The sequence below is a fragment of the Kluyvera sp. 1366 genome (assembly GCF_054823405.1).
This window is the reverse complement of the sequence record NZ_JBTRDW010000009.1, coordinates 114,926-172,596: the sequence shown is the minus strand read 5'-3', so window position 1 is coordinate 172,596 and position 57,671 is coordinate 114,926. Positions and strand designations below refer to the sequence as shown.

General features: G+C 57.8%; 45 protein-coding genes and 1 other RNA gene (1 of these 46 cut by a window edge). 37 read left to right on the top strand and 9 right to left on the bottom strand.

Annotated elements, in window-relative coordinates:
- Positions 1-1,205: the 3' portion of a phosphoglycerate dehydrogenase gene (gene serA / locus ACVLVH_RS19940; protein WP_137386397.1), read on the top strand. The gene continues 34 nt to the left of window position 1, outside the view; only the last 1,205 of its 1,239 coding nucleotides appear in the window; its start codon lies beyond the left edge, outside the window; its stop codon occupies positions 1,203-1,205.
- Positions 1,206-1,243: 38 nt separating this feature from the next.
- Here the strand turns inward: serA and ACVLVH_RS19935 are convergent, their stop codons facing one another.
- The 3 genes from ACVLVH_RS19935 to zapA form a co-directional block, all read right to left on the bottom strand.
- Complete coding sequence (locus tag ACVLVH_RS19935) at positions 1,244-1,840, bottom strand: 5-formyltetrahydrofolate cyclo-ligase (protein WP_498949988.1); 597 nt, start codon at positions 1,838-1,840, stop codon at positions 1,244-1,246.
- Between the two features lie 80 nt (positions 1,841-1,920).
- Positions 1,921-2,104, bottom strand: a non-coding RNA gene (gene ssrS, locus ACVLVH_RS19930) — 6S RNA.
- Positions 2,105-2,144: 40 nt separating this feature from the next.
- Positions 2,145-2,474 carry a cell division protein ZapA gene (gene zapA / locus ACVLVH_RS19925; protein ID WP_007890288.1) on the bottom strand — a complete coding sequence of 110 codons (330 nt, stop codon included), beginning with the start codon at positions 2,472-2,474 and terminating at the stop codon, positions 2,145-2,147.
- Positions 2,475-2,644: 170 nt separating this feature from the next.
- Here zapA and ACVLVH_RS19920 point away from each other — a divergent pair, with 170 nt between their 5' ends.
- From ACVLVH_RS19920 to trhA, 9 genes are all read left to right on the top strand, one after another.
- Positions 2,645-3,226, top strand: coding sequence for a YecA/YgfB family protein (locus ACVLVH_RS19920; protein WP_101761948.1), 582 nt, complete (start codon positions 2,645-2,647; stop codon positions 3,224-3,226).
- Positions 3,227-3,276: 50 nt separating this feature from the next.
- Complete coding sequence (pepP, locus tag ACVLVH_RS19915) at positions 3,277-4,599, top strand: Xaa-Pro aminopeptidase (RefSeq protein WP_312463656.1); 1,323 nt, start codon at positions 3,277-3,279, stop codon at positions 4,597-4,599.
- Positions 4,596-5,774 (top strand): 2-octaprenyl-6-methoxyphenyl hydroxylase, encoded by a 1,179-nt coding sequence (gene ubiH, locus ACVLVH_RS19910; protein ID WP_277974051.1) that lies wholly within the window; start codon positions 4,596-4,598, stop codon positions 5,772-5,774. The genes pepP and ubiH overlap by 4 nt, the downstream gene beginning before the upstream one ends.
- 20 nt (positions 5,775-5,794) lie before the next feature.
- The gene (gene ubiI, locus ACVLVH_RS19905) at positions 5,795-6,997 is read left to right on the top strand and encodes an FAD-dependent 2-octaprenylphenol hydroxylase (protein WP_462061995.1); all 1,203 of its coding nucleotides are present in this window, start codon (positions 5,795-5,797) and stop codon (positions 6,995-6,997) included.
- Positions 6,998-7,419: 422 nt separating this feature from the next.
- Positions 7,420-8,517: a glycine cleavage system aminomethyltransferase GcvT gene (gene gcvT, locus ACVLVH_RS19900; RefSeq protein WP_192412046.1), complete on the top strand. Its 1,098-nt coding sequence runs from the start codon at positions 7,420-7,422 to the stop codon at positions 8,515-8,517.
- A gap of 23 nt (positions 8,518-8,540) precedes the next feature.
- Positions 8,541-8,927 (top strand): glycine cleavage system protein GcvH, encoded by a 387-nt coding sequence (gcvH, locus tag ACVLVH_RS19895; RefSeq protein WP_101761953.1) that lies wholly within the window; start codon positions 8,541-8,543, stop codon positions 8,925-8,927.
- A gap of 99 nt (positions 8,928-9,026) precedes the next feature.
- Positions 9,027-11,900, top strand: a complete 2,874-nt coding sequence (gene gcvP / locus ACVLVH_RS19890; RefSeq protein ID WP_192412045.1) for an aminomethyl-transferring glycine dehydrogenase — start codon at positions 9,027-9,029, stop codon at positions 11,898-11,900.
- Between the two features lie 119 nt (positions 11,901-12,019).
- Positions 12,020-12,763 (top strand): SDR family oxidoreductase, encoded by a 744-nt coding sequence (locus ACVLVH_RS19885; RefSeq protein ID WP_192412044.1) that lies wholly within the window; start codon positions 12,020-12,022, stop codon positions 12,761-12,763.
- A 207-nt stretch (positions 12,764-12,970) separates the two neighbouring features.
- Complete coding sequence (gene trhA, locus ACVLVH_RS19880; RefSeq protein WP_110867988.1) at positions 12,971-13,624, top strand: PAQR family membrane homeostasis protein TrhA; 654 nt, start codon at positions 12,971-12,973, stop codon at positions 13,622-13,624.
- Between the two features lie 60 nt (positions 13,625-13,684).
- On the opposite strand, the gene ygfZ is transcribed toward trhA, so the two are convergent.
- On the bottom strand, positions 13,685-14,668 hold the full coding sequence (ygfZ, locus tag ACVLVH_RS19875) for a tRNA-modifying protein YgfZ (RefSeq protein WP_101761957.1): 984 nt from the start codon (positions 14,666-14,668) through the stop codon (positions 13,685-13,687).
- Between the two features lie 218 nt (positions 14,669-14,886).
- Between ygfZ and sdhE the strand changes: the two genes are divergently transcribed.
- Together sdhE and ACVLVH_RS19865 are read left to right on the top strand one after the other, a co-directional pair.
- Complete coding sequence (sdhE, locus tag ACVLVH_RS19870; RefSeq protein WP_192412043.1) at positions 14,887-15,153, top strand: FAD assembly factor SdhE; 267 nt, start codon at positions 14,887-14,889, stop codon at positions 15,151-15,153.
- Positions 15,154-15,187: 34 nt separating this feature from the next.
- Positions 15,188-15,547: a protein YgfX gene (locus ACVLVH_RS19865; RefSeq protein WP_271461227.1), complete on the top strand. Its 360-nt coding sequence runs from the start codon at positions 15,188-15,190 to the stop codon at positions 15,545-15,547.
- On the opposite strand, the gene fldB is transcribed toward ACVLVH_RS19865, so the two are convergent.
- On the bottom strand, positions 15,544-16,062 hold the full coding sequence (gene fldB / locus ACVLVH_RS19860) for a flavodoxin FldB (protein ID WP_101761960.1): 519 nt from the start codon (positions 16,060-16,062) through the stop codon (positions 15,544-15,546). The genes ACVLVH_RS19865 and fldB overlap by 4 nt on opposite strands.
- A 100-nt stretch (positions 16,063-16,162) precedes the next feature.
- Between fldB and xerD the strand changes: the two genes are divergently transcribed.
- From xerD to recJ, 3 genes are read left to right on the top strand one after another with little or no spacing between them, the layout of a single operon-like run.
- A complete protein-coding gene (xerD, locus tag ACVLVH_RS19855; protein WP_192412041.1) occupies positions 16,163-17,056 on the top strand; it encodes a site-specific tyrosine recombinase XerD in 894 nt (297 codons plus the stop codon).
- Positions 17,057-17,078: 22 nt separating this feature from the next.
- Positions 17,079-17,792, top strand: coding sequence for a bifunctional protein-disulfide isomerase/oxidoreductase DsbC (gene dsbC, locus ACVLVH_RS19850; RefSeq protein WP_101761962.1), 714 nt, complete (start codon positions 17,079-17,081; stop codon positions 17,790-17,792).
- 6 nt (positions 17,793-17,798) lie between these two features.
- Positions 17,799-19,526: a single-stranded-DNA-specific exonuclease RecJ gene (recJ, locus tag ACVLVH_RS19845; RefSeq protein WP_462061991.1), complete on the top strand. Its 1,728-nt coding sequence runs from the start codon at positions 17,799-17,801 to the stop codon at positions 19,524-19,526.
- Between the two features lie 95 nt (positions 19,527-19,621).
- Here the strand turns inward: recJ and ACVLVH_RS19840 are convergent, their stop codons facing one another.
- Positions 19,622-22,384, bottom strand: a complete 2,763-nt coding sequence (locus ACVLVH_RS19840; RefSeq protein ID WP_498949987.1) for an autotransporter domain-containing protein — start codon at positions 22,382-22,384, stop codon at positions 19,622-19,624.
- 554 nt (positions 22,385-22,938) lie between these two features.
- On the opposite strand from ACVLVH_RS19840, the gene prfB reads away from it, so the two are divergent.
- From prfB to ACVLVH_RS19795, 9 genes are all read left to right on the top strand, one after another.
- A protein-coding gene (gene prfB / locus ACVLVH_RS19835; RefSeq protein WP_110867985.1) for a peptide chain release factor 2 occupies positions 22,939-24,037 on the top strand; the annotation gives its coding sequence in 2 pieces (ribosomal slippage) (positions 22,939-23,013 and positions 23,015-24,037; 1,098 coding nt in all).
- A 9-nt stretch (positions 24,038-24,046) separates the two neighbouring features.
- Positions 24,047-25,567: a lysine--tRNA ligase gene (lysS, locus tag ACVLVH_RS19830; protein WP_101761966.1), complete on the top strand. Its 1,521-nt coding sequence runs from the start codon at positions 24,047-24,049 to the stop codon at positions 25,565-25,567.
- Positions 25,568-25,815: 248 nt separating this feature from the next.
- Positions 25,816-26,667, top strand: coding sequence for a MurR/RpiR family transcriptional regulator (locus ACVLVH_RS19825; protein ID WP_101762021.1), 852 nt, complete (start codon positions 25,816-25,818; stop codon positions 26,665-26,667).
- 262 nt (positions 26,668-26,929) lie between these two features.
- A complete protein-coding gene (locus ACVLVH_RS19820) occupies positions 26,930-27,766 on the top strand; it encodes a transporter substrate-binding domain-containing protein (RefSeq protein ID WP_277974042.1) in 837 nt (278 codons plus the stop codon).
- A gap of 2 nt (positions 27,767-27,768) precedes the next feature.
- Positions 27,769-28,401: a DUF1989 domain-containing protein gene (locus tag ACVLVH_RS19815; RefSeq protein WP_309833437.1), complete on the top strand. Its 633-nt coding sequence runs from the start codon at positions 27,769-27,771 to the stop codon at positions 28,399-28,401.
- Entirely contained in the window at positions 28,385-29,032 is a 648-nt protein-coding gene (locus ACVLVH_RS19810; RefSeq protein ID WP_309833438.1) for an urea carboxylase-associated family protein, read from the top strand. Before ACVLVH_RS19815 ends, ACVLVH_RS19810 begins: the two co-directional genes overlap by 17 nt.
- 3 nt (positions 29,033-29,035) lie before the next feature.
- Positions 29,036-29,686, top strand: a complete 651-nt coding sequence (locus tag ACVLVH_RS19805) for an amino acid ABC transporter permease (protein WP_192412037.1) — start codon at positions 29,036-29,038, stop codon at positions 29,684-29,686.
- On the top strand, positions 29,686-30,351 hold the full coding sequence (locus tag ACVLVH_RS19800; protein WP_137386383.1) for an amino acid ABC transporter permease: 666 nt from the start codon (positions 29,686-29,688) through the stop codon (positions 30,349-30,351). Before ACVLVH_RS19805 ends, ACVLVH_RS19800 begins: the two co-directional genes overlap by 1 nt.
- A gap of 13 nt (positions 30,352-30,364) precedes the next feature.
- Entirely contained in the window at positions 30,365-31,036 is a 672-nt protein-coding gene (locus ACVLVH_RS19795) for a DUF1989 domain-containing protein (RefSeq protein WP_101761971.1), read from the top strand.
- A gap of 169 nt (positions 31,037-31,205) precedes the next feature.
- On the opposite strand, the gene ACVLVH_RS19790 is transcribed toward ACVLVH_RS19795, so the two are convergent.
- Positions 31,206-31,832 carry a hypothetical protein gene (locus ACVLVH_RS19790; RefSeq protein WP_101761972.1) on the bottom strand — a complete coding sequence of 209 codons (627 nt, stop codon included), beginning with the start codon at positions 31,830-31,832 and terminating at the stop codon, positions 31,206-31,208.
- 362 nt (positions 31,833-32,194) lie between these two features.
- Here ACVLVH_RS19790 and ACVLVH_RS19785 point away from each other — a divergent pair, with 362 nt between their 5' ends.
- The gene (locus ACVLVH_RS19785) at positions 32,195-33,358 is read left to right on the top strand and encodes an MFS transporter (protein WP_101761973.1); all 1,164 of its coding nucleotides are present in this window, start codon (positions 32,195-32,197) and stop codon (positions 33,356-33,358) included.
- On the opposite strand, the gene ACVLVH_RS19780 is transcribed toward ACVLVH_RS19785, so the two are convergent.
- A complete protein-coding gene (locus ACVLVH_RS19780; protein ID WP_498949986.1) occupies positions 33,355-34,275 on the bottom strand; it encodes a LysR family transcriptional regulator in 921 nt (306 codons plus the stop codon). The genes ACVLVH_RS19785 and ACVLVH_RS19780 overlap by 4 nt on opposite strands.
- A 110-nt stretch (positions 34,276-34,385) precedes the next feature.
- Here ACVLVH_RS19780 and lysA point away from each other — a divergent pair, with 110 nt between their 5' ends.
- Positions 34,386-35,639, top strand: coding sequence for a diaminopimelate decarboxylase (gene lysA, locus ACVLVH_RS19775; RefSeq protein ID WP_498949985.1), 1,254 nt, complete (start codon positions 34,386-34,388; stop codon positions 35,637-35,639).
- The gene (locus tag ACVLVH_RS19770) at positions 35,639-36,088 is read left to right on the top strand and encodes a GNAT family N-acetyltransferase (protein ID WP_498949984.1); all 450 of its coding nucleotides are present in this window, start codon (positions 35,639-35,641) and stop codon (positions 36,086-36,088) included. Before lysA ends, ACVLVH_RS19770 begins: the two co-directional genes overlap by 1 nt.
- A 151-nt stretch (positions 36,089-36,239) precedes the next feature.
- Here the strand turns inward: ACVLVH_RS19770 and galR are convergent, their stop codons facing one another.
- Entirely contained in the window at positions 36,240-37,241 is a 1,002-nt protein-coding gene (gene galR / locus ACVLVH_RS19765) for an HTH-type transcriptional regulator GalR (RefSeq protein WP_036649453.1), read from the bottom strand.
- Between the two features lie 196 nt (positions 37,242-37,437).
- Between galR and ACVLVH_RS19760 the strand changes: the two genes are divergently transcribed.
- From ACVLVH_RS19760 to ACVLVH_RS19715, 10 genes are all read left to right on the top strand, one after another.
- Positions 37,438-39,699: a molybdopterin-dependent oxidoreductase gene (locus ACVLVH_RS19760; RefSeq protein WP_101761977.1), complete on the top strand. Its 2,262-nt coding sequence runs from the start codon at positions 37,438-37,440 to the stop codon at positions 39,697-39,699.
- Positions 39,700-39,972: 273 nt separating this feature from the next.
- A complete protein-coding gene (locus ACVLVH_RS19755; RefSeq protein WP_101761978.1) occupies positions 39,973-41,703 on the top strand; it encodes a penicillin-binding transpeptidase domain-containing protein in 1,731 nt (576 codons plus the stop codon).
- A gap of 405 nt (positions 41,704-42,108) precedes the next feature.
- Positions 42,109-42,297, top strand: a complete 189-nt coding sequence (locus ACVLVH_RS19750) for a hypothetical protein (RefSeq protein ID WP_061719884.1) — start codon at positions 42,109-42,111, stop codon at positions 42,295-42,297.
- A gap of 303 nt (positions 42,298-42,600) precedes the next feature.
- The gene (locus ACVLVH_RS19745; protein WP_377726975.1) at positions 42,601-43,737 is read left to right on the top strand and encodes an efflux RND transporter periplasmic adaptor subunit; all 1,137 of its coding nucleotides are present in this window, start codon (positions 42,601-42,603) and stop codon (positions 43,735-43,737) included.
- Between the two features lie 9 nt (positions 43,738-43,746).
- Positions 43,747-46,884 carry an efflux RND transporter permease subunit gene (locus tag ACVLVH_RS19740; RefSeq protein ID WP_498949983.1) on the top strand — a complete coding sequence of 1,046 codons (3,138 nt, stop codon included), beginning with the start codon at positions 43,747-43,749 and terminating at the stop codon, positions 46,882-46,884.
- Complete coding sequence (locus ACVLVH_RS19735; protein WP_498949982.1) at positions 46,871-48,271, top strand: efflux transporter outer membrane subunit; 1,401 nt, start codon at positions 46,871-46,873, stop codon at positions 48,269-48,271. The genes ACVLVH_RS19740 and ACVLVH_RS19735 overlap by 14 nt, the downstream gene beginning before the upstream one ends.
- Before the next feature lie 142 nt (positions 48,272-48,413).
- Entirely contained in the window at positions 48,414-49,661 is a 1,248-nt protein-coding gene (locus ACVLVH_RS19730; RefSeq protein WP_498949981.1) for an MdtA/MuxA family multidrug efflux RND transporter periplasmic adaptor subunit, read from the top strand.
- Positions 49,658-52,810, top strand: a complete 3,153-nt coding sequence (locus ACVLVH_RS19725; RefSeq protein WP_498949980.1) for an MdtB/MuxB family multidrug efflux RND transporter permease subunit — start codon at positions 49,658-49,660, stop codon at positions 52,808-52,810. Before ACVLVH_RS19730 ends, ACVLVH_RS19725 begins: the two co-directional genes overlap by 4 nt.
- Positions 52,807-55,911: an efflux RND transporter permease subunit gene (locus tag ACVLVH_RS19720; RefSeq protein ID WP_498949979.1), complete on the top strand. Its 3,105-nt coding sequence runs from the start codon at positions 52,807-52,809 to the stop codon at positions 55,909-55,911. The genes ACVLVH_RS19725 and ACVLVH_RS19720 overlap by 4 nt, the downstream gene beginning before the upstream one ends.
- Complete coding sequence (locus ACVLVH_RS19715) at positions 55,912-57,315, top strand: efflux transporter outer membrane subunit (RefSeq protein ID WP_498949978.1); 1,404 nt, start codon at positions 55,912-55,914, stop codon at positions 57,313-57,315.
- The last annotated feature ends 356 nt before the right edge of the window (positions 57,316-57,671 follow it).

Sequence of the window (57,671 nt, the reverse complement as noted above, 5' to 3'; positions counted from 1 at the left end):
AGTTCCTGCTGGTGGAAGGCGTTCACCAGAGTGCGCTGGAAAACCTGCGTGCAGCAGGCTACACCAACATCGAGTTTCACAAAGGGGCGCTGGATGCGGAGTCGCTGAAATCCTCTATCCGCGATGCGCACTTCATTGGTATCCGTTCCCGTACCCAACTGACTGAAGAGATCTTTGCTGCCGCTGAAAAGCTGGTAGCAGTCGGCTGCTTCTGTATCGGTACCAACCAGGTTGATCTCGGTGCAGCGGCGAAACGCGGTGTGCCGGTGTTCAACGCGCCGTTCTCCAACACCCGTTCTGTTGCAGAGCTGGTGATTGGCGAAATGCTACTGATGCTGCGTGGCATTCCGGAAGCCAACGCCAAAGCGCACCGTGGCATCTGGAATAAAGTCGCCAACGGTTCGTTTGAAGCACGCGGCAAGAAACTGGGCATCATCGGTTACGGTCACATCGGCATGCAGCTGGGTGTACTGGCAGAAAGCCTCGGTATGCATGTGTTCTTCTACGATATCGAAAGCAAGCTGCCGCTGGGTAACGCCACTCAGGTGCGTCATCTCTCCGATCTGCTCAACATGAGCGACGTGGTCAGCCTGCACGTTCCTGAAACGCAATCCACTCAGAACATGATTGGCGCGGAAGAGCTGGCGCTGATGAAGCCGGGCGCGCTGCTGATCAACGCCGCGCGCGGTACCGTGATCGATATTCCGGCGCTGTGTGATGCCCTGGCGAACAAACATCTGTCTGGTGCCGCTATCGACGTCTTCCCGGTCGAGCCTGCGACTAACAGCGACCCGTTTAACTCACCGCTGTGCGAGTTCGATAACGTGATCCTGACGCCGCACATTGGTGGTTCAACGCAGGAAGCGCAGGAAAACATCGGTATCGAAGTGGCTGGCAAGCTGGCGAAATACTCCGACAACGGTTCTACGCTGTCTGCGGTTAACTTCCCGGAAGTCTCACTGCCGATGCATGCGGCAAGTGCTAGCCGTCTGCTGCACATCCATGAAAACCGTCCGGGTGTGCTGACCGCTATCAACCAGATTTTTGCCGAGCAGGGCATCAACATCGCCGCGCAGTATCTGCAAACCACGCCAATTATGGGCTACGTGGTGATCGATATTGATGCTGAGCAGGATGCAGCGGATAAAGCGCTGCAGGCGATGAAGGCGATTCCGGGCACCATCCGCGCCCGTCTGCTGTACTGATTAAACAGGGCGCCATTGGCGCCCTTTGTTTTTCCTGCTCACGCTTCCCACTGCCATAGTTTCGATGGCGTCAGAATCGCGGGGAGCGGCACATCCCAGGCGGCGACCGGCAATGCTTCTACGCGCTGACAATCATGTGCGATGCCCACCGGAAGAAAACCATGCTGCTGCCAGTTTTGCAGCGTGCGATCGTAGAATCCGCCACCCATTCCCAAACGTTGGCCAGCACAGTCAAACGCCACCAGCGGCACCAGCATCACATCCAGCTGATCCAGCGTGGCCAGTTGCGTGATATCCAGCGGCGGTTCCGGGATGCGAAGTTTATTTGGCGCGAGTGGCGTTTCTGGCGTGTAACGGATAAACAGCAGATTGCCCGGCGAGAAGGGATGAAGCACCGGTAAGTAAACCTGCTTTTTTTGCTGCCAAAGTTTGGCGATTAGCGGGCGGGTGTTGATCTCTCCATCGACAGATAAAAACAGCGCAATGCGTTGGGCATTAGCGATCGGCGCAATGTTGATGGCGTGTTCAGCCAACTGATCGGCGGCTTGTTCCTGTTGCTCAGACGTGAGATTACGGCGCAAATGGCGCACATGCTGACGGATGTCTTGACGGTCGAGAAGGGAGGGCGCTGGCATGATATCTAAATCCCCGGAATAATCGCTTCTTAAAAGCGATTATATCATGCGAACCGGGGAAACAGACTTGCTACTAAATGGAGATCTCCGAGATGCCGCCGCAGGCTGTAACCCTTGAACCCTTGGTTCAAGGTGAACATGCCGTCACAACTATTAGGCTTCTCGGACGAACCGAGCATGCGCACAAATTGTGGAGCGTCACATTCTGTTGGTATGAAATATCGGCTCAGGGGACTGGCCCGCTTGCAAACATCTCAGAGAAAATTTACTTCACCGTCACTATAGCATGAGTGACCATGAAGCTTTATTCAAAATTAGGGCCCTGGCGGTCAGTTATGCGACCTTGCTCTACTAACGCTTGTTCAATGGTCTGCTGCAGCATGCGGATACGTTGTTCCATGTTTGCTGCATAGTCGCGCGTCTTACCTTTCTCTTGTGCCAACTCGTGGCAGATGTTTAACGCGGCGATGAACACCAGTTGCTCTGTATTGGTGACTCTAGTGCGAACTTTTAAATCTTGCAACCGTTGATTGAGATCCTCTGCGGCCAGATTCAGCGCATCTTGCTGTTCAGGCGGGCAATTCACTCTTAACGAACGACCAAAAATTTGAATATCTACTGGTTGTGCAGACATGCCACCATCCTAACTGATTACTTCGATCGCATCTCCCTTACCGGTCAATGGGTTGGGAGGTGCGAAACTATATATACCCGAGTTATAAGTTACAACCCCTTTTCTGGAAACCCAGAGGCACCTGGTGGTAGCATAACACGAACTTATTCTGCCAACGACGACCAAAGCTTATGTCTTTACAGAACGCAACGCCGAGTTACAACGCGCTGGCCGCGGCCCTTTCACAGCAGGGCGTGGGCATGACGCCAGCCGAAATGCATGGTCTCCTTTCCGGGATTCTGTGCGGCGGCAATCAGGATACCAGCTGGAAAACCATGGTTCACGATCTCACCAACGAAGGCATGGCGTTTTCGCAGAGCCTGTCTCAGCCGTTGCAGGCGCTGCATGAAAGCCTGGCGACCACGCTGGAAGACGAAGGTTTTATGTTCCAGCTGATGTTGCCGGAAGACGATGACATCACGGTATTCGATCGCGCGGATGCGCTGGCCGGTTGGGTAAACCACTTCCTGCTCGGTTTGGGTGTCACGCAGCCGAAGCTGGAGAAAGTGACCGGCGAAACTGGCGAAGCGATTGACGATCTGCGCACCATCGCACAACTTGGCTATGACGAAGATGAAGATCAGGAAGAGCTGGAGCAGTCACTCGAAGAGGTGATTGAGTACGTGCGCGTTGCCGCTCTGCTGTGCCACGACACCTTCACGCGTCCGCATCAGCCAACGGCACCAGAAGTACAGAAACCTACGCTACATTAAGCGCGTCAATGCGGGTGCGTTGTGGCCCGTCTTCAACAGGGAGTGCAAACATGATTACCTTGGATACGTTTCAACAACGTCGTCAGGCGCTGATTGCCCGCATGGCGCCAGGCAGTGCGGCGTTAATTTTTGCTGCACCTGAAGTGACGCGCAGCAACGACACCGAATACAGCTTTCGTCAAAACAGCGACTTCTGGTACTTCACCGGTTTTAATGAACCGCAGGCGCTGCTGGTCTTAATCAAAAGTGATGATAAGCACAATCACAGCGTGCTGTTCAATCGCGTGCGTGACCTGACGGCCGAAATCTGGTTTGGTCGCCGCCTTGGCCAGGATGCCGCACTGGCGAAACTGGGAGTCGATCGCGCTTTGCCGTGGGATGACCTCGGCGAGCAGCTGCATCAACTGCTTAACGGCCTGGATGTGGTTTACCACGCGCAGGGCGAATACGCAGAAGCCGATCAGCTGGTGTTCAGTGCGCTGGACAAACTGCGTCGCGGCTTCCGTCAAAACCTTAGCGCGCCCGACACAGTTACCGACTGGCGTCCGTGGGTGCACGACATGCGCCTGTTCAAAAGCGCAGAAGAGATTGAGATTCTGCGCCGCGCCGGAAAAATCAGCGCGCTGGCGCACACGCGAGCGATGCAAGCCTGTCGTCCGGGCATGTTTGAATATCAGCTGGAAGGCGAAATTCATCACGAATTCAATCGCCATGGCGCGCGTTTCCCCTCGTACAACACCATTGTCGGTTCGGGCGAAAACGGCTGTATTCTGCACTACACCGAAAACGAATCGGAAATGCGCGATGGCGACTTAGTGCTGATTGACGCAGGCTGTGAATTCCACGGCTACGCGGGCGATATCACCCGCACCTTCCCGGTCAACGGCACCTTTAGCGAGCCGCAGCGCGCCATCTACGACATCGTGCTGGCTTCGCTCAACAAAGCGTTGTCGATGTTCCGTCCGGGCATCAGCATCCATGACGTCAACGACGAGGTGGTGCGTATTATGATTACCGGCCTGGTCGATCTCGGCATTCTGGATGGCAATATCGATACGCTGTTTGAAGAGCAGGCGCATCGTCCTTTCTTCATGCACGGTTTGAGTCACTGGCTGGGGCTGGATGTGCACGATGTCGGCCATTACGGCACGCCAAGCCGCGACCGCGTGCTGGAGCCGGGCATGGTGCTGACGGTTGAGCCTGGCTTGTATATCGCGCCAGATGCCAAAGTACCGCCACAATATCGCGGCATTGGCATTCGCATCGAAGATGACATCGTCATCACCGCCGACGGCAACGAAAATCTCACCGACAGCGTAGTGAAAGACGCCGATGCGATTGAAGCCTTGATGGCGGCGGCACGTCACGCATGAGCATTTTGATTGCCGGCGGCGGCATGACCGGTGCGACTCTGGCGCTGGCGATTTCACATCTGACGCAAGGCCAACTGCCGGTTACCCTGATTGAGCGCAGCCAGCCCGACAGCCGCGCACATCCTGGCTTTGACGGACGCGCGATTGCCCTGGCTGCTGGCACCTGTCAGCAGTTAGCAGATATCGATCTGTGGCGCTCGCTGGCCGATTGCGCCACGCCCATCACCGATATTCACGTTTCCGATCGCGGTCATACCGGCTTTGTTTCGCTTAAAGCGCAAGATCATCAGTTGCCTGCGCTCGGTCAGGTGGTTGAACTGTTTGATGTCGGCCAGCGGCTGTTTCAACGCCTGCAAAAAGCGCCGGGCGTCACGCTGCGCTGCCCGGATCATGTAACTTCGGTAGCGCGTACGGCGGATAATGTGCAGGTGATGTTGAACAGCGGCGAACAGCTGGCAGGCGCATTACTGGTGGCCGCCGACGGTTCGCGTTCACCTTTAGGCGCGTCCTGCGGTATCACCTGGCAGCGCGACGATTATCAGCAGTTGGCGGTTATCGCCAACGTGTCGACGCAGTTGCCGCATCAGGGCCGCGCCTTTGAGCGCTTTACCGAATACGGCCCGCTGGCGCTGTTGCCGATGTCCGGCAACCGCATGTCGCTGGTGTGGTGCCACCCGCTTGAGGCGCAAGCAACGATTAAGCAGTGGGATGATGCGACCTTCCTGCAAGAACTGCAACGCGCATTCGGCTGGCGTCTGGGGCGCTTCACGCATACCGGTCAACGCGAGCATTATCCGCTGGCGCTGCAAACCGCTGAACGTCAGGTGACACATCGTCTGGCGCTGGTGGGCAACGCGGCGCAAACGCTGCATCCAATCGCCGGACAAGGCTTCAACCTGGGTCTGCGCGACGTGATGTCGCTGGCGGAAACGCTGGCAGGCGCATATCGTCAGCAGCAAGATCCCGGCAGTTTCGCGGTATTACAGCATTTTGCCGCGCGACGTCAGCCCGATCGTGCCGCCACTGTTGGCGTCACTGACGGTTTAGTCCGACTGTTTGCTAACCGCTATGCGCCGTTGGTAGCAGGACGAAATCTTGGGCTGGTGGCGATGGACCATCTGCCTTGGCTACGAAATCCACTTGCCGCGCGCACGCTCGGCTGGGTTAAGCGTTAAGCACGAATTAAGGGGCAGCAATGCAAACTTTTGATGTGGCAATTGCCGGAGGCGGCATGGTGGGTTTGGCCGTCGCCTGCGGACTTCAAGGCAGCGGCTTACGCGTTGCCGTGCTGGAAAAAGCACCCGAGCCACAGTTTGATCCGGCGGCCAATGCGTCGATTCGCGTCTCCGCCATCAACGCTGCCAGTGAACGTCTGCTGCAAAAGCTCGATGTCTGGTCGAGCATTCTGGCGCTGCGCGCCAGCGCCTATCACGGCATGGAAGTGTGGGATCAGGACAGCTTTGGCTCAATCAGCTTTGATGACGAGCAGCAGGGTTTATCGCATCTTGGCCATATTATTGAAAACGAAGTGATTCATAGCGCGTTGTGGCAGCGTGCCAGTCAGAGCAGCGATATTACGCTGTTTGCCCCGGCGCAGCTGCAGCAAGTGGCGTTTGGCGACAACGAAGCCTTCATTACGTTGCAGGATGGCAGCATGATGAGCGCACGTTTGCTGGTGGCGGCCGACGGCGCCAATTCGTGGCTGCGCGATAAAGCGGATATCCCGCTGACTTTCTGGGATTACGAGCATCACGCGCTGGTGGCGAACATCCGCACCGATATGCCGCATGATGCAATTGCGCGTCAGGTGTTTCACGGCGACGGTATTCTGGCGTTCCTGCCGATGCAGGATCCACACTTATGCTCGATCGTCTGGTCGCTCGCGCCACAGGAAGCGGCACGCTTGCATTCGATGCCGGAAGCGCTATTTAATCAGCAGCTGTCGGTGGCGTTTGATATGCGTCTTGGCTTGTGTCAGGTCGAGAGTGAACGTAAAACCTTCCCGTTGACGGCACGTTATGCGCGTAACTTTGCCGCGCACCGTTTGGCGCTGGTCGGCGATGCCGCCCACACCATCCATCCGCTGGCCGGGCAGGGCGTAAATCTCGGCTTTATGGATGCGGCTGAATTAATTGGTGAAATTCGTCGATTGCATCAGGAAGGCAAAGACATTGGTCAGCATCTCTATCTGCGTCGCTATGAGCGCAGCCGCAAGCACAGTGCGGCGATGATGCTGGCGGGGATGCAGGGTTTCCGCGAGCTGTTTGCTGGCACCCATCCCGCGAAAAAGCTGCTGCGTGATGTTGGCCTCAAACTCGCCGACACGTTACCTGGCGTTAAACCGCTGATGCTGAAACAGGCGATGGGGCTTAACGATCTACCCAGATGGATACGCTAATCATCTCAGCTGACGGCGCCCAATTGGGCGCCGTTTTTCTTTGCTGCACCCCAATGATGCAGTGATGCACCGCAATCGCGCCTCGTTTGATTTATTCTAATTTGACGCCTTAATTCGCATTAGATTAATTCATGTCATAGCCCTGCGCATGCCGGACCATTTCTTAATCCTGTGGCGTGTATTCCCTCAATTTGCTGCATGAAAGTAATTTAGTCGTATTTTGTGCGAGGCTAATCACAATAATGCAGTGATTTATGCTGGGCGCTGTTCGATGATTTGATGAAAGGTGGTAGTGTTTCGCCCTCGTTTTCCTCATGGTTAATTGCCACATTAGGTGATAACTTCAGCACAAAGAGAACGTTTGCGTCAGCCTCATTAGGCGACGCAGGCGCGTCACACTCACTTGTCTTCACAGGATGGTTATGACTCAGCAAACGCCTCTATTCGAACAGCATCAGGCAAGCGGTGCACGCATGGTGGACTTCCACGGTTGGATGATGCCGCTGCATTACGGCTCGCAAATGGATGAGCATCACGCGGTGCGTAACGATGCCGGCATGTTTGATGTTTCCCACATGACCATCGTCGATCTGCACGGCGCACGCACCCGCGAATTCCTGCGCTATCTGCTGGCAAACGATGTCGCCAAGCTGACCCAGCCGGGCAAAGCCCTGTATACCGGCATGTTGAATGCCTCTGCTGGCGTCATTGATGATTTGATTGTTTACTTTATGAGCGAAGATTTCTTCCGTCTGGTGGTGAACTCCGCTACGCGAGAGAAAGATTTAGCCTGGATTAAACAGCATGCGCAGCCGTTTGGCGTTGAGCTGACCGAACGTGACGATCTGGCGCTGATTGCGGTGCAAGGTCCAAACGCGCAGCAGAAAGCACAAACGCTGTTGAGCGCCGCTCAGCGTGATGCCGTTGCCGGCATGAAACCCTTCTTTGGCGTGCAGGCCGAAAACCTGTTTATCGCTACCACCGGCTACACCGGCGAAGCGGGTTATGAGATTGCCATGCCAGCGACTGAAGCCGCCGCTTTCTGGCAGCAGCTGTTGGCCGCAGGCGTTAAACCGGCTGGACTCGGTGCGCGTGACACGCTGCGTCTGGAAGCGGGCATGAACCTGTACGGTCAGGAGATGGATGAGGGCGTTTCGCCGCTCGCCGCCAATATGGGCTGGACCATCAGCTGGGAACCTGCCGATCGCGATTTCATTGGCCGTGATGCCCTGCAAGCGCAGCGCGAGCACGGCACCGAAAAGCTGGTTGGCCTGGTGATGACCGAAAAAGGGGTGCTGCGTAACGGGTTAACGGTGCGCTTCACCGATCAACAAGGTCAGCCGCAGCAAGGTATTATTACCAGTGGTTCCTTCTCACCAACCCTGGGTTACAGCATCGCGCTGGCGCGTGTGCCAGCCGGCATTGGTGAGCAGGCGATTGTGGAAATCCGCAACCGTGAAATGCCAGTGAAAGTCACCAAACCGATTTTTGTTCGCGCCGGTAAGCCGGTTGCCCAGTAATTTTTTTTCAGGAGAAATGGCCAATGAGCAATGTGCCAAATGAATTGAAATACCGCGATAGCCACGAATGGGTCCGTAAAGAAGCCGACGGCACCTTCACTGTGGGTATCACCGAACACGCACAGGAACTGCTGGGCGATATGGTGTTTGTCGATCTGCCAGACGTCGGTGCCACCTTCTCGGCCGGTGATGACTGCGCCGTTGCGGAGTCGGTAAAAGCGGCTTCAGACATCTACGCGCCACTGAGCGGTGAGATTGTGGCGGTGAACGACAATCTGGGCGATTCGCCAGAGCTGGTGAACAGCGCGCCGTACGCCGATGGTTGGCTGTTCCGCATCAAAGCCAGCGACGAATCAGAACTCGACGCGATGCTGGATGCCGATGCCTATAAAGCCGCAATCGACGAGTAACCGGTAGTGGCAGAAGGTGGCGCGCTGCGTCACCTTCTTTTTTATCTGCCTGATTTAACGCCATTTTTGTAACCCAGCCCGATTCAGGATTTACTGCAAATGACCCAGACTCTCAGCCAGCTTGAACACAACGGTGCTTTCATTGAGCGCCACATCGGTCCTACGCCGGAACAACAGGCCTTAATGCTGGAAGCGATTGGTGCCAGTTCGCTCTCCTCATTGATCAGTTCTATTGTGCCTGCCGACATCCAACTGCCAGGCCCGCCTGCAGTAGGCATTGCGGCGACCGAGCAGCAAGCGCTGGCAGAGCTGAAAGCCATTGCCAGTCAGAACCAACGCTATAAATCCTGGATCGGCATGGGCTACAGCGCGGTGATCACGCCGCCCGTCATCCTGCGCAATATGCTGGAAAATCCAGGCTGGTACACCGCGTATACGCCGTATCAGCCAGAAGTGTCGCAGGGCCGTCTTGAGGCGCTGCTCAACTTCCAAACTCTGACGCTGGATCTGACCGGTCTGGACATCGCTTCCGCGTCACTGCTGGACGAAGCGACCGCTGCTGCCGAAGCAATGGCGATGGCCAGGCGCGTTAGCAAACTGAAAAGCGCCACCAAATTCTTCATCGCCGATGACATCCATCCACAGACGATGGATGTGGTGCGCACCCGCGCAGAAACCTTTGGTTTTGAACTGATTATTGATCGTGCTGACAAGGCGCTGGATCACGATGATCTGTTCGGCGTGTTGCTGCAACAGGTGGGTACGCACGGTGAAGTGCACGATTACCGCTCACTGATTGCCGAGCTGAAAAGCCGCAAAGTGGTGGTGAGCGTAGCCGCAGATTTCATGGCGCTGGTGCAGCTAGAGGCGCCAGGCAAGCAGGGCGCAGATATCGTCTTTGGTTCTGCCCAGCGTTTCGGCGTGCCGATGGGTTACGGCGGACCACACGCCGCGTTCTTCGCCAGCCGCGACGAGCACAAACGCTCGATGCCTGGTCGCATTATTGGTGTATCGCGCGATGCCGCCGGGAACACCGCGCTGCGTATGGCGATGCAAACCCGCGAGCAACATATTCGTCGTGAGAAAGCCAACTCCAACATCTGTACATCGCAGGTGCTGCTGGCGAATATCGCCGGTCTCTACGCGGTGTATCACGGTCCGGTTGGCCTGAAACGCATTGCCTCACGTATTCACCGTCTGACCAGCATTCTGGCCGCGGGCCTGCAAAACGGTGGCCTGAAGCTGCGCCACAACAGCTGGTTCGATACGCTGACGGTTGAAGTGGCCGATAAAGCGGCGGTGCTGAACCGCGCGCAGAGCTTCGGCGTCAACCTGCGCAGCGATATCCACAATGCAGTTGGTATTACGCTGGATGAAACCACCGCCCGTGAAGATGTGCTGGCGCTGTTCGCCATTCTGTTGGGCGATGCGCACGGTCAGGACATTGATGCGCTGGATGCCGCTGTTGCTGCGGAAAACAGTGCGATTCCGGCTGGTCAGGTGCGTGAAAGCGCCTTCCTGACGCACCCGGTGTTCAACCGTCATCACAGCGAAACTGAGATGATGCGCTACATGCACAGCCTGGAGAAAAAAGATTTGGCGCTTAACCAGGCGATGATCCCACTCGGTTCGTGCACCATGAAACTTAACGCCGCGGCGGAGATGATTCCAATCACCTGGCCGGAATTTGCCGAACTGCATCCATTCTGCCCGGCTGAGCAGGCGTCGGGTTATCTGCAGATGATTGGCCAGTTGTCGCAATGGCTGGTGCAGTTGACTGGCTACGATGCGCTGTGCATGCAGCCCAACTCAGGTGCGCAGGGCGAATACGCCGGCCTGCTGGCGATTCGTCGTTACCACGAAAGTCGTAACGAAGGCGGCCGTAATGTTTGCCTGATCCCGAGCTCGGCGCACGGCACCAATCCGGCATCGGCGCAGATGGCGGGCATGTCAGTTGTGGTGGTGGCGTGTGATAAACAAGGCAACATCGATCTTGGCGATCTGCGTGAGAAAGCCGCGCAGGTGGGTGAGCAGCTGTCGTGCATCATGGTGACCTATCCGTCAACACACGGCGTTTATGAAGAAACCATTCGCGAGGTGTGCCAGATCGTGCATCAGCACGGCGGCCAGGTGTATCTCGACGGCGCCAACATGAATGCGCAGGTCGGTATCACCACGCCAGGTTACATCGGCGCGGATGTATCGCACCTTAACCTGCACAAAACCTTCTGTATCCCGCACGGCGGTGGCGGTCCGGGTATGGGCCCAATCGGCGTGAAAGCGCATCTGGCACCGTTCGTGCCAGGTCACAGCGTGGTGCAAATTGATGGCGTGCTGACACAGCAGGGCGCGGTATCTGCCGCACCGTTTGGTAGCGCATCGATTTTGCCAATCAGCTGGATGTATATCCGTATGATGGGCGCAGAAGGTCTGAAGCAAGCGAGTTCGGTGGCGATCCTGAACGCCAACTACATTGCCAGCCGTCTGCAATCGGCCTATCCGATTCTGTATGCCGGCCGCGATGGCCGCGTGGCGCACGAATGTATTCTCGACATTCGTCCGCTGAAAGAGCAGACCGGTATCAGCGAGCTGGATATTGCTAAGCGTCTGATCGATTACGGTTTCCACGCACCAACGATGTCATTCCCGGTTGCGGGAACGCTGATGGTTGAACCCACGGAATCGGAAAGCAAAATCGAGCTGGATCGCTTTATCGATGCGATGCTGGCTATTCGCATGGAAATCGATCGCGTTGCCGATGGCGAATGGCCGCTGGAAGATAACCCGCTGGTGAACGCACCGCACACGCAGACAGAAATCGTCGGCGACTGGGCGCATCCGTATACCCGTGAGCTGGCCGTATTCCCGGCCGGTAGCGCCAATAAATACTGGCCGACGGTGAAACGTCTGGATGATGTATTTGGCGATCGCAATGTGTTCTGTTCGTGTGTACCCATGAGCGAATACCAATAATTTAGCCATCATACTTTGCGCCACAGCGGCGTTGGCTGCATCTCAAATTCGTTAAGCTAAATTTACAGGTAATATTTATGAAAGGGCCGATTGTTCGGCCCTTTTTTGTGGAGGCAAAAATGGATCTGGCTTTGATTACCGGCGGTAGCCGCGGCATTGGACGCGCAACCGCATTATTGCTGGCGCAGGCGGGTTATCGCGTGGCGATCAACTATCGTCAGCGTGCAGCCGAAGCGGCAAGCGTGGTGGCAGAGATTGAAGCGCAGGGCGGTAGTGCGTTTGCGCTGCAGGCCGATATTGGCGATGAAGCGCAGGTCATACGTATGTTTGCCGAATTGGATCAGCAAAAGGGCGCGCTGCGAGTGCTGGTGAATAATGCCGGTATTTTGTTTACCCAATGTCGGGTGGAAGATCTGGATGCCGAACGTATTCAGCGCGTGTTCGCCACCAATGTCACCGGCACGTTCATCTGCTGTCGTGAGGCGGTAAAACGCATGGGCACGCATCATGGCGGCAAAGGGGGCGCCATCGTCAATGTGTCATCCGCTGCGTCACGTCTCGGTGCGCCAGGCGAATATGTGGATTACGCCGCCTCAAAAGGGGCGATGGATACGCTGACTAAAGGGTTGTCGCTGGAAGTGGCATCGCAAGGCATTCGCGTCAACAGCGTGCGTCCTGGCCTTATCTATACCGACATGCACGCCGATGGCGGCGAGCCGGGTCGGGTCGATCGCCTGGCGAGCGCATTGCCAATGGGACGTGGCGGCCAGGCAGAAGAGATTGCTGCAGCAATTGCCTGGCTAGCGAGCGATGCCGCGTCATACGTGACGGGCACCTTTATCGATGCGGCTGGCGGACGATGATCACCAAGCCGGTATCAATACCGACCCCATAAAACAGTATCCGTGCGGAGTGTCGCCATGCATGGCGACCGATTCATTCAAACCCTCGCCTGTCACACCCACTCACAGATTTATTTTAGCGTACATGTGTACTCTGAAAATTATCCCGGTTACTCTGGTTGCTCAGAAATAGCACACTCGCTTTTTCCGTTGTTCAGGAATCCCCTCATGGTACAAACCCCAGTTATTGCCCAGGGCTACTCATTGGCAGAAGAGATCGCCAATAGTATCAGCCACGGAATCGGCTGCATTTTCGGCATCATTGGCCTGGTGTTGATGTTGACACAAGCCGTTGAATCCCAAGCTAACGTTACCGCTATCACCAGTTACAGCCTGTACGGCGGCAGCATCATTCTGCTCTATCTCGCCTCAACGCTGTATCACGCCATTCCCCATCAAAAAGCCAAATACTGGCTGAAGAAATTTGACCACTGCGCTATTTATCTGTTGATTGCTGGCACTTACACGCCGTTCTTGCTGGTGGGGCTCAATTCGCCGCTGGCACAGGGCTTAATGGTGGTGATCTGGAGCCTGGCGCTGGCCGGTATCCTGTTTAAAATCGCCTTTGCCCACCGCTTTGAAGCGCTGTCGCTGGTGACCTATCTCGGTATGGGATGGTTGTCGCTGGTGGTGATTTATCAGCTGGCGATCAAACTGTCGCCGGGCGGGATTTGGCTGCTGGCTGCCGGTGGCATTGTCTATTCGCTAGGAGTGATATTCTACGTCTCGCGCCGTATTCCTTACAGTCACGCCATCTGGCACGGTTTTGTGCTCGGCGGCAGCGTGTTGCACTTCTGCGCGATTTATTTTTACGTGATGTAAGCTCAATCCAGGTCGCCGAAAATGGCGACCTTACGTGTTTAGTACGGACCCGGCCCGCAATTATTCGGTTAATGAATACGGCAGCGGCTGAATGGTCAATTTGCCACTTTCGTCGCCTTCCACGCGCAGTACGCTATCCGGCTCCAAATCATTATTCATCACCACCTGCACCCAAACGCTGCCGTCATCCAGCTGCACGCCGCTCAATACGGTGCCGGTGCGACGCCATTTATCGCCCATCTGCAGCTCCATCGAACCGCCAACCTCCGGCACTTTGCTGGCTTTACCTGCCAGCCAATAGAGTGCGCGTTTGTTCGCACCGCGGAATTTGGCGCGTGCCACCATCTCCTGGCCGGTGTAACACCCTTTTTTGAAGCTGATGGCATCCAGCGCCTGTAGATTAGTGGCTTGTGGAATCAACTGCGCGCTGGTGGCGCTTTCAATCACCGGAATGCCCGCTTCGATATCCAGCGCCAGCCATTGCAGGCTGTCGTTGAACTGTGCTTCTCCCGCCAGTTTCTCTTTCAACGCATTCGCCTGTTCAGGCGTGGTCACCAGCAGGAAACGTTCGGCTGGCTGATCAAACCACAAAAGCGTGCTCTCACCTTGCTGTACTACCGGCGTTTCGGCATCCGGCAGTGTGCTGAATACGCCTGCCAGCGCGGCGCGCGCCTGGAAACCGGCAACGCCGAGCAGCACCGCTTCATCGTCAGCCACGATGGTGACTTTGGCGAACACCGCGTATTTCTTCAGTTCGGTAAGCTGCTGCTCACGCAGGTTGCGACGCACCACGTAAGCGTAACCTTCGCTGCGATGGAACAGACGAATGTTGCTCCACATTTTGCCTTTGGCATCGCAGTGCGCGGCGGGACGATGCTGCGTCTCGCCCATCGCCGCGACATCCAGCGTCAACTGACCTTGCAGATAAGACGTGCTGTCGTTGCCTTGCACCTTAACCAGCGCCCATTCGTCGAGCGAAATCAGGGTTAAAGGCAGGCGTGACGATGCAGCAGGCTGGCGAGGTGGAAGGGTAAAAATCGACATGTCTCTTTCCTGATTAATGAGGTAATAGGTTGCAATGGTAAAAGAGCAGTGCGGCTTTGCAACCTGTTTACTGAATATGGCGCACAAATCGCGTGATACCCATTGCAAACTGGGGGATGTAACGCCGAGGTATTGCACAGGGTTAAGCACAGCGCCTGCAGCGAGAAAAAAAAGCAGGTACACTGAGCCCCACTGTTTTTAGTCATGGAACCTGAGACATGGAAATTAACGACAAAGCCCGCGTCCAATGGGCATGCCGTCGCGGCATGCTGGAGCTGGATATGGCTATCATGCCGTTTTTCAAATTTGAATATGATTCGCTGGACGACACCGATAAGCAGGTTTTTATCGCGCTACTAAAGAGTGACGATCCCGATCTGTTCAACTGGTTGATGAATCACGGTGAACCGGTTGATCCCGAGTTCAAACGTATGGTGAAACTGATTCAGCAGCGCAACCGTGAACGCGGTCCGGTGGCAATGTGATCTGCGAGCGTCACGCAGTGCGCGCGCACTGAATGTGACGCTTTCTCTACTGTGCACCGGTTTGCTGCTGGCGCTGGAGTGGCCTGACGCGTGGGCGTGGAGCAAAGCGCCGGTGTTAGTGCTGCTGCTGGCGGAGTGCTGGCGTAACGAGCGTCGTCTGGTACAGCGCGTAGGTCATTTGGGGCTGGACGTGAAGGGCAATTGGCTGTGGCGCGGCGTGCGCTGGCGAGCGGAACGTAAGGCGGATTGGTTGCCGTATGGCGTTTTGCTGGTGCTGCGTAATCAGCAGGGAAAACGCTGGCGGCTATGGTTAATGCATGACAACCTGCCGCCCGGTGAATGGCGCACGCTGCGCGCCTGCTGTTTTCTAAGGGATGGTCAAACGCTGCCTTAAAGCAGCGCTGCGGTTTCCGTCAGAATCTGTTCGCACCACTGCTCAATGCGCTCATCGCTCTGTTCGAACTGGTTAACATCGTCGAGCGCCAAACCGACAAACTGCGTGCCATCGGCGGTCAGCGGTTTTTTGCTGGTGAACTCATAGCCTTCCAGCGGCCAGTAACCCACAAACTGCACGCCCATCGGCTGCAGCAGTTCGTGCAGCATGCCCAGCGCATCAAGGAACCATTCGGCGTATTCGCCCTGATCGCCCATGCCGTACAGCGCCACGATTTTTCCGCGCAAATTCAGCGCCGGAATCTGCGGCCAAATCGCTTCCCAATCTTCCTGTAACTCACCGAAATCCCACGTCGGAATGCCGAGGATCAGCAAATCGTACTGCTCCATCAGCGACGGATCGTCATCTTTCAAATTGTGCAGCGTGACTAATTCTTCACCGATAAAGTCGCGAATCTTCTCCGCCGTCATCTCGGTGTAACAGGTACTCGAACCATAAAACAAACCAATATTCATGCAATTAATGCTCTGTCTGAACCTGACTCGGGGGCAATTGTACCAGAAGCAGGCTACTTTCAGGCATAATGAGCACGATTTCACACGGGCGGAGAGTACAGTGCAGGACAGCGATCTGATCGAACAGTTTCTGGATGCGCTTTGGATTGAGCGTAATCTGGCGCAGAACACGCTCGCCTCTTACCGGCAGGATCTGCAAACGCTCACCGACTGGCTGCATCACCACGATCGCACGCTATTAACGCTTGAAGCGCTTGATTTGCAGCAGTTTCTTGCCGAACGCGTTGAGGGCGGCTACAAAGCCACCAGCTCGGCGCGCACCCTCAGCGCCATTCGCCGCTTGTGCCAATATCTCTATCGGGAAAAAGTGCGCAGCGACGATCCCAGCGCGCTGCTGTCGGCACCGAAACTGCCGCAGCGTCTGCCGAAAGATCTCAGTGAAAACCAGGTCGAACGCTTGCTGCAGGCACCGAGCATTGATGTGCCGCTCGAACTGCGCGACAAGGCGATGCTGGAGCTGCTGTACGCCACCGGTTTACGCGTAACGGAGTTGGTGGGTTTGACCATCAGCGATATCAGCCTGCGTCAGGGCGTGGTGCGCGTAATCGGTAAAGGCAACAAAGAGCGTCTTGTGCCGTTAGGTGAAGAAGCGGTTTACTGGATTGAATACTATATGGAACATGGTCGGCCGTGGCTGCTCAACGGGCAAACACTGGACGTGATGTTTCCCAGCCAGCGCGCACAGCAAATGACGCGGCAGACCTTCTGGCATCGCATTAAACACTATGCGACCCTTGCCGGTATCGATAGCGAAAAGCTGTCGCCGCATGTGCTGCGCCACGCATTTGCCACACATTTACTGAACCACGGCGCCGATTTACGCGTCGTACAGATGTTGCTGGGCCACAGCGACCTCTCGACCACCCAAATTTATACGCACGTCGCCACTGAGCGCCTGCGTCTGTTACATCAACAGCATCATCCGCGCGCTTGAGATGCGGTAACAAGGATTTAAGATGAAAAAGCAGCTAACGATGCTGGCTCTGCTGGTCAGTGCATTCACTGGATTGGCGCATGCCGATGACAACGCTATTCAGCAAACGCTGAAAAAACTGGGATTGCAGCAGGCTGAAATCCAGCCGTCCCCGCTGCCGGGTATTAAAACGGTGCTGACCGAAAGCGGCGTGCTTTACGTCTCCGAAGACGGCAAGCACATGATTCAGGGCCCGCTGTATGATGTCAGCGGCACCCAGCCGATCAACGTTACCAACCAGCTGCTGGACAAAAAAGTTACTGCGCTGGCGCCAGACATGATTGTCTATAAAGCGCCGAAAGAGCAGCACGTCATCACCGTGTTCACCGACATCACCTGTGGCTACTGCCGCAAGCTGCATGAGCAGATGGCCGACTACAACGCGCTCGGCATCACCGTGCGCTATCTGGCCTTCCCACGTGAAGGTCTGAATGGTCAGGTAGAAAAAGCCATGCGCGCCATCTGGTGCAGCGCCGATCGTAACAAAGCTTTCGATGCAGCAATGAAAGGCGATGCGCCGCAGATGGATGCGCCAGCGACCTGCAAAATCAATATCGAGCAGCAGTACAAACTCGGCATCCTGTTTGGCATTCAGGGTACGCCAGCCATTCTCACGGATAGCGGCATGATGATTCCTGGCTATCAGGGACCGCAAGAGCTGAAGCAGGTGCTTGACGGCCAGAAGCGTGGCGGTTAACGCACAGTGATTCATTCTGTTGAATTGCGTCGGCGCGAAGCCGAGACCGAAGCCAGCTTACCCGCTGATTTGCCCCCTTTGCTGCGTCGCTTGTATCTGCAACGTGGCGTGAAAGAGGCGCTGGAACTGGAACGCGGCGCTAAACACCTGCTGCCGTGGCAAACGCTGGGCGGCATCGAAGCCGCCGTGACGTTGCTGCATCAGATGCTGCTGGCCGGCAAACGTATCGTGGTGGTGGGCGATTTCGATGCCGATGGCGCCACCAGCACCGCGTTAACCGTGCTGGCGCTGCGCAGCCTCGGCGGTAATGTGGATTATCTGGTGCCAAACCGTTTCGAAGATGGCTACGGTTTGAGTCCGGAAGTGGTCGAGCAGGCTAAAGCGCGCGGTGCGGAGATGATCCTCACCGTCGATAACGGCATCTCATCACATGCCGGAGTGGATACCGCGCATCAGCACGGCATTCCGGTGCTGGTTACCGATCACCACTTGCCGGGCGAAACCTTGCCCGCCGCCGAAGCGATTGTTAATCCGAACCTCAACGACAGCGAATTCCCCTCACGTTCGCTGGCGGGTGTTGGCGTGGCCTTCTATCTGATGCTGGCGCTGCGTGCGCACCTGCGTCAGCAAAACTGGTTTAGTGAGAGCCGAGCCGAGCCAAATCTGGCGGAGCTGCTGGATCTGGTGGCGCTGGGCACCGTGGCCGATGTGGTGCCGCTTGATGCCAACAACCGCATTCTGGTGTGGCAAGGTTTGAGCCGTATTCGCGCGGGCAAATGCCGTGCCGGGGTCCGCGCGCTGCTGGAGATTGCCAACCGCGATGCGCGCCAACTCGCCGCCAGCGATCTCGGTTTTGCCGTGGGTCCGCGCCTGAATGCTGCCGGTCGTCTGGATGATATGTCAGTCGGCGTGGCGCTGCTGCTCACCGAAGATATTTCCCAGGCGCGCATGCTGGCGAATGAACTCGATGCGCTGAATCAGACGCGCAAAGAGATTGAGCAGGGCATGAAAAGCGAAGCGCTGGCGCTGTGCGATGAGCTGGAGCGTCAGCATACCGATCTGCCGCTTGGACTGGCGTTCTACCATCCCGAGTGGCATCAGGGCGTGGTGGGGATTCTGGCGTCGCGCCTGAAAGAGCGCTTCCATCGCCCGGTGATCGCCTTCGCCCCCGCCGGAGACGGCACGCTGAAAGGTTCGGGCCGCTCAATTGCGGGTTTGCATCTGCGCGATGCGCTGGAGCGTCTCGACACGCTGTTCCCTGGCTTAATGATCAAATTTGGTGGTCACGCCATGGCGGCCGGATTGTCACTGGAAACCGCGAAGTACGAGGAGTTCCGTGCGCGATTTGCCGCGTTGATTGATGAGTGGCTGGATGGCGAAGCGTTGCAGGGCGTGATTTGGTCGGACGGCGAACTGCATGCGCAGGAGTTTACCCTGCATACTGCCGAAATGCTGCGCGAGGCCGGTCCGTGGGGCCAGGCATTCCCGGAGCCGGTGTTCGATGGCAAGTTCAAGCTGTTACAACAGCGGTTAGTGGGCGAGCGTCATTTGAAAGTGATGGTCGAGCCGCTCGGCGGCGGCCCGCTGTTGGATGGGATTGCCTTCAACGTGGATACCACGCTGTGGCCAGACAGCAGCGTGCGTCAGGTGCAGCTGGCCTATAAGCTGGATATCAACGAATACCGCGGCAATCGTTCGGTGCAATTGATCATCGATCACCTTTGGCCGCTGTAGTTCACTACCAAAACGCGCAATGCATCGCGCCGCTACCTGTGCACGTATCCGTAGCAGCGCGATTTATCGCGCTCAGTTGACCGATTAAACGTTTATCAGAAACTCACATCCACACCGCCGCGCAGCACTTTTTCGTCACCGCGATCGGCGAAGTGCTGATCGGCGCGCAGGAACAGGCGCGCGCGTGACGTCTGCGCCACATCCAACCGCACACCTAACCACTGCGAACGGCGATCGAGCTGCATACCGGGAATCATGAAGCGGTTCTGGTCATCGCCAAATCCGCCCCAGCGCGCGCTGACATCCATCGACGGATTGTTGAATGCGTACTGATATTCGCCATACAGACTCAGCATGCTCCACAATCCAGCCGACCAATCCTGCCGTGCGCTGATACTCAAACCGCTATAACCGACGCTGCGTCGATAGCTGTCGCCGTCGCCGCTCAGACCGAACGCGCTACCTTTATCTTCAAACGCACCGGTATCCAGCCCGGTTTCACGCCAGCCGAGATAGGGTTCGAGGCGATAATTCTCCTCAATTGTCCAGCGATAGCCGCTTTGCAGCGCCGCCTGCCAGCTGTTGCTGCTGGTGGTCGATGACACCGGCGAAGCTTCATCCAGCAACACCAGACGCTTTAACTCATCGCGACCATGTTGATAGCTGAGATTGCCCTGCAGATACCATGCTGGCGTCAAATCGTAGCGGCCATACAGCATCGCGCCTTGCAGGCGATTACGGCTGGTGCCGCCAGTTTGGTCGTAGGTGGAGTCGATCTGATTCTGCGTCCAGGCCACGCCCACGCGCAGACCAGAAATAGCCAAATCGCTATCCACGCCCAGTGCGGTAAGCGTGTTGCGGTAATCGGTGCCGAGGTAGCCCGCCTGATCCAGTGAACCGCGCAGTTGACCGCTCTCCAGCCAGAAACCGTAACGATTGTCGGCGCTGGCATCGGCGATACGGTTACTCAACAGGCGGCTTTGATAATCCAGCGCGTTAAACAGTACCGCGTTGCTGGAAGCGTGCGCCTGACCGGAAAGTGAATTGATGGCGGCCTGCGCACTGCGGGCATCTGCCAGCGACTGAAACGCTCCTGCTGCGCCCAGCGCTGACTGCTGCGCATGGCCGAGCGATCCCTGTTGCTGCCAGCTATCCGCCACGCTAAATGCCTGCTCCAGATTCGCGGCCGTTTGCTGGGTGCTGGCGCCGTTCATGCCCAGAGCTGCCGCTACTGCTGCAGTATTTTTACGCGTAAGCTGGCCAGTGACGCTGTTAGTGTTGTAGCTGACCGAACCATCAAGAAACACGCCAGTATTGACCTGGCTGAACTGACCGCTAACACCCGCATCGCTGGTCAGCAGCGTTTCCTGCTGTTTCACCACATATGTTGATGAGGGGGGCGCGAGGTTCAGCGTGCCGTCCAGCGTAGAGTGGCCTGCTACACGCAGCGGGCTGTTTAACGCGATATTGAGCACGCCATTACTGCGTTGCTGGTAATCGCCTTGCACCTGCAAACCGCCGTTGACCGTTCCCTGATTGAGTAAGCTGCCGCCAATCACACCGCTGCCACCTAAAGTGCCACTGCCGCTGACGTTGGCACTGCCCGCAATCGCACCCTCAATCAGCAACGTATTGGCGGCAACGCTGGTCTGGCCGAGGTAACTGTTGTTAGCGGTTAACCGCAGCACGCCGCCATTATTGGCGCCGTCGAGTATCAGGCCACGATCGCCGCTGATGGCATTCGAGAAGACATAGCTACCCGCATCCAGGCTGGCGTGAAAATCATTGGCCCAGAACATTGCCGGACCGTTGAGCGCTTTCGCCTGGTTGAGGTCGCCCCAGCCGAAGGTGTTGTTGTAAGGCCGCCCGTTGGCGCTATCCGCAGCGCCTGCGTAAGCATCACTGCGATAACTGGCGGTGGTCAGCAACGTTTGCTGCAGGTTGTAGCCGCTCATCCACGGAAAGCGCTGCAACACTTGCGAAGCGGCCGCAGCGGCGCGCGGCGCGGCAAACGAGGTGCCGTAGCTGCGCGCATTCACCCAGCTGCCATCGGCGTTCTGAAAGCGATAATCGGTGTATCCCGGTGCGCTCAGGCACCATGCGGCAGCGTTACCACAGGCATCAAACGGCCCGGTTAACGCCGCGCGGTTCGCCGTGTCGTATGAGGTGCTGTCCATCACGCCGGTAACGGCCAGCATATTCTTTTGCAGTGCGCTGTCCTGATAAATCAGCGGCAGCTGCGCGTTAGGGGACGGTGTTGCAGTGCCGCCATTGCCGGTGATCACCACCGCCAAACCGTTAGCGGCCGCAATCTCACGCATGCTTTGCACCAGCACCTGATAGTGCGGCTGTGCATCGGATAGCGCCTGTGCGGAGCTTAAGCGCTCGCTGGAGGCGTACGACATATTGAAAACCCGCACGCCCTGGCTCAGCAGGCCGCTCACTGCACGCGCGGTATCGTCGTATTGAAAGATATTGTTCTGCGATGCCTGCGCCACATACAGCGTGCTGCCCGGCGACAGGCCCAATAACGTCAGCGCCACCACGGTGCCGTGACCGTTAATGCCCTGATTATCATTCAAACTGCTGCTGCCGCCGACGTAGCTGGTGAACTGCACGTTGGCATAATTGATTTCACTGCGATCGGGCGATAACCCTGAATCAATAATGCCGACTTTGCTGGCATTGCCTGAAGCGCTGGGCTGAGCTGGCGTGGGTGTCTCAGGCGTGCCGGTGGTGGGCGAGGTTGCCGCGCTTCCGCCACCTCCGCCGCCACCACCACCACCGCAGGCGGTAAGTAACAAAGGCATTAACAAGGCAAGCAGGCGCGGTGAAGTGCGCAAACCGGGAATAAACATCAATACTCCTTCATGTCTCTCAGGACATGTTGTGCCCGCTCACGTTTACGGGCGCTGATTACTGTGTCATTCCCTGTCGAAGCTGCGCATTCCTGGCGATCGTGGTGACAAACGGTCTGGACGTCAGTGATGTCCATCGGGGGGATAGTCACTGAGCAAAATGATAAAAGGGCGCTAATAAATCGATAGGCTGAATATCAGCTGCTTAATGGCGTTATTTGAGACGTGTCTGCTTTCTTGCAGGAAATTTCTCACAAGACAATTCTTAATGATTTATCGTTATAAATCATGATCTTTAATGACGTCATCTGGCGCCAATTGCCTAATTTTTGCAGGAAAACTCCTAAGAATGTTCTGAAGGCGAGGTATTTGCGGGGGTGTTTGGGAAAGCGTAGCGGGTAAAGCTTTCCAGAAGGATAAGAACTTTTTTTCTTACGGCGGAGGCGCGCTCACTCAGGCGGCGTGCAATGCTACAAAGTGCGCACACTTTCGGGTAAACTAGCGCGTTAGTTTTTATCTCCTTTCACCGAATCGTCAAAAAAGACTGAAAAGCCATGTTTGAAATTAATCCGGTCAAAAATCGTATCCAGGACCTCAGTGAGCGCAGCGACGTTCTTCGGGGGTATCTTTGACTACGATGCCAAGAAAGAACGCCTCGAAGAAGTAAACGCCGAGCTGGAGCAGCCTGACGTCTGGAACGAACCTGAGCGCGCGCAAGCGCTGGGTAAAGAACGTGCTTCACTGGAAGCGGTAGTGGAAACCTTAGATCACATGACGCAAGGCCTGGAAGATGTGCAGGGCCTGCTGGATCTGGCGGTGGAAGCTGACGACGAAGAGACTTTCAACGAAGCGGTTGCCGAGCTTGATGCACTGGAAGTGAAGCTGGGCGAACTGGAATTCCGTCGTATGTTCTCAGGTGAATATGACAGCGCCGACTGCTACATGGATATTCAGGCCGGTTCCGGCGGCACCGAAGCGCAGGATTGGGCCAGCATGCTGCTGCGCATGTATCTGCGCTGGGCGGAAGCCAAAGGCTATAAAACCGAAATTATTGAAGAGTCAGACGGTGAAGTGGCCGGAACCAAATCCGCCACCATTAAAATCATCGGCGACTACGCGTTTGGCTGGCTGCGTACCGAAACCGGCGTTCATCGCCTGGTGCGTAAGAGCCCGTTCGATTCCGGCGGCCGTCGTCATACCTCATTCAGTTCGGTGTTTATCTACCCGGAAGTGGATGACAACATCGATATCGATATCAATCCTGCCGATCTGCGTATCGACGTTTACCGCGCCTCCGGTGCGGGTGGCCAGCACGTTAACAAAACCGAGTCTGCGGTGCGTATTACCCACTTGCCGACCAACATTGTGGTGCAGTGCCAAAACGACCGTTCACAGCATAAGAACAAAGATCAGGCCTTCAAGCAGTTACGCGCCAAGCTGTACGAATATGAGATGCAGAAGAAAAACGCGGATAAGCAGGCAGCGGAAGATAACAAATCTGATATCGGCTGGGGCAGCCAGATCCGTTCTTATGTTCTCGACGATTCACGCATCAAGGATCTGCGTACCAGCGTAGAAACCCGCAACACCCAAGCGGTGCTGGATGGCGATATCGATCGTTTTATTGAAGCAAGTTTAAAAGCAGGGCTATAAGGAACCGACATGTCTGAACAACAACCGCAGAGCGCTGATGCCGCCCTTGAGTTAAACAACGAACTGAAAGCGCGTCGCGAAAAACTCAGCGCGCTGCGTGAAAAAGGCGTGGCGTTTCCTAACGATTTCCGCCGCGATACCACGTCCGATGTGCTGCACGCCAGCTATGACGCGAAAGAGAATGAAGAGCTGGAAGCGCTGGGCGTTGAAGTGAGCGTGGCCGGTCGTATGATGACGCGCCGCATCATGGGTAAAGCGTCATTCGCGACCCTGCAGGATGTCGGCGGCCAGATTCAGATCTACGTCTCACGCGACGATCTGCCAGAAGGCGTCTACAACGAGCAGTTCAAAAAGTGGGATCTCGGCGATATCCTCGGTGCGCGCGGTAAGCTGTTCAAAACCAAAACCGGTGAGCTGTCGATCCACATCACTGAGCTACGTCTGCTGACCAAAGCGCTGCGTCCGCTGCCGGACAAATTCCACGGCCTGGCCGATCAGGAAACCCGTTATCGTCAGCGTTATCTCGATCTGATCTCCAACGACGATTCGCGCAAAACCTTTAAAATTCGCTCACAAATCATGGCCGGCATTCGTCAGTTCATGGTTAACCGCGATTTTATGGAAGTGGAAACCCCGATGATGCAGGTGATTCCGGGCGGCGCGTCTGCGCGTCCGTTCATCACCCATCACAATGCGCTTGATATCGATATGTACCTGCGTATTGCGCCAGAGCTGTATCTGAAGCGTCTGGTGGTTGGCGGTTTTGATCGCGTGTTCGAGATCAACCGTAACTTCCGTAACGAAGGGATTTCGCCACGCCACAACCCAGAGTTCACCATGATGGAACTCTATATGGCGTATGCGGATTACAAAGATCTGATCGAACTGACCGAAAGCCTGTTCCGTACGCTGGCGCAGGATGTGCTGGGCACCACGGAAGTGCCGTATGGCGATCACAGCTTCGATTTCGGTAAGCCGTTCGAGAAGCTCACCATGCGTGAAGCGATCAAGAAATACCGTCCGGAAACTGACCTGAGCGATCTGGAAGACTTTGATAAAGCGGTAGCGATTGCCCAATCACTGCACATCAAAGTTGAGAAGAGCTGGGGCCTGGGCCGCGTCGTTACAGAGATCTTCGAAGAGACCGCTGAAGCGCACCTGATTCAGCCAACCTTCATCACCGAATACCCGGCTGAAGTATCACCGCTGGCGCGTCGTAACGACGAGAACCCGGAAATCACTGACCGCTTTGAGTTCTTCATCGGCGGCCGTGAAATCGGTAACGGCTTCTCAGAGCTCAACGATGCAGAAGATCAGGCTGAGCGTTTCCTGCAGCAGGTGAATGCGAAAGAGTCTGGCGATGACGAAGCGATGTTCTACGACGAAGACTACGTCACCGCGCTGGAACACGGCCTGCCGCCAACCGCTGGTTTGGGTATTGGTATCGACCGTATGGTGATGCTGTTCACCAACAGCCACACCATCCGCGACGTGATCCTGTTCCCGGCACTGCGCCCGACCGGTAAGTAGTATTTCGCCGCAGTCCCCCATCCCGGTCCGTGCTCGCTGTCCCCCTCCTCGGTCCTCCCCCATGAATGGGGGAGGAAGATGCTGCAAAATGTGAGTTCTGAAGCTGCATGTGGCAGCATCTCCTTCCCCCGCTAGCGGGGGAAGGCCGGGATGGGGGACAGCCAGCACATTCCCCCCAACACAAAATTCCTGATGACAACCCGGCACGCTCTGTGCAGGATGGTTTTTTTCTTTTTCAGGGAATCACCATGAGTGCAAAAGCGGCAACGTTAGAGGGCCGGATTCGTCAGCACTGGGATCAACTCTCCAGCCACGAGCAGCGACTTGCCGATGTGCTACTCGCCGCACCAGGCCAGTTAGCCATGAACACCGCCACCGAACTGGCACACAGCGCGGGCGTATCCAAAGCCACCACCACGCGCTTCTTCCGCCATCTCGGCTATGAAAGTTATGAAGCCGCACGTCGCCAGGCGCGTGACATGCAAAGCAGCGGTTCACCGCTCTATCTGCAACCGGCACCCAGCGCGTCGCCGCTGGCGAGCATCATGCAGCAGCATCTGGAAAGAGAGATCGCCAACCTGGTCAACAGCTATCGCACGCTGGACAGCGAACAGCTGCAGCAGGCGGTCAGCGCCATCAGCCAGGCGCGCCGCGTGGTGGTCATGGGTTGGCGCCACAGCCAAACCATCGCGCATCTGATCTATCGAGACCTGATCCATATTCACTCCGATGTGCGTCTGCTGCCGCGTCCCGGCGATTCGCTGGCGGAACATGTAGCGGCGTTGACCGCCGAGGATGTGGTGATCTGCGTCGGTCTGCGTCGTCGCATGCCCGCGCTGGAGGCGGCGATGAACGCGCTGGCCGAGCGCAACGTGCCGATGTTGTATATCGCCGACGTGCTCTCCGGCAAACCGGCGCGCCATGCGCAGTGGGTAATCCGCTGTCACACCGACAGCAGCCTGATTTTCGACAGCACCGCCGCGCTCTCTGGCGTGTGTAATCTGCTCTGTTCACTGGTGGCCCGGCAAATGGGTAAAGCCAGCAACGATCATCTCGCGCAAATCGAAGCGCTGCACCAATCCCTCGACGAACTGGAATAATGCGCCTTGCTGGCGCATTGTGCGCCAGAAAAATCACCAAAACGGTGCAATTCTGTCCAGTGCCCACCCATCCAATTATCCCCGTCTTACCGTGTGTGAAATCGTAGAAACTAAAAATAAAAATTAAGAAACAAATGTTTCCATTTGATTTTATTAAATAAAATCTAGTTTTTATCAGGCCTCCCTGCATGGTAGTGAAAAAGCTGGCACAAAATATGCTCAGTAGAAAATGACATTTCACCAACACCAGGGAAACACCATAATGAAAAAAACAGCACTGCTGATTGCCGCACTTCTCTCTGTCGGCACCATGGCGCAGGCACAAGCCGATACGCTGGCCGACATCAAAAGCAGCGGCAAAATCACCGTCGGTATCGATCCAACCTTTCCTCCCTACGAATACACCGATGACAAAGGTGAGATCACCGGTTACAGCGTGGCGATCATGCAATCCTTTGCCAACGATCTCGGTGTGAAACTGGAGTTTCAGAAAACCGCCTTCAGCGGCATTCTGCCGGGCCTGATTTCGGGCTCTTTCAATGCCGAAGGTTCATCCCTCAACGTCACGGCGGAACGCGCGAAAAAAGTGCTGTTTACCGTGCCGTACAGCAAAACCGTCAACGGCGTGCTGGTGCGTGAAGCCGAGGCGAAATCCTTCAGCGGCAAAACCCTGAGTCCGGAAAGCTTGTCGGGTCTGCGCGGTGCGGTGAAAACCGCCAGCGTGCCAGAGCAGCTGTTGAAGGGCTTCAACGAACAGTTGAAGAAGGAGGGTAAAAAACCGATCACCATCATCAATGTCGATTCACTCGATCAAACCGTCAGCACCTTGATGACCAAACGCGCCGACTTCGTTTATGACGACATCTCGGTACTGGCGCCGGTAGCAAAAAAATATGCCGGCAAAGTGGCGCAGGTGGGCGAAGTCGGCCCGTCGCAGTGGATGGGTTGGGCGACTCGCAAAGAAGATGGCAGCCTGAACAAAGCCATTAGCGACCACATCCTGGCGATGCAGAAAGATGGCGAACTGACCAAACTGCAGCAGCAATATCTCGGCACCACTTTTACCGTGCCCGCCAGCGACTTCATTCCGCAGGAGTAATTATGTGCCAGTCCAACCTGACGGTACCTGCCGGCTTTGGCAAAACCTTTCGCGTGCGCAAGGGCCAGTTTATTACCGTGATTGACAGCGAAGGGCAGCAGGCGGCCGATTTTGTCGCGGTCAATGCCAATGACCTGAACGAGAAGCTGTCGCCGGTGCACACGCGTCAGCAGCTGCGCTCGCTGTTCTTTAAGCCGGGCGACGCGCTGTGGTCGAGTGAAAACCGCCCGATGCTGCGCATTCTTGCCGACAGCATCGGCATCCACGACGCCAACGTGCCGGCCTGCGATCGCACCCGTTTCAGCATTGATTTCGGTGTCGAAGGGCATCGCAACTGCGTCGATAACCTGCTGGAGGGGATGAAGGCGTTTGGCGTCACCTACTTCTCGCTGCCGGAACCGTTCAACCTATTCCAGAACGGCCCGGTCACCGCCGATGGTCGCATGGAAGTGACCGATCCCAACAGCAAAGCGGGCGATAGCATCACCTTTGAAGCGCTGTGCGATCTGATCTGCGCGGTCTCATCCTGCCCGCAGGACATTATTCCCGGCAACGGCCTGCAGGTGACGCCAATCGACATCGTGGTCAGCGACCATTTTCACGCTCAGGAGATGAATCATGCTGTTAATGCGTGAAAGTTATCAGGAAACCGCCGTGCGCACGCTGGCTGAACCGGTGCAGGTTGCAGCGGGCAGCATCGGTTCGATTAGCGTGCTGCGCGGTCAGTTGCTGCGCATCACCGCTCAGGGCGATGGTGCGGTGGCTTCGCTGTTTGGCTTTAGCTTGGCCGATCCCGCCGTGTGGCTGTCGGTGCATCACACGCGGGTGTTTAGCAACAGCTACCTGCTCGGTTCCGGCATGCGTCTGGTGAACAACCTTCGTCGTCCGATGATGGTGCTGGGCAAAGACAGCGTGAAGCGTCACGACCTGCTGCTGCCGGCCTCCACCACGGCGTTTCTCGCTGAGCGCGGTTATCCGGGCGAAGGTTGCCTCGATGCGCTGCGCGGCGAGCTGGCGCGTCTGGGCATGGTGGTGCCGAAGCTGCCGGATCCCATCAACCTGTTTATGCACGTCAAGCTGACGCGAGAAGGCAAGATTCTGCCGGAAACCAACCTGACCCAAGCTGGCGACAGCATTACCTGTCGCGTGGTGATGGACACGCAGTTCATCGTCTCCGCCTGTAACACCGGCATTGAGGGCAACGATCGTCCCGCGCCGCTGCTGCTGTCGGTGGCGGAAAACCTGCACGACTTTAACGCGGAGTAACGCATGGGGCTGGATCAACAGGTAGTGGCCGCGCTGCCGGAACTCGGACACGGCCTGCTGATGACGCTGGTGCTCACCGTGCTGGCGTCATTAGTCAGCGTGGTGATGGGGCAGCTCGGCTGCTTCCTGCAGCTGCGTCGAGCCTGGATCTGGCGCGCCATCGGGCGTTGCTATGTCAGCGTGATGCGCGGAACGCCAGCGATTGTGCAGCTGTTTGTGGTGTTTTTCACCTTGCCGCGGCTGGGATTGGGCGGTCAGCCGATGCTGGCGGCGGTGATTGCCATTGGCCTCAACAGCGGCGCGTACGTGGCGGAAATCCTGCGCGTGAATCGCAGCCTGGTGACGCGCGGACAGCTGGAAGCGTCGCGCACGCTGGGTCTGAGCCGCCTGCTGACGTGGTGGTACGTCATCAATCCCCAAGTGATGCGCGCCAGTCTGCCGATGCTGGTGAATGAATTCACCATTCTGCTGAAAACCACGCCGCTGGCGTCGGTGGTGGCGCTCACTGAACTGACCTACGCCGGACAGATCGTCATCGCCCGCACCTACGAAGCCACGCAGGTGCTGCTGCTGGTGGCGGCCGGTTATCTGCTGATCGCCATGCCGTTAATTGCGGCGGCGCGTCGTTTAGAAGCGAAGCGGAGGTTGGCGTAATGGATTGGCAGGCAATTATCACCTCTCTGCCGTCGCTCGGTGACGGCCTGCTCGCCACCTTGCAGCTTTGTCTGGTGGCGGCGCTCTGCTCGCTACTGTGGGGCGCGCTATTGGCCGTGCTGCTGATGCGGGCATCGCGGTTCTGGCTGCGTTTGCTCAATCTTTACAGCGGCTTAACCCTCGCGCTGCCGCTGCTGGTGGTGATCTATCTGCTCTATTTTGTGTTGCCGGAATATGACATCACGCTGTCGTCGCCGGTGGTGGGCGTGCTGGCATTGACGCTCTACTACGCGCCTTACATTGCGCAGGTGATCCGCTCGGCGATTGATGCGCTGCCGCAAGGGCAGTGGGAAGCGTGCCGCGTATTGGGCCTGAGCCGCAGCGAACAACTGCGTGACGTGGTGCTGCCGCAAACGCTGCCGCAGATGCTGTCGCCGCTGGTCGGGCTGATGATCGGTTTGATTAAAGACTCCGCGCTGCTGTCGATTGTCTCGGTGCAGGAGTTTATGTACGCCGCCAAACAGGCGATTTCGGATACCTACGCGCCGCTGGAGATCTATCTCACGGTGGCGCTCTGTTACTGGCTGCTCAACAGCGTCATCGACTGGCTGGCGCGCGGCCTTGAATCTCGCATGACGCGCTATCGTCGTGCCATGCAGCATTAATCAGGAGAACAACATGTCGGCTGAATTTCAGCATCGTGAAGCGATGACCATCCCGGCGCGCTACGGCAAAGCGGTGCGCTTGAAGCAAGGTGAAGCGGTGCAGGTGATTAACCTGCACGGCACGCAGGTGGTGGATTGCTGGGCTTACAACGCTGAGGATGTGAGTGAATATATGTGTATGGAGGCGACGCGCGTGTGGAATCAGCGTCTCAATCCCAAAGTGGGCGACAGCTTTATCACCAGCCAGCGCCACCCGATTTTGACGCTGGTGGCGGATACCTCGCCAGGCGTGCACGACACCTTTATGGCGGCCTGCGATGCGCGTCGTTATGAGCTGCTCGGCTGCACCGAACCGCATCGCAACTGCCATGACAATCTGTTTGAAGGCATGCGTGAACTGGGCGTGACGCTGCCGCATGGCAATCTGGCCTCGTTTAATATCTTTATGAATATTCAGGTGCAGCCGGATGGCATCACGCTGAAGACGCTGCCGGTGGTGACGAAGCCGGGTGACTATATTGTGCTGCGCGCCGAGATGGACTGTTTTGTGGCGTTTTCCGCATGTCCGCAGGATATCGTCAGCATTCAGGGGCAGGGCGACAACACCCCGCGCGATGCCGAGCTGCGTATTCTGACCAGCGGTTTCCCGCAGGTGCAGGTGCAGGGGGCGTGGGTTCCGGCTTGACTGTGCACGCTGTCCCCATCCCGGCCTTCCCCCATGAATGGGGGAAGGAGACGCTGCCACATGCAGCTTCAGAACTATCATATTGCAGCATCTTCCTCCCCCATTTATGGGGGAGGACCGAGGAGGGGGACAGCCAGCACCGACCGAGGAGGGGGACAGCCAGCACGATCTAAGACTTCACCACCCCATCCAGCCACGCCTGAAAGCGTGCGTACGGTACATACAGCGCCACATTCTTAAACAGCGTTTTGCCGCTTTTATTGTCATCAATCTGGCTGCTGTAACCGACAATCACCCCCGCCAGCGTATCATCGCTGGCGTTATACACCGCGCCGCCGGACATGCCTTTCACCACGCCGGCATTGGCCGCCACCACCACACAGCTGGCTTTGTTCCAGTCATTCGCCAGCGTGGTATTGATCAGATTCTTGCCGCTTGACGCTACCGGCATCGCGGAAATAAAGCTGTAGCCATACAGATTCACGTCGTCGCCGATATGGCTATTGCGGAACGGCGGCGGCAAATTGGCTTCGCTGTTTTTATGGTACACCACAGCAATATCGCATTCGGGATGCCAGGCTTTCACCCGATAGAGTGAATACTTCGCCACGTGGGCCGCCGTCAGGCTGTATTCGGGCGTGAGAGGAATGGTGGTGCCAAGCGCACCAATGCCCAGCACCGTTGGAATGCCGGTGACGGTCATATCGACGCGTTTTGCTGCTTCTTTGCTGTATTCGTAATGTCCAACAGAGCAGCCGCTTAGGCAGCCAACCGTTAGCGCGATGAGCCATCGCATACGCTTTCCCCTCGATTTTTGACACCCCATAACCGGGCAATCCATTGAGGTATCGGCAGTGCGCGTCCATCCTTTACTGTTTGATTTTGCGTCAAAAGCTGACTCACTGTGATAACGATCACATCCTTTTCAAGCGTAGCGCGGAAACCTCCATCTGTCTCAATGGTTAGTCAGTGACATTTTCCCGCGCAGGGATTATTGCTGCGAGCGCAAAATAGTCTTGCGGCGCGCAGGGTGGTTGGCATGGAAGGGCTATGCTTTAATAACAATGTGACGCAGTTCAAATTTTAATAAGCGTCTGTTGTTACCGTACTGCGTTCGCAGTGCGGCCCGCCTGCAAAAAATTATTGGGAGAGTGTGTTATGCCTGTTGCATTACTGGCGCTGGCGCTGAGTGCGTTCGCCATCGGCACCACGGAATTCGTCATTATGGGATTGCTGCCCGAGGTGGCGGGCGATCTGCAAGTGACCATTCCTTCTGCGGGATGGCTGATCAGCGGCTATGCGCTGGGCGTTGCTATTGGCGCGCCGATCATGGCGTTGCTGACCGCCAAACTGCCGCGTAAACGTACTCTGATTCTGCTGATGATCATCTTCATCATCGGTAACGTGCTCTGTGCATTGGCCTACACCTACAACCTGCTGATGCTGGCGCGTGTGGTGACGGCGCTGTGTCACGGTGCGTTCTTCGGCATCGGTGCAGTGGTGGCGGCGAGCCTGGTCGCACCAGGTAAACAAGCTTCTGCCGTGGCGTTGATGTTCACCGGTTTGACGCTGGCCAACGTGCTCGGCGTGCCGCTCGGCACCTGGTTTGGTCAGATGTTTGGCTGGCGCGCCACCTTCTGGGGCGTGGCGATCATCGGCATCTTCGCCTTTATCGCGCTGATGGTGAGCCTGCCGACCAACAAAGAAGAGAAGCCGGTGCATCTGGCGAGTGAAATCAGCGCGCTGGCCAACGGCAAACTGTGGCTGTCGCTGCTGATGACGGTGTTCTTTGCGGCGGCGATGTTTGCGCTGTTTAGCTACATTGCCCCGCTGCTGTTGCAGGTCACCGGTATCTCGGATCGGGGTGTTAGCTGGACGCTGTTCCTGATTGGCGCGGGGCTGACCGTCGGCAACATCCTCGGCGGCAAGCTGGCCGACTGGAAAGTGTCGTTCAGCCTGATCCTCAGCTTTGTGCTGATTGCGGTGTTCTCGCTGCTGTTCAGCTGGACCAGCCATGCGCTGTGGCTGGCGGAAATCACGCTGTTCCTGTGGGCGATGGCGACCTTCGCCACCGTGCCGGGCTTGCAGATTAACGTGGTGCGCCACGGCAAAGATGCGCCGAATCTGGTCTCTACGCTGAATATCTCCGCCTTTAACGTCGGCAATGCGCTCGGCGCGTGGGTCGGTGGCGCGGTGATCGAGAAAGGGTACGGCCTGACGTCGGTGCCGGTTGCCGCTGCTGCGCTGGCCGCGGTCGGACTGGTGATCTGCCTGATCACCTTCCGCAAAGCGGGCGGGCAGGGCGAAGCGGTCAACGCTTAAGCCAGCCGCTCGGCAATACGTTGTGGAAACGCCGCCACGTGCCGTTGCAGGTGGTCGCAGAAGTGATCGACCAGCGCCGAAGCCGGTCGATGCTGCGGCCGCACCAGACTGACGGTGAAGGGCACGGCAATACTGAAGCGACGCATCACCACACCGCTATCGGCGTAATCCAGCGCCGTCAGCGGATTCACAATCGAAATCCCCACGCCCGCGCGCACCATCGCGCACACTGACGCCGCGCTGTGCGTCTCCAGCACCAGACGACGCTCCACATTCTGCTCATGAAACAGGGAATCCAGCAGCTGGCGATAGCTATCGCTGCGCGACAGGCTGACGTAGTTTTCACCGTGGAAATCCTGCGGCGTCAGCACCTCGCGCTGACACAGCGGATGCTGTGGCGGCAGCACGCACACTTCGTCACAGGTCAGCAGCGGCAAGCGTTCGGTGCCCGCCGGTGCGTGTTGGGTTTCGGTCAGGCCGAGATCGTAACGCTGTGCCGACAGCCACTCTTCCAGCAGCGGCGATTCCTGCGGAATGATATTCAGGCTAACCTGCGGATAGCGCTGAAGAAAGGGCTGCAGCAGCGGCGGCAACAGCGACTGCGAAAACACCGGCAGGCAGGCGATCGACAATTCACCCTGACGAAACTGACGCAACCCTTCGGCGGCATCCATGATGCGATCCAGTCCGTACCACGAGCGCTGCACCTCTTCGTACAGCCGCAAGCCTTGCACCGTGGGCTGCAGGCGGCCGCGCACCCGTTCGAAAAGCTGCAGGCCGAGCTGCTGCTCAAGGCGCGCCAGTTCGCGGCTCACCGTGGGCTGCGAAGTATGCAGCAGCGTCGCCGCCTGCGTCAGGTTGCCGCTGGTCATCACCGCGTGAAAAATTTCGATATGTCGCAAGTTAATTTTTGCCATTGTCTCCTCCAGATAACCCATATCATATTTGTATAGACGTCGCTAAAACAGATATTTTTCTGAATTGATGCGCTGTGGCTAAATAGCCTCAATCACACAGGAGAATTGACATGCCACGCCCACTCAACAACACCGAAACCGCGTTAACTGCCGCCAACTTACTGCCGCTGGCGCAGCGTTATGCCGGCCCATTCTGGGCTTATGATGCGGCGATCATTCAGCAGCGCATTGCGCAGCTCGGCGCCTTCGACGTGGTGCGTTTTGCGCAGAAAGCCTGCTCCAACATCCACATTTTGCGTCTGATGCGTGCGGCGGGCGTCAAAGTCGATTCGGTATCGCTGGGTGAAATCGAGCGTGCTATTGCCGCCGGTTATCAGCCGGGCGGCGAGGATATCGTCTTCACCGCCGATGTGTTTGATCAGCCAACCCTGACGCGTATCGCCGAGCTGAAAGTGCCGGTCAATGCCGGTTCGGTGGATATGCTGCATCAACTGGGCGAGCTGTCACCGGGCCACGCGGTGTGGCTGCGCATCAATCCGGGTTTTGGTCACGGTCACAGCCAGAAAACCAACACCGGCGGTGAGAACAGTAAACACGGCATCTGGCACAGCGATCTGCCGCTGGCGCTGGCGGCGATTCAGCAGCACGGCCTGCGTCTGGTCGGCCTGCATATGCACATCGGTTCCGGCGTGGATTATGGCCATCTGCAGCAGGTGTGTGACGCGATGGTCGATCAGGTGGTGGCGTTTGGTCAGGATTTAGAGGCGATTTCTGCCGGTGGCGGTTTGTCGATTCCGTATCGTTTTGGCGAAGAAGCCATTGATACCCAGCACTATTACGGCTTGTGGAACGGCGCGCGTGAGCGTATCGCTGCGCATCTCGGTCATGCGGTGAAACTGGAGATCGAGCCAGGTCGTTTCCTGGTTGCCGAATCGGGCGTGCTGGTGTCACAGGTGCGCGCAGTGAAAGAGATGGGCAGCCGTCACTTTGTGCTGGTCGATGCCGGTTTCAGCGATTTGATGCGTCCGTCAATGTACGGCAGCTATCACCACATATCTCTGCTGCCGGTCGATGGCCGCGCGCTGGGCGACGCCACCGTGGAGAGCGTGGTGGCCGGTCCGCTGTGTGAATCGGGCGACGTGTTCACGCAACTGGAAGGTGGCAAAGTAGAAACCCGTGCGCTGCCTGTGGCGCAGGTCGGCGATTATCTGGTGTTCCACGATACCGGCGCGTACGGCGCGTCGATGTCGTCGAACTACAACAGCCGTCCACTGATTCCGGAAGTGCTGTTCGAGAATGGCGCGGCGCGAGAAATTCGTCGTGCGCAGACCATTCAGGAGCTGCTGGCGCTGGAGCTGATTTGATGAAGATCGTCGCGCTCAGCGAGGTGCCGCATCATGCTACGCAGATTACCGATTGGCTGTGGCAGGCGTTTGGTGACGGTACGTCGCGTGAGTTTTACCACAGCATTGTGCGCAGCAGCCTCAACGGCGCGGACTTTCCGGTGACCTTCGTGGCGCTCGACGGCGACATACCGCTCGGCACGGTGGGATTCTGGCGCTGCGATTTGATCAGCCGTCAGGATCTCACGCCGTGGGTGGCGGCGCTGTTTGTTGAGGAGTCCGCGCGCGGCAAGGGATTGAGCAAAGCGCTGCAGCAGCATGTGATCGATTTCGCGCAGCAGCGCGGTCATGACAAGCTGTGGTTATGGTCCACCTTTGGCGGCTATTACGAACGTTTTGGCTGGCAGTATCAATGCGACGCGCTGGAGTTTCCGGATGTGCGGGTGAAGGTGTATTCGCGGATTTTGTGATGGGTGCGCTTTGTCCCTCATCCCAGCCTTCTCCCGCAAGCGGGAGAAGGAGCCGCCCGAGCAAGCTGTAAATCCGAGGTTCACTCCACCTAATCATTCCCTCTCCCGCTTGCGGGAGAGGGTTAGGGTGAGGGAAAGCGCGCACCAGGATTTAACCCGGCCCACTCACCGAATGCCGTCTTACCAGCGTGGGGCTAAACATATTGGTCACTTCCGGCATCTCGCTGCCATTGGCTAACGCCAGCGCCAGTTGCGCCGCCTGTTGCGCCATGGTGACAATCGGATAACGCACCGTCGTCAAACGCGGACGCACATAGCGCGACACCAGCACATCATCGAAGCCAATCAGCGACATCTCTTCCGGCACGCGAATGCCGTTATCACTCAGCACCGCCAGCGCACCGGCGGCCATCGAATCGTTGTAGCAGGCCACCGCGGTGAACTGCTTGCCGCGTCCCATCAATTCGGTCATCGCCTGCTCGCCGCCCACCTCGTCTGGTTCGCCCCACGCCACCAAACGGTCGTTACACGGCAAACCGTGCTCTTTCAGCGCGTCGTAATAGCCTTGCAGACGATCTTCGGCATCGGAAATGGTGTGCGTGGAGCAGATAAAGGCGATTTGCGTATGGCCTTGCTGAATCAGATGGCGCGTTGCCAGCCACGCGCCGTAGCGGTCATCCAGCGCGATGCAGCGATGTTCAAAGCCTTTCAGCAGGCGATTCAACAGCACCATGCCCGGCACTTGCTTCATCAACATCTCTAAATCGTCGTCGGGGATTTTCTTAGCATGCACCACTAAGGCGGCGCAGCGATGGCGCATCAGTTGCTCAATCGCCTGACGCTCTTTTTGCTCATTGTGGTAACCGTTACCAATCAGCAAAAAGTTGCCGGTCTGGCCCGCAACTTCATCCACCGCTTTGACCATCGCGCCAAAAAACGGATCGGAAACATCGCCCACCACTAAACCCAGGGTTTCGGTGGATTGCTGCGCCAGGGCGCGTGCGTTGGCGTTCGGGTGATACTGCAACTGCTCCATTGCCGCCGTAACGGCGAGGCGAGAACTCTCGCTGGCTTTGGGCGAATTATTGATGACGCGGGAGACGGTCGCAACCGACACCCCAGCCATACGGGCAACATCCTTAATGGTAGCCATGCGATTATCGACATCCGGGAAAACGTTTACACATGCCACCAGTGTTACGGAAAACCCACCCTGTAGCAACCCGGCAGAATGCCAGCGCTGTCGCAAAAGCACGGAAAATCAGGCGCTCACAGCCGCGCTTTAGCTCGGTTACAGGCTCATGTTATGCTGCCAGACATAATCACACCTGCCTGCCGGACCAAAAACCATGAAAACTCGCGTGCCACACCTGGCGCACTGGGGCGCATTCACTGCCGTCACCGAAAACGATCGCCTGATTGGCTGTGAACCCTTCTTCGCCGATGCCGATCCCTCGCCGATGCTCAACACCATTCCTGAACTGGTCTATTCGGATAAGCGTATTCGCCAGCCGATGGTGCGCCGTTCATGGTTGAAGTCGCGTGAGAACAGCGATCGCACCTTGCGCGGTCGGGAAGATTTCGTGGCGGTGGATTGGGATACCGCGCTGGATTTAGTGGCGGAAGAGAATCGCCGCGTGCGCGATCGCTACGGCGCAGCGGGCATTTTCAACGGCTCTTACGGCTGGTCATCGGCGGGACGCGTCAACCACGCGCGCACGCTGATTCGTCGCTTCTATTTTCAGGGCGGCGGCGGCGTCGATCAGCAAGGTAACTACAGCTGGGGCGCGGCGCAGTTCTTCCTGCCGTACGTGATTGGCACCTACATGCCGCTCACCGGCCGCGTCACCGACTGGCCGGAAGTGGTGCAGCACGCCGACATCTTTATCGCCTTCGGCGGCCTGGCGCTGAAAAACGCGCAGGTGGCTTCCGGCGGCGCAGGGCAGCACAGCCTGAAACCGGCGCTGGAGCAGCTCAGTGCCAAAGGCACGCCAATTATTAACATCAGCCCAATGCGCGATGACTGCCCGGCGTTCGTCAATGCCGAGTGGATTCCTATTCGCCCGAACACCGACGTGGCGCTGATGCTGGCGCTGGGTTTTGAGATCACCAGGCGTAACGCGCTGGATGAAAGCTTCCTCGCCAGCCATTGCACCGGCTGGCCGCAGCTGCGCGGCTATCTGCTCGGTGAAAGCGATGGCATCGCCAAAACGCCTGAGTGGGCCAGCAGCATTACCGGCATTCCGGCGGCGCGCATTGCTTTGCTGGCGCAGCAGCTGATCGGCAAACGCAGCTTTATTACCTGCTCCTATTCGGTACAGCGCGCCCATCGCGGCGAGCAGCCGTACTGGATGATGATTGCGCTGTCGTCAATGCTCGGTCAGCCAGGCTTGCCGGGCGGCGGTTTCTCCTTTGGTCATGGCTCGATGAACAGCGTCGGCAATCCGCGTCAGGATGGCCCGGCACCCATGATGAGCACCGGCCCGAATCCGGGCAATTTGTCGATTCCAGTGGCGCGCATCAGCGACATGCTGCTCAATCCCGGCCAGCCGTACGCATTCCAGGGTGAAACCCAGCACTATCCGGATATCCATTTGGTGCACTGGGCGGGCGGCAATCCGTTCCATCATCATCAGCAGCTCAATCGTCTGGTGGAAGGCTGGCAGCGCCCGGATACCGTGATTGTGCAGGATATCGTCTGGACGCCGGCGGCGCAGATGGCGGATATCGTGTTGCCCGCGACCACCACGCTGGAGCGCAACGACATCGGCGGATCGTCGCGCGATCGCTTCGTGCTGGCGATGCATCAGGCGATCAAGCCGCAGCATCAGGCGCGCAATGATTTCGACATCTTCGCTGATATCGCCGATCGCCTCGGCTATCGTGATGTGTTCACCGAAGGGCGCAATGAGATGCAGTGGATTGAGCATCTGTATCAGCAGTGCGCGGTAGCGCATGCGCGCCGCGATATTCCGTTCCCGGAGTTCGGGGAATTCTGGGAGCGCGGTTTTGTCGAGATTCCCGAAGGCGGCAAGCCGTTCGTGTTTATGGATGATTTCCGCGCTAACCCAGAAACGCATCCAATTCAAACCGCCAGCGGCAAGATTGAGCTGTTCTGCCAAACTATTGCCGATTATCAGCTGGAAGATTTCGCCGGACATCCCGAGTGGCGCGAGCCGCAAGAGTGGCTGGGCGCGCCGCTCAGTTCACAGTTCCCGCTGCATATGATCTCGATTCAGCCATCCGATCGTCTGCACAGCCAGATGGACGCCACCGCCACGGTGCAAGGTAACAAAACCGCCGGACATGAGACGCTATATATGCATCCGCAGGATGCGGCAACGCGTGATATTCAGGATGGCGATGAGATTGAGGTGAGCAATGCGCGCGGGCGCATGCTGGCCGGTGTGCGCCTGACCGACGGTGTAACGCCGGGCGTGGTGATCATCGCCACCGGCGCCTGGTTCGATCCTGGCTTTGGTCGCGCCTGGCAACCGTGGGATCGCGCCGGCAACCCGAATGTCCTGACATTGGATATCGGCACCTCGTCGTTAACGCAGGGTCCTAACGCCATGAGTTGCCTGGTGGAAATCAAAAAACATCTGATGTGAATGGGCAACGAATAATCTCATCGCTGGTTACATTTTGCCGGTAACTGTTGCGTTTAGGCGATGGTTTCCCAGCGTGCCACCTTGCTACAGTCAGGGTCCCAGAGGTATTGATGGGTGAACATCAAAAAGTTTTCTTGATTACACCGACCTGCGCAGATGCGCAGGTTTTTTTTTGCTTAACGAATCGAAACACAGTTTTCCTGTCAACTCGCTTTACGTTTCTTTATAACTGCAAGCAATAAGCTTCAGATTCACTTACAGCAGCGGATTGCCATGCCTCAAATAAAAAAATTTCTGGGAAAAGACCAGATAAAAGCGCCCTTTAACCCGTTTCGTTTTCGCCTGATCTGCCTTGGCGTTTTCTGCTGTTTGGTGCTGTTGCTGATTTGCGTTGGTGACCTGCAGCTGATCAAGCATCCGATGCTGGAGCACGAAGCCGATCAGCGCTCGCTGCGTACCGTAACGTTGCCAACTAACCGTGGCACCTTGCTGGATCGTGACGGCCAGGCGTTAGCGCTGAGCGTTCCGGCACGTGACATCATCGCCGATCCAATGCGCGTGCTGGAGGCAAATCCCGATTTCACCAGCGCCAAATGGGCTTATCTGGCGGCCGCGCTCAATCAGCGTCCGGAAGATCTGCGCGCGGCCATCACCGCCAACCCGAAAAAACGCTTCCTCTATCTGGGCCGCAAAATCGAACTCGGCATCGCCAAAGATATCGCCGAGCTGAAACTCAAAGGTATCAGCTCGGTGTATAACGACAGCCGTTTCTATCCGATGAGTGAAGCAGCTGCGCCGCTGATTGGCATTGTAGGGGCCGACAGCAACGGCCTGAACGGCATCGAGAAGGGCTTCGACCATGTGCTGCAGGGCGATCCGGGCAAAGAAGTTTATCGTCAGGATGGTGAAGGCAACATCATTGCGATGATCGATTACCAGCCGCCACAGCAGCCGCCAACCGTGCAGCTCAGTATCGATAAGTTCGACCAATTCACGCTCTACAGCAAACTGCGCGACGGCGTGCTGCTTAACAAAGCGGATTCGGGTGCGGCGGTATTGGTGAAAATCGATACCGGCGAAATTCTGGCGATGGCCTCTTATCCGTCGTTCAACCCGAACAACTATGAAAATGCCACGCCGGCGCAGATGCGTAACTCGGCGATCAACGACAGTTACGAACCCGGCTCCACGGTGAAACCGCTGGTGGTGATGGAAGGGCTGGAACGCCATCTGGTGCGCGCCGATTCGGTGATCGATACCACGCCTTACAGCGTCAACGGCCACTTAATTCGCGACGTTGGTCACTGGCCGCGCCTCACCATGACCGGCATTTTGCAGAAATCGAGTGACATCGGCGTCTCGCACATTGCGCTGGCGATGCCCGCTGAAGCGCTGGTTAATACCTATCAGGCATTTGGCCTGGGTAAACCTACCGGGCTGGGATTGACCGGTGAAAGCGTGGGGTACTTCCCGCTGCACCGCGAGCGCTGGGCCGATATCGAACGCGCCACCTTTGCCTTTGGCTACGGCCTGCGCGTCACGCCGCTGCAGATTGCGCGTGAATACGCCACGCTTGGTTCGTACGGCGTTTATCGTCCATTGTCGATCACCAAAGTGACGCCGCCGGTGTTAGGCAAACAGGTGGCGAATCCGCAGGTGGTGCAAACCGTGGTGCATATGCTGGAGAGCGACGTACTGCCGGGCGGGACCGGGGTAAGAGCGGCGGTGCCGGGTTATCGTCTGGCGACCAAAACCGGTACCGCAGAGAAGATGGGCACCAGCGGCAAGTACGATGGCGGTTATATCAACTACACCGCCGGCATCGCGCCCGCCAGCCATCCGGAAGTGGCGCTGGTGGTAATGATCAACCATCCCACCGCGGGCGATCACTTTGGTGGCTCGGTGGCGGCACCGATCTTCGGCAACATCATGGGCCCGGTACTCAAGCACATGAACGTGGCACCCGATGCGATCTACAGTAAACCTTCTTCAGACAAATCTTAGTTAAATCAAAAGTGTAAGTGAGGTGTGGAGAATATTCACACCTCGTTTCACTTCCCCAAACACCGTTGCTTTTTGCACCTGTCTTTCACCGACTCAACGGTGCGAGTATGTAGATCCCAGAGGTATTGATGGGTGTGAAACAAGCTGCTTTGGCAGTACCCTGTTATTACACCGACCCACGCAGATGCGTGGGTTTTTTTTGCCTGTAATTTACGACCGTGCGAACTCGCTCACACCTCTTGTCTGAGTCTTAACACTTCCCCGGCAACATAAAAATATCGGGTTGTGTAACCTGTAGGTAACGCACCGCGATGTCGCATTCCATGGCGGTTCGCTAGCCCCTTACGGTGTTGGTAGCGCTTTAAGGGGCGATTTTTTATTGCGACTCGTTGAGGCCAACCCGCGATGCCAAAAACCAAAGACCGCACGCCAAAAGGCGAGGGCCGTTCTTCGGCGTTTCAGTTACGTATTCACCCGGAGCTGCACGAGCAGCTGCGCAGTGTGACCGACGACGACAACGTCACGCTGTCGTGCTGGTTAAAAGAGCTGGCGCGCCGCGAGCTGCGCCGCAGAGGCATCGAACCCAAAGGTTAAATCGGTGGTTATTGCGTGCACATAACCGTAGCGGCGCAATTCATTGCGCTCCGTTGACCTTTTTCCCGCTGTTATCTTGCGCAATAAATTGCGCCGCTACGAAATTTTCGATAATCGATTTCGGGGCTGAAAACCCGCAAAACGCTAAAAATCCCAACCCTTTATGGCACGAAAGGTTTACCATTTTCCTTTGGAAAATATATTTTACGCAACCTTAACAACCCCGCTTAACCCGCCTCCCTACAATGGCTTTCAAGTCATTACCTTCGTGACTATTCCCTTCCTATCTTTTAGAGAACAACTATGCGCCTGAAACTTCTTTCTGCCAGCGTGGTGTTTTTACTGGCAGCCTGTGACCAGGGCGGAGCAAAGCCCGCCGCATCCGCCACCCCGCAAGTGGGGGTGGTCAACCTGAAAGCGCAACCCGTTACGCTTGTCAGCCAATTGCCAGGCCGCACCACGGCGGTGAGAACTGCGCAGGTGCGTCCGCAGGTGAGCGGCGTAATTGAAAAAATCCTGTTTACCGAGGGCGGTGAAGTGAAAGCCGGCCAGCCGCTGTATCAAATCGATCCGGCCACCTATAAAGCGGCCTACGACAAAGCCATGGCGACCTGGCAGAACGATGCGATGGTGGTGAAGCGCTATCAGCCGCTGGCCAACGCGCACGCCATCAGCCAGCAAACCTACGACGATGCGGTCGCCGCTGCGCGTGAAGCGCAGGCCGACGTGGAAACCGCCAAAGTGAATCTCGACTACACGCTGGTGAAAGCACCGATCTCCGGCCACATCAGCCGCTCGCTGTACACCGCCGGTGCGCTGGTCACCAACGGGCAAACCGATTATCTCGCCACCATCACTCAGCTTGATCCGATCTATGTCGATGTCAGCGAATCCTCCACCGATCTGCTGCGCCTGCGCCGCGCGCTGGCCGACGGCAAAATCGCCAAAGTGGCCGACAACACCGCCGCCGTGGGCTTGTCGCTGGAAGATAACAGCCAGTACGCCGAGCAGGGCAGGCTGGCGTTCTCGGAAGTGAACGTCGATACCGCCACCGGCACCGTGGTGCTGCGCGCGGTATTCCCGAACCCCAATAACCAACTGCTGCCTGGCATGTACGTGCATGCCAGCTTCCCGCAGGGCATTCAGCAGCAAGGCATTCTGCTGCCGCAAGAGTCGATCATGCATGACACCAAAGGTCAGCCGTATGTCTTTGTGGTGAAAAGCGACAACACCATCGAGCAGCGCAGTATCCACACCGGCGAGATGATTAAAGGAGAATGGCTGGTGACCTCGGGCCTGCAGCAAGGGGAAAACGTGGTGGTGAACAACCTGCAAAGCGTGCGCAGCGGGGTGAAAGTGACCACCAGCGCCGCCAACACCAACGACACGCCATCCGCCAATGCGGTGAGTCTTTCGATGACTGACGCAGCGGCGCAATAAGGGGGCGGCATGTCGAAGTTTTTTATTGAACGTCCAATCTTCGCCTGGGTTATCGCCATTATCGTGATGCTGGTCGGCGCGATTGCCGCCATCAGTTTGCCGGTCAATCAATATCCCAATATCTCCGCGCCAGCGGTCTCCATCTCGGTAACTTATCCGGGGGCCAGCGCCGAAACCACGCAAAACACCGTGGTGCAGGTCATTGAGCAGCAGCTGAACGGTCTGGATGGTTTGCGCTATCTGGAGTCGAGCAGCGCCTCGGACGGCAGCGCGCAGATCATCGCCACCTTTAATCAGGGCATCAATCCCGATATCGCCCAGGTTCAGGTGCAGGATCGCGTGTCGCTGGCGGAGTCGCAGCTGCCCACGGATGTGACCCAGCAAGGCATCCGCATCCGTAAGTACCAGAAAAACTTTATGATGGTTATCGGGCTGATCGCCAAAGACGGCAAGCTGAGTAACGGCGATCTGGCCGACATTCTGGTGTCGAAACTGGAAGATCCGATCTCGCGTACGCCGGGCGTCGGCGACTTCATGGTGCTGGGATCCGAATACGCGATGCGCATCTGGCTCGATCCGGCCAAATTGTACAAATACAACCTGATGCCGAGCGATGTTACCACGGCGATTGATAGCCAGAACGTGCAGGTGTCGTCCGGTTCACTCGGCGGCTTGCCGACCATTCAGGGCGCAAAAACCCAGGCGACGATCCTCGGCAAAACCCGTTTCACCACCGTGCAGCAGTTTGATAATGTGCTGCTGAAGGTGAATAGCGACGGCTCGCAGGTGCGGCTGAAAGATGTGGCCAGCGTCGCGCTCGGGCCGCAAAGCTACGGCATCGATGCCACCATGAACGGCAAACCGGCCGCCGGTATCGCGTTGCGTCTGGCAACCGGTGCCAATGAACTGGATACCGCCAAGGCGGTGCGCCAGACCATCGCCGACCTGAAAGATTCGCTGCCGGATAACGTCGAGATTCAGTATCCGTACGACACCTCGCCGGTGGTCAGCGCCTCGATTGAAGAGGTGGTGAAAACGCTGATCGAAGCGGTGGTGCTGGTGTTCTTCGTGATGCTGATCTTCCTGCAAAACCTGCGCGCCACGCTGATCACCACGCTGGTGGTGCCGGTGGTGCTGCTGGGCACCTTTGGCATTCTCTCAGCCTTTGGTTACAGCATTAACACCCTCACCATGTTCGGTATGGTGCTGGCCATCGGGCTACTGGTGGATGACGCCATTGTGGTGGTGGAGAACGTTGAGCGCGTGATGCACGAAGAGCAGCTCGACCCGAAAGCCGCCACCATTAAATCGATGCAGCAGATTCAGGGCGCGCTGTTTGGCATTGCGCTGGTGCTGTCGGCAGTGCTGCTGCCGATGGCGTTCTTCTCCGGATCGACCGGTGTGATTTACCGCCAGTTCTCGGTCACCATCGTCTCGGCGATGGCGCTGTCGGTGATCATGGCGCTGATCTTCACGCCTGCGCTGTGCGCCACCTTGCTGAAACCGGCAGCGGCGGAGCATAAAAGCACCGGATTCGCCGGTTGGTTTAACCGCAAGTTCGACAGCGGGGCAATGCACTACACCCACGGCGTCAGCAAAGTGATATCCCGTCGCGGCCTGTTCCTGATGATCTATCTGGTGATCGTCGGCGTGACGGGATTTTTGTTCACCCGTGTACCGACCACCTTCCTGCCGGGTGAAGATCAGGGCTTGATGATGGTGCAGATCACGCTGCCGGTGAACTCGTCATCGCAGCGCACTCAGCAGGTGATCAACGATCTCAACGCCTATCTGCAACAGAACGAAGCGTCGGTGGTGACCACCACCTTTGGCGTGGCGGGCTTTAACTTTGCTGGTCGCGGTCAGAGCAACGCCATGGCTTTTGTGCGCCTGAAAGATTGGGGCGACCGCACGCACAGCGGTCAAAGCGTGCAGGATTTGGCGAACCGCGTGATGGCGCACTTCGCCAACTATCAGAACGCCAAAATCTTCGCCATGGTGCCGCCGGCGGTGATGGAGTTGGGCAACGCCACCGGTTTCGATCTCTATCTGCAGGATACCGGCGCGCACAGCCATCAGCAGATGATGGATGCCGCGCATCAGCTGATTACGTTGGCGAACAACGATCCGCATCTGGCGCAGGTACGTCTTAACGGGCTGGAAGATGAGCCGCAGTATCAGTTGGAGATCAATGATGAGAAGGCCAGCGCGCTCGGCCTGAGCATGACCGACATCAACAACACATTGTCGGTGGCGTGGGGCTCCAGCTACATCGATCAGTTCATGTACAACGGCCGCGTGAAAGAGGTCTATCTGATGGGTAAAGCGGACTCGCGCGTTACACCGTCGGATCTCGACAAATGGTACTTCCGCAACAGCAGCGGCACCATGGTGCCATTCTCCGCCTTCGCCTCGGGCAAATGGGTGTACGGCTCGCCGCACTTTGAACGCTTTAACGGCTTAACCGCCGAAGAGATTCTTGGATCGCCCGCGCCGGGCCAAAGTACCGGTGAAGCGATGAAAGCGGTGGAGCTGTTGGCGAAGCAGCTGCCGCATGGGTTCCGCGTGCAGTGGTACGGCATTTCGTATGAGGAGCAGGCATCTGGCAGCCAAACCACGCAGTTGTATCTGATCTCGATTCTGGTGGTGTTCCTGTGTCTGGCGGCGCTGTACGAGAGCTGGTCGATTCCGTTCTCGGTGATCATGGTGGTGCCGCTCGGCATCCTCGGCACCATTAGCGCGGTGCTGCTGCGTGGCCTGCAGAACGATGTTTTCTTCCAGGTTGGCCTGCTGACCACCGTGGGGCTGGCGGCGAAAAACGCCATCCTGATCGTGGAGTTCGCCAAAGAGCTGCATGAGCGCGAGGGCAAAACGCTGGTGGAAGCGGCGGTAGAAGCGGCGCGGCTGCGTATCCGTCCGATTATCATGACCTCAATGGCGTTTATTCTCGGCGTGCTGCCGCTGACCATATCCAACGGCGCGGGCGCAGGCAGCCAGCATTCGATTGGTACGGCGGTGGCGGGCGGTATGATCACCGCGACTTTCCTCGCCATCTTCTTTGTGCCGATGTTCTACGTGGTGGTTTCGCAGTTCTTTGCGCGTAAGAAACAAACATCCGCAGAGGGGGTTAAAAATGAACATGAATAACTTCCGTCTGGCGCTGTTGCCGCTCGCGCTGGCATTGGCCGGTTGTACGCTGGCACCGCACTATCAGCGCCCGGCGCTGCCGGTGGACGCTAAATACGATCAGGCGACGCCCGTCGGCAACGTCGCCGATTTGCCGTGGCAGAACTTCTTCACCGATGCCACGCTGCGCAACCTGATCCAGCTGTCGCTCGATAACAACCGCGACCTGCGCGTGGCGGCGCTGAACGTGCAAGAGGCGCAGCAGGGCGTCACGGTGCAGCGCGCTGCGCTGATGCCGTCGATCAACGCCACGGCCAGCCAGACTTCGGCGCATGAACCGGCCAATCTCTACAACACCAAAACCAGCGGCGCGGTGACCTATCACGAGCTGAACAGCGGCTTGAGCGTCACCTCGTGGGAGCTGGATTTCTTCGGCCGCCTGCAAAGCCTGAGCGATCAGGCGCAGGAAACCTATCTGTCGAGCGCCGCCACCGAACGCGCCACGCGCATTTCACTGATCGCGGAAGTGGCGACGGCGTGGCTGACGCTGAGTTCGGATAACGATCTGCTGCATCTGGCGCAACACACCGCGCAAAGCCAGCAGGAATCGTATCGCCTGACCAAGCTCAGCTACGACGGCGGTGCCAGCAGCGATCAGGATCTGGCGCAGGCCGAAAGCACGGTGCGGGCGGCGCAGGCGGACGTGGCGAGTTACACGCGGCAGGTGCGGCAGGATGTGGATGCGCTGCGCTTGCTGGTCGGCACCGATCTGCCCGCCACGCTGCTGTCACACGCCACGCTGGACGCCAACTGGCACTTCCCGGCCACGCCCGCTGGCTTACCGTCGGATCTGCTGACGCGTCGCCCGGATATCATGGCGGCGGAGCACACGCTGAAGGCGGCTAATGCCAATATCGGCGCGGCGCGTGCCGCCTTCTTCCCGAGCATCACGCTGACCGCGTCCGGCGGCTCCACCAGCAGCTCGCTTGGCAGCCTGCTGGGCGGCGGCACCGGCGCATGGTCATTCATGCCATCGATTAACCTGCCGATTTTTGACGGTGGTAAAAACCAGGCCAACCTGAATATCGCGCATATCGAGAAACGCATTGAGATTGCTGACTATGAGAAGGCGATCCAGACCGCGTTTAAAGAGGTGAACGATGCGCTGGCCGGTCAGGATACCTGGCAGGATCAGCTGACGGCGCTGCAACAGGAGGTTGGCGCCAATCAGCGCGACTACGACTATTCCGTATTGCGCTTCAAGCAAGGCGTCGACAATTATCTCAATGTGTTAGTGGCCCAGCGATCGCTTTACAGTGCGCAGCAGTCGCTGATCAGTGCGCATCTCGGCCAATTGAGCCAGAAAATCACCCTGTACAAGGCGTTAGGCGGCGGCTGGAAATCTTAATCACCTTAACGAAACCCTTACGGTTCGCGTATGGAATTCGCGCGGGCATTCAACCGATAATGCGCGTAGTGATGATTTCCCCTTGAAATAGTCCCCTGTTTTACAGGGGATTTTCCGTTTTCTGGCTAATCTGAAGATCCTGATGACTAACAACGCTTCCCGCTCCCCGTTTTCCCGCTGGCTGAAATGGCTCCTGTTGTTGCTTGTGCTGTTGATTGTGGCGGGCGTGATCTGGCGCGTGGTCGGTGGTCACGGCGGCATGCCGGGCGGCGGAAAACCGCCGGGCGCACGCGGCGGTCATCGCGGTGGCGCGGGCGGCCCGCCGGGCATGGCGATGATGATGGGCGGTGCCACGCTGGTACACAGCGGCGTCGCCAGCAGCGCGGATGTGCCGGAATACCTCAACGCGCTCGGCACGGTGATCCCCAACGCCAGCGTCACGATCACCAGCCGCGTCGCTGGTCAGCTGGAAAAAGTGTTCTTTACCGAAGGGCAGAAAGTCAGCGCCGGACAGCTGCTGGCGCAGATCGATCCGCGCAGCTATCAGGCGACGCTGGCGCAGTATCAGGGCGATCTCAATCAGAATCAGGCGTTGCTGAAAAGCGCGCAGTTAACGCTGGTGCGTTATCAGAAACTGGCGGCGCAGGATTCGTTATCGCGCCAGGATCTCGATACCCAAACCGCCACCGTCGGCCAGTACAAAGGTGCGGTCGCCGCTGATGAAGCGCAGATCGCCAGCGCCAAACTGGATATCGAGTATGCGCGCATCACCTCGCCAATCAGCGGACGCGTCGGTTTGCGTCTGGTCGATCCCGGTAATATGGTGCAAACCACCGATACCACCGGCATCGTGGTGGTGACGCAGATGCAGCCCGCCGCAGTGACCTTTAGCGTGCCGCAGGGCAACATTCCGCAGCTGACCAAAGCGCTGCACGGCGGGCAAAGTCTGCCCGCCACCGCCTTTGATCAGGACAACAGCCGCGCGCTGGCGCAGGGCGAGGTGAAGTTCATCAGCAACCAGATCGATACCGCGACCGGCACCATTGAGCTGAAAGCCACCTTCCCAAATGAAGACGAATCGCTGTTCGCTAACCAGTTCGTCAATCTGCGGCTGCAAACCAACATCCTGAAAAATGTCACGGTGATCCCGGCGCAGGCGCTGCAGCTGAGCAGCGACGGCAGCTTCGTGTTTGTCATCAACCAAGACAACACCGTGACGCGCAAAGCGGTCACCACCGGGCCAACGTTTGGTGAAGATCAGCAGGCGATCCTCAAAGGGGTGGAACCGGGCGATCGCCTGGTGACCGAAGGCATCGATCGCCTAACCAACGGCAGCAAAGTGCAGCTGGCGGATGAGCGCAAAACCACCGCGACTGCCGAGGCCAAATGAATCCGTCTCGCCTGTTTATCCAGCGTCCGGTCGCCACCATTTTGCTGATGGTCGGCGTGCTGATCGCCGGGATCTTCTCCTACCGTTTTCTCTCCACCTCGGCGCTGCCGCAGGTGGATTACCCGACCATTCAGGTCACCACGCTCTATCCCGGTGCCAGCCCGGATGTGATGGCGTCGTCCGTCACCTCGCCGCTGGAGCGCCAGCTGGGTCAAATGGCTGGGTTGAGCCAGATGACGTCAACCAGCTCAAGCGGATCGTCGATCGTCACGCTGAAGTTCAGCCTCGATCTGTCGCTGGATGTCGCCGAGCAGGAAGTGCAGGCGGCGATCAATGCTGCCAATAACTTGCTGCCGAGCGATCTGCCCAATCCGCCTACTTACAAAAAGGTCAATCCAGCCGATACCGCCGTGATTACGCTGGCGGTAAGTTCCGACACGCTGCCGCTGACGCAGGTGCAGGATCTGGTGAACACGCGCGTGGCGCTCAAGCTGTCGCAGATTAACGGCGTCGGCATGGTGACGCTGGCGGGCGGCCATCAACCGGCGATTCGCGTGCAGATGGACCCGAAAGCGCTGGCGGCGCATCAGCTGTCGCTGGAGGACGTCAACACGCTGATCGGCAACAGCAACGTGAACGGCTCGAAAGGCGGCTTCGACGGCAAATATCACTCGGTGACCATCGACGCCAACGATCAGCTGCGCACCGCCGATGAGTACGGCAATTTGATCATCACTTACCAAAACGGTGCGGCGCTGCGGCTGAAAGATATCGCGCATATCGAACAGGGACCGGAGAACAGCTTCCAGTCGGCGTGGGCCAACAACAGTCCGGCGATTGTGATCAGCGTGCAGCGCCAGCCGGGCGCCAACGTGATTCAGGTGGTGGACAGCATCAAAGCGCAGCTGCCGAAGCTGCAGGCGGCACTGCCGGACGGCGTGAAGATGAGCATCTTGTCGGATCGCACGCAAACCATTCGCGCCTCGATCAGCGACGTGCAGTTTGAGCTGATGCTGTCGGTGGCGCTGGTGGTGATGGTGACGTTCCTGTTCCTGCGCAACGTGGCGGCGACGCTGATTCCCAGCGTGGCGGTGCCGCTGTCGCTGATTGGTACCTTCGGCGTGATGTATCTGGCCGACTTCAGCCTGAATAATCTTTCGCTGATGGCGCTGACCATCGCCACCGGCTTCGTTATCGACGATGCGATTGTGGTGGTGGAGAACATTTCACGGCGGCTGGAAGAGGGCGAAACGCCGATGCAGGCGGCGCTGAAAGGCTCGCAGCAGATTGGCTTCACCATCATCTCGCTGACCTTCTCACTGATTGCCGTGCTGATCCCGCTGCTGTTTATGGGCGACGTGGTTGGGCGGTTGTTCCGCGAATTTGCCATCACGCTGGCGGTGTCGATTCTGGTGTCGATGGTGGTGTCACTAACCCTGACGCCGATGCTGTGCGCCTATCTGCTGCAGCACATTCCGTCGGAAAAACAGTCGCGCTTTTCGCGTAAAGGCGGCGAACTGTTCGACAAGCTGGTGCGCGGCTACGACCGCATGCTGACGGTGGTGCTGAATCATCAGAAGCTGACGCTGCTGGTGGCGCTGGCGACCTTTGTGCTCACCGCGCTGCTGTATATCGCCATCCCAAAAGGCTTCTTCCCGACGCAGGATACCGGGCTGATTCAGGGCGTCACCGTGGCGTCGCAGGATGTGTCGTTTAGCGAGATGTCGAAGCGACAGCAGGCGCTGGCGAAAGTGATTCTGCAAAATCCGTCGGTGGAGAGTTTGTCCTCAACCATCGGCATTGATGGCAGCAACACCAGCCTGAATAGCGGGCGTATCCAGATCAACCTCAAGTCGTTTGACCAGCGCGACGACAAAGCCGACGTGGTGATCAAACAGCTGCAACAGGCGGCGCAGCAGGTGGCGGGCATTCAGCTCTATCTGCAACCGGCGCAGGATTTGACCGTTAACGATCAGGTGTCGCCGAGCCAGTATCAGTTCACGCTGGATGATGCCGACAGCGAAAACCTGGTGCGCTGGACGCCAAAGATGGTCGCCGCCTTGCAGCAGCGTCCGGAGTTTAACGGCGTGGTGAGTAACCTGCAGGATCAGGGCCGCGTGGCCTATGTCGAGCTGAATCGCGATAAAGCGGCGCGCTACGGCATTACCGCCGCCGACGTCGATACCGCGCTGTACAACAGCTTCGGTCAGCGTTTGGTCTCCACCATCTTTACCCAGGCCAATCAGTATCGCGTGGTGCTGGAAGTGGCGCCGCAGTATCAGCAATCGCCCGCTTCGTTTGATGATGTCTATTTGCCGGTGACCAGCGCAAGCAGCAGCACGTCCACCACGGATGACACCACCACAACCACCACCGGCATGGTGAAGCTCACGTCCATCGCCACCATTCACCAGCGCACCGGTTCGCTGATGCACATGCGCCTCAATCAGTTCCCGGCGGTGATGGTGTCGTTCAATCTCAACAAAGGCTATTCGCTGGAAGAGGGGCAGAAGGCGATTGCCACAGTAACGCAGCAGCTGAATTTGCCGTCGAGCATCACCTTGCGTTATCAGGGCGAAACCTCGGCATTCCAGAGCGCCACCGGCAACACGCTGTGGTTGATTCTGGCGGCATTAATCACCATGTACGTGGTGCTCGGCATTCTGTACGAAAGCTTTATCCATCCGGTGACCATTCTCTCGACGCTGCCGTCGGCGGCGGTCGGCGCGCTGTTGACGCTGCTGCTGGCGGGCAGCGAGTTCAGCCTGATCGCGCTGATTGGCGTGATTCTGCTGATCGGTATCGTCAAGAAGAACGCGATTATGATGATCGACTTCGCGCTGGAGGCGGAAAACAAGCAGCACATAAGCGCGCGGGACGCGATTCATCAGGCGTGTTTACTGCGCTTCCGCCCGATTCTGATGACCACCATGGCGGCGCTGCTCGGTGCGCTGCCGCTGATGCTGGCGTCCGGTTCCGGTGCCGAGCTGCGCCAGCCGCTCGGTCTGGTGATTGTTGGCGGTTTGATCGTCAGCCAGGTGCTGACGCTGTTCTCCACGCCGGTGATTTACCTGTGGTTTGATGGCATCGCGCAGCGCGGCAAGCGCTACATGCAGCGCAAGCAGCAGCAGGCGCGGGGCGAGCGATGAACTTAACCCGGCTGTTTATCTTCCGCCCGGTTGCCACGTTACTGCTGACGCTGGCGATCCTGCTGCTGGGCGCGTTGGGCTATCGGCTGCTGCCGGTGGCGCCGCTGCCGCAGGTGGATTTCCCCACCATTATGGTCAGCGCCAGCCTGGCCGGTGCCAGCCCGGAAACCATGGCGGCCACCGTCGCTACGCCGCTGGAGCGTTCGCTGGGGCAGATCGCCGGCGTCACCGAGATGACCTCCAGCAGTTCGCAGGGATCGACCAGCGTGATTTTGCAGTTTGATCTCGATCGCGACATCAACGGCGCGGCGCGTGACGTGCAGGCGGCGATCAACGCCGCACGCAGTTTGCTGCCGAGCGCGATGGAGTCGCTGCCGACCTATCGCAAAGCCAACCCATCGGATGCGCCGATTGTGATGCTGGCGCTGACGTCCGCCACGCGCACGCCGGGCGAACTCTACGATCTGGCCGAAAGCAAAATCGAGCAGGCGATGGGCCAGGTGAAAGGCGTGGGCGAAGTGTCGCTGATGGGCAGCGCCTTACCGGCGGTGCGCATCGATCTGCAGCCGCTGAAGCTGACGCAGTATGGCATTTCGCTGGATACGGTGCGCAGCGCCATCGCCAACAGCACCAGCAATAAGCCGAAAGGGATTTTGCAGGGCAGCAGCCAGTCGTGGGTGGTGGACAGCAACGGCCAGCTGGATAAAGCCGCGCAGTATCAGGATCTGATCGTTACCTATAAAGAGGGCAAAGCGGTGCGGCTGCATGATGTCGCCACCGTGTATGACTCGGTTGAAGATCAGTATCAGGCCGGTTTCCTCAATGCCATGCCATCGGTGATGGTGGGCATTAAGCGCCAGGCCGGTGCCAACATGCTCGACACCATTGATGCCATCAAAGCGCAGCTGCCGACGCTGGAAAAAAATCTGCCCGCCGATACGCAACTGAAAGTGGTGGTGGATCGCTCGCCGACGGTGCGCGCCTCGCTGTATGACACCGAAGAGACGCTGCTGGTGGCGATGCTGCTGGTGATCGCCGTGGTGTTTGTGTTTCTGCGTAACGTGCAGGCGGTGATTATCCCGGCGCTGGCGCTGCCGGTCTCGCTGATTGGCACCTGCGCGGTGATGTATCTGCTGGGTTACAGCCTCGATAACCTGTCGCTGATGGCGCTGATTATCGCCACCGGCTTTGTCGTCGATGACGCGATTGTGGTGCTGGAAAACATCACGCGCCATATCGAAGAAGGGCTCAGTCCGCTGCGCGCGGCGCTGCGTGGCGCGCAGGAAGTAAGTTTTACCGTGCTGTCGATGACCATGTCGCTGATTGCGGTGTTCATCCCGATTCTGCTGATGGGCAGCATCGTCGGACGCTTGTTCCGCGAATTTGCCGTCACGCTGACGGTATCGCTGCTGATTTCGATGTTTGTCTCGCTGAGCCTGACGCCGATGCTGTGCGCGCGCCTGCTGAAGCCAAAGCCCAAAGTCACGCAACGCCCGCATCCGCTGTATCAGTTTATCGAAAACCAACTTAACGCATTGCTGGCGGCTTATTCGCGCGGGTTAACCTGGGTGATGGCGCACCAAAAGCTGACGATGTTTAGTCTGGTGCTGACCGTGCTGCTCAACCTGTTTTTGTTCTCGGTGGTGCAGAAAGGCTTTTTCCCCAATCAGGATACCGGCCTGCTGATGGGCGCGCTGCGTGCCGATCAGAACATCTCCTTCCAGGCGATGAAGCCGAAAATGCTGCAGTTCACCCACATCATCCAGTCCGATCCGGCGGTGGAGAGCGTGATGTCGTCGATGGGCAGCGGCATGTTCGGCTCGCGCAACAGCGCCAACTTCTTTGTGCGCCTGAAGGATTTTGACAAGCGCGATGCCACCGCCACCGAAGTGGCGAACCGCCTGAGTATGAAAACCAGCCATATCGCTGGCGCGCAGATGTTCCTGATGGCGGCGCAGGATCTGCACATCGGCGGGCGCAGCGCCAACGCCACCTATCAATACAGTTTGCAGGCCGACGATCTCGATCTGCTACGTGAGTGGACGCCCAAAGTGCAGGCGGCGCTGGCGGCGATCCCGCAGCTGAATAGCGTCGATTCCGACTCGCAAACCGGCGGTCAGGAAGTGGTGATTAATATCGATCGTGACCGCGCGAAACGGTTGGGCGTGGATGTGCAGATGCTCGACACCCTGCTGAATAACGCCTTCAGCCAGCGCCAGGTTGCCACGCTCTATCACACGCTTAATCAGTATCATGTGGTGATGTCGCTGCAGGACAGCTACACGCGCGATCCGGCGATTTTGCAGCAGCTGTATGTGATTAACGACAGTGGCGATCGCGTGCCGCTCGCCGCGTTCGCCAGCTTCAAGGGCGGCAACGCGCCGCTGTCGGTGGCGCATCAGGGTCAATCCGCCACCAGCACCGTAGCGTTTAACCTCAACGATGGCGTGTCGCTGGAGCAGGCGCAGGCGCTGATTAAGCAGGCGATGGCGCAGCTCGGTTTACCCTCCAGTATTCAGGCCGGTTTTGCCGGCACCGCCGCCGCCTTCGCCCAGCTTACCGCCACCATGCCGTGGCTGATTATCGCGGCGCTGGCGGCGGTGTATATCGTGCTCGGCGTGCTGTATGAGAGTTACATCCATCCGCTCACCATTCTCTCAACACTGCCGTCGGCGGGTGTGGGCGCGCTGTTGTTGCTGTTGCTGACCAACACGCAGCTGACGGTGATCGCGCTGATCGGCATCATCCTGCTGATTGGTATCGTGAAAAAGAACGCCATCATGATGATCGACTTTGCGATTCACGCCGAGCGTAGCCAAGGCATGACGCCGCAGCAGGCGATCACCCAAGCCTGCTTGATGCGTTTCCGGCCGATCATGATGACCACGCTGGCCGCCTTCTTTGGCGCGCTGCCGCTGGCGCTGGGCAGCGGCGGCGATGCCGACTTACGTAGCCCGCTCGGGCTGGCGATTGCCGGTGGTTTGGCGCTGAGCCAATTATTAACGCTGTTTACTACGCCGGTGGTTTATCTCTGGCTCGACCGTTTAAGCCGCGCCACGCAACGTCAGTGGCAGCGGTTGCGTCATGTGGAATCCCGATAGATGAAAATGTCTCTGAAAATTACGCCGTTGCTCACCGTGATGTTGCTGGCGGGCTGCGCGGTTGGCCCCGATTATCAGCGCCCGAGCATGGCGATGCCGACCCATTTCAAAGAAGCCAAAGGCTGGACGCAGGCGACGCCGCAGGATGCAAACAGCAAAGGTGAATGGTGGCAGGTGTATCACGATGCCACGCTGTCTAGTCTGCTGAAGCAGGTGAGCATCTCCAACCAGAACGTTGCCAGCTATGCCGCGCAGTACCGCGAAGCGCAGGCGTTAGTTGGGCAATCACGCGCGGAGTTGTTGCCGTCGGTAAGCTACGACGTCAGCAGCACGCGCAGCGGCAGCCGCGCCAGCGCCAGCGGACAACGTAGCGTCAGCAACAGCCATGCCGCCGATCTCAGCGCCAGCTGGGAGCTGGATGTGTGGGGCAAACTGCGACGCACGCTGGAGGAGAACCACGCCAGCGCCGAAGCCAGCAAAGCCGAGCTGGCGAATATCACCTTGAGCGCGCAGTCCGAACTGGCGCAGGACTATTTCCAGCTGCGCATCATCGACGAGAAAATCGCGCTCTATCAGCGCAGTATCGCGGCCTATCAACGCTATCTGACGGTGATTGAAAACAAATACGCGGCGGGCAGCGAATCACGCGCCACCTTAGCGCAGGCGCAGATGCAGCTGGAGAGCGCCCGCGCCTCGGCGCAGGATTACCAGTGGCAGCGTGCGCAGATGGAGCACGCCATTGCGCTGCTGCTGGGCCGCGCACCGGCGGATTTCTCCTTGCCGGTGGCGAAGCTGGAGGCCGCGCTGCCCGCGATACCGAACAGCGTGCCGTCGCAGCTGTTGCAGCGCCGTCCCGATATCGCCTACGCCGAGCGCAACGTGGCGGCGGCGAATGCGGCGGTCGGCGTGGCGATTGCCGGTTACTATCCCGATTTGACGCTGAGCGCCAGCGGAGGCGTGAGTTCATCGGCGATCAACAGTTTGTTCTCGCTGCCCAATCGCGTCTGGTCTTTGGGGCCGGAGCTGAGCGGTACGCTGTTAGATTTCGGCGCCACCTCAGCGAAAGTCGAACAGGCACGCGCCGCCTATGATGCCAGCGTTGCCAGCTATCGCCAGTCGGTGCTGACCGGCATGGGCGAAGTGGAGGATTATCTGGTGCAGCTGAATACTTTGCAGGGCGAAATCGCCGCACAGCAGCGCGCCACCGACGCGGCGCAGGAATCGGCGCGCGTAACGCGTAATCAGTATGATGCCGGAATGATCGACTATCTCGACGTCGCCACCACCGAAAACAGCAGCCTGAGCGCGCAGCAGAGTTTGCTGTCGCTGCAGAGCACGCAGTGGGTCAGCAGCGTCGGTCTGATCGCCGCGCTGGGCGGTGGCTGGCAGGCGGATACGCGGTAAAACCAGGTCGCCATGAATGGCCCTTTGCCGCAGCTGACGCGCCAGCGCCTCTGGCAAATGAGCCCTTTTTAGCAGCACTCACTGAAGCTTCGGAGCAGGCCGGGGACGCTTTTGGGCCGGCAATCCGCAGCGCTGAACGAAGCGAGGAAGCCAGGAGAGCCCGCAGGACGCGGGCGAAATGCGGAGCCGGGACAAGGAAGTCCCGTCTCCGCCGGTCCGTCAGGCAAACGAGCGAAGTGAAGGCACCGCGCTAGCGGCGCGAGGACCGCCGGACCAAAAGTGGCCCCGGCCTGCGCACTCATCGTTGGCTTAACTGACAAGCATTACGCCATGAATGGCGGCCCTACGACCGCTAT

Bases quoted from the DNA above. Each gene is read 5' to 3' on its own strand.
- ACVLVH_RS19735 (WP_498949982.1), top strand. From the start codon at position 46,871: ATGAACATGAATAACTTCCGTCTGGCGCTGTTGCCGCTCGCGCTGGCA.
- galR (WP_036649453.1), bottom strand. From the start codon at position 37,241: ATGGCTACCATTAAGGATGTTGCCCGTATGGCTGGGGTGTCGGTTGCG.
- ACVLVH_RS19750 (WP_061719884.1), top strand. From the start codon at position 42,109: ATGCCAAAAACCAAAGACCGCACGCCAAAAGGCGAGGGCCGTTCTTCG.
- ACVLVH_RS19740 (WP_498949983.1), top strand. From the start codon at position 43,747: ATGTCGAAGTTTTTTATTGAACGTCCAATCTTCGCCTGGGTTATCGCC.
- lysS (WP_101761966.1), top strand. From the start codon at position 24,047: ATGTCTGAACAACAACCGCAGAGCGCTGATGCCGCCCTTGAGTTAAAC.
- ACVLVH_RS19730 (WP_498949981.1), top strand. From the start codon at position 48,414: ATGACTAACAACGCTTCCCGCTCCCCGTTTTCCCGCTGGCTGAAATGG.
- ACVLVH_RS19795 (WP_101761971.1), top strand. From the start codon at position 30,365: ATGTCGGCTGAATTTCAGCATCGTGAAGCGATGACCATCCCGGCGCGC.
- zapA (WP_007890288.1), bottom strand. From the start codon at position 2,474: ATGTCTGCACAACCAGTAGATATTCAAATTTTTGGTCGTTCGTTAAGA.
- ACVLVH_RS19935 (WP_498949988.1), bottom strand. From the start codon at position 1,840: ATGCCAGCGCCCTCCCTTCTCGACCGTCAAGACATCCGTCAGCATGTG.
- ACVLVH_RS19815 (WP_309833437.1), top strand. From the start codon at position 27,769: ATGTGCCAGTCCAACCTGACGGTACCTGCCGGCTTTGGCAAAACCTTT.
- gcvH (WP_101761953.1), top strand. From the start codon at position 8,541: ATGAGCAATGTGCCAAATGAATTGAAATACCGCGATAGCCACGAATGG.
- dsbC (WP_101761962.1), top strand. From the start codon at position 17,079: ATGAAAAAGCAGCTAACGATGCTGGCTCTGCTGGTCAGTGCATTCACT.
- gcvT (WP_192412046.1), top strand. From the start codon at position 7,420: ATGACTCAGCAAACGCCTCTATTCGAACAGCATCAGGCAAGCGGTGCA.
- sdhE (WP_192412043.1), top strand. From the start codon at position 14,887: ATGGAAATTAACGACAAAGCCCGCGTCCAATGGGCATGCCGTCGCGGC.
- ACVLVH_RS19745 (WP_377726975.1), top strand. From the start codon at position 42,601: ATGCGCCTGAAACTTCTTTCTGCCAGCGTGGTGTTTTTACTGGCAGCC.
- ACVLVH_RS19825 (WP_101762021.1), top strand. From the start codon at position 25,816: ATGAGTGCAAAAGCGGCAACGTTAGAGGGCCGGATTCGTCAGCACTGG.
- ACVLVH_RS19800 (WP_137386383.1), top strand. From the start codon at position 29,686: ATGGATTGGCAGGCAATTATCACCTCTCTGCCGTCGCTCGGTGACGGC.
- ACVLVH_RS19810 (WP_309833438.1), top strand. From the start codon at position 28,385: ATGCTGTTAATGCGTGAAAGTTATCAGGAAACCGCCGTGCGCACGCTG.
- gcvP (WP_192412045.1), top strand. From the start codon at position 9,027: ATGACCCAGACTCTCAGCCAGCTTGAACACAACGGTGCTTTCATTGAG.
- ACVLVH_RS19840 (WP_498949987.1), bottom strand. From the start codon at position 22,384: ATGTTTATTCCCGGTTTGCGCACTTCACCGCGCCTGCTTGCCTTGTTA.
- ACVLVH_RS19780 (WP_498949986.1), bottom strand. From the start codon at position 34,275: ATGGCAAAAATTAACTTGCGACATATCGAAATTTTTCACGCGGTGATG.
- ACVLVH_RS19720 (WP_498949979.1), top strand. From the start codon at position 52,807: ATGAACTTAACCCGGCTGTTTATCTTCCGCCCGGTTGCCACGTTACTG.
- ubiH (WP_277974051.1), top strand. From the start codon at position 4,596: ATGAGCATTTTGATTGCCGGCGGCGGCATGACCGGTGCGACTCTGGCG.
- ubiI (WP_462061995.1), top strand. From the start codon at position 5,795: ATGCAAACTTTTGATGTGGCAATTGCCGGAGGCGGCATGGTGGGTTTG.
- ACVLVH_RS19770 (WP_498949984.1), top strand. From the start codon at position 35,639: ATGAAGATCGTCGCGCTCAGCGAGGTGCCGCATCATGCTACGCAGATT.
- lysA (WP_498949985.1), top strand. From the start codon at position 34,386: ATGCCACGCCCACTCAACAACACCGAAACCGCGTTAACTGCCGCCAAC.
- ACVLVH_RS19755 (WP_101761978.1), top strand. From the start codon at position 39,973: ATGCCTCAAATAAAAAAATTTCTGGGAAAAGACCAGATAAAAGCGCCC.
- ACVLVH_RS19715 (WP_498949978.1), top strand. From the start codon at position 55,912: ATGAAAATGTCTCTGAAAATTACGCCGTTGCTCACCGTGATGTTGCTG.
- ACVLVH_RS19785 (WP_101761973.1), top strand. From the start codon at position 32,195: ATGCCTGTTGCATTACTGGCGCTGGCGCTGAGTGCGTTCGCCATCGGC.
- ACVLVH_RS19725 (WP_498949980.1), top strand. From the start codon at position 49,658: ATGAATCCGTCTCGCCTGTTTATCCAGCGTCCGGTCGCCACCATTTTG.
- fldB (WP_101761960.1), bottom strand. From the start codon at position 16,062: ATGAATATTGGTTTGTTTTATGGTTCGAGTACCTGTTACACCGAGATG.
- ACVLVH_RS19885 (WP_192412044.1), top strand. From the start codon at position 12,020: ATGGATCTGGCTTTGATTACCGGCGGTAGCCGCGGCATTGGACGCGCA.
- ACVLVH_RS19790 (WP_101761972.1), bottom strand. From the start codon at position 31,832: ATGCGATGGCTCATCGCGCTAACGGTTGGCTGCCTAAGCGGCTGCTCT.
- ACVLVH_RS19760 (WP_101761977.1), top strand. From the start codon at position 37,438: ATGAAAACTCGCGTGCCACACCTGGCGCACTGGGGCGCATTCACTGCC.
- trhA (WP_110867988.1), top strand. From the start codon at position 12,971: ATGGTACAAACCCCAGTTATTGCCCAGGGCTACTCATTGGCAGAAGAG.
- ACVLVH_RS19805 (WP_192412037.1), top strand. From the start codon at position 29,036: ATGGGGCTGGATCAACAGGTAGTGGCCGCGCTGCCGGAACTCGGACAC.
- ACVLVH_RS19920 (WP_101761948.1), top strand. From the start codon at position 2,645: ATGTCTTTACAGAACGCAACGCCGAGTTACAACGCGCTGGCCGCGGCC.
- pepP (WP_312463656.1), top strand. From the start codon at position 3,277: ATGATTACCTTGGATACGTTTCAACAACGTCGTCAGGCGCTGATTGCC.
- ygfZ (WP_101761957.1), bottom strand. From the start codon at position 14,668: ATGTCGATTTTTACCCTTCCACCTCGCCAGCCTGCTGCATCGTCACGC.
- ACVLVH_RS19820 (WP_277974042.1), top strand. From the start codon at position 26,930: ATGAAAAAAACAGCACTGCTGATTGCCGCACTTCTCTCTGTCGGCACC.